Below are 54,692 nucleotides of genomic sequence, written 5' to 3'. Positions count from 1 at the left end.
CGCGAGAAGTCGTGGCCGTTCCGCGCGTACCTGCTGTGGCTGACGTTCCCGCCGATGATCCTGCTGTTCGAGGGCCAGCCCTTCCGCCTGATCATCCTGTACGGAGTCCTCGGCGCGGCCTTCCTCCCCTTCCTCGCCCTCACCCTGGTCTGGCTCCTCAACTCCTCCCGCACACCGAGGGAATGGCGCAACGGCCCGCTCAGCAACGCCATGCTGGTGATCGCGGGCCTGCTCTTCATCGTCCTGTGCGTGAAGCAGATCTGGGACCAGCCTTGGTCGGAGTTCTTCTGACGCGCTCATCAGGCGCGGGGTGCTTACCCGAGCTGTAGCCACTTCGGACTCGTGGCGATCTCCCTGAGCTGCTGCATGGTGAGCGCGGGTGTCTCGCGGGTCGGGTCGTCGCGCTGTGAGCCGGAGTTGAAGGCACTGACGACCACGCGCCGGCCATCAGGCCTGATGGTGTCGACGGTCCACATGACGACGCCCGCGACACCCTTCTCGCCCGGACCCTGGCTCGTGGCGACCTTTGTGCCATCGGGCAGGATCTCCGCGTCGGGCCCAAAGAGCTGGTCCTCGACATCCGACATATCGGGCTGCACGTTGATCTGAACCAGGCTCTCTCCCTTGCCGTCGTCGACCACGACGTACGCGTAATCGTTGGCCTGACCGCCATACGAGACGACGTCGACGTTCTTGGGGAGCAGAGAGGTGAGCGTCTGCCCGATCGAGGAACCGTCGGCACCCGGAGGGGTGCTCGGGGTGGTCTCCGGTGGCTCGGCGCCGGAGGTCTTGCCATCGTTCTCGGCGGGAGGGGGCGGGGGCAGGGTCGGGGTCGGGCTGGTGGCGGCCACGGACGGCCGCCCGTCGCTCTCGGCGGGAGGGGGCGAGGTCGGGGTCGGCCTGCTGGCGGCCACGGACTGCTGCCCGTCGCCCGCGCCGCCCCAGGGCACGAGCAGCGTCCCGCCCACCCCCACGAGGACGACAGCGGCCACGCCTCCCACGACGGCGGCCCGGCGCCGCAGCAGGAGCCTGCGACCGCGTACCGCTCCGGCGGCGACGAGGCCACTCCGGTCGGTCTCGAAGGAGTCGCCGGCCTGGCGCATGGCGAGGCCGAGCCGGTCCTCGAAAAGGTCGGTGTCGACGTCGCGGCTCTCGTGATCTTCAGCGGGCATGGCAAACCACCGTCTCTGCAAGGTCGTTGAAAGTCATTGGAAGTCGTTGGAATGGGAATCGCGCTGGGTCGCGGTGGCCGTTCAGCGGGCCGCGTACTCGCTGAGGCCGTCGCCGAGGAGCACCCGCAGCCGGCCGAGGGCCCGTACGCAGCGGGTGCGTACGGCGGCCGAGCTGACGTTCATCGCGTCGGCGGTCTCCTCGATGCTGCGGTCCTCCCAGTACCGCAGGACGACCACGGCCCGGTCCTTGGCGGACAGCCTCCCCAGCGCCTCCACGAGGGTCAGCCGCAGCGACGTGTCGTCGGCGGCGCTGTGCGGATCGGCCAGGTCGGGAAGGACGTCCGTGGCACGTTCGGTACTGCTGCGCCGCCGCTGGTGGGCGAGGAACGTACGGGTGAGGACGGTCTGCGCGTACCCCGCGGGATTACCGACGCGCGACACCCGCCGCCAGTTGACGTACAGCCGCCCGAGGGTCTCCTGCACGAGATCCTCGGCGAGATGGGTGTCGCCGCCGGTGAGCAGACAGGCCGACCGATACAAATGCCCGGCACGCGCCGCAGCGAACTCGGCGTAGCCGTCCTCGCCCCTCTGTCTCATGCCTACGTCCCCCGTGATCCTCGGCGATCCCCCGAAACCGTCCTCACCTCATTGATGCGGTGGACCCCGGGAAATGTTTCACCGTTTCTGAACGGGCCGTGGGTGCGGGCCGTCATTCGCATCCTGCCCGGTGCACTGCACAGCAAGGGCCCCTCGAGATCGTCCCGAGGGGCCCTGCCGTTGCTTCTTACCGCTTACCGCTTACCGCTTACCGCATCACTTGGCGGGCTTGTAGAAGGTGTAGATGGCGGAGTAGGGGACGCTGACCTGGTCGGTGCCCGTGCAGGCGGTGGTGGGGGCGACGCCGCCCTGGGTGCTGAGGCGCTGGATGTAGGAAACGCCGGCGAAGACCCCGGTGCCGCGCGTGGCGGTGGACTGCAGGAGGAGTTCGGGGATGGTGCCGGGTTTGGGGGAGGTGGCGAGGGCGGCGGCGTTGACCGCGCTGCCGTCTACCGTGGACACCCAGACGGGACCGCGGGAGTGGAGGGCGACGGGGCGGTGGGATTTGTCGTTCTTGGCCGAGAGGGTGGCGGCGGGTTCCAGCAGCTTCCAGGCGCCGTCGGTGCAGGTGTAGACCTGGACGCCCTTGGCGGAGAAGACACCGGTGAGCCGGTTGCCATCAGGGACCTTCAGTGAGTCGGGGGCCTTCGGCGTGGTGGGGGCGGCGGTATCGGCGTCGGCGGGCTTCGAGGTCGTGGCCTGGCCGATCGTCGCGCTGAAGAGCGTGCCGGCGGTCACGGCGGCGAGAGCTGTGGTGGTGAGGACGAGACGTCTGGCGAGCTTCATCAGGTGTGTCTCCAGAAAGGTGTTTCTGAACGAGTTCCTGGCTGTGGGGGCGGATGCCGTGCAGGTCCCGAGTGCCGGGACGGCATGGTCCGGCAAAGCATCCGGGGCTCGGTAAATGATCTTGAACCCTCAATCACGCACCATACCGTGGGGCCCGCCGACGAGAACGGGTGGGGGCACTCGCCCTGATGGCTGGGTCGCTGAACGACCGTTCCGTAGCCAGATGGTGATCCTGCGTCAGGTCTCGTCCTGCTCCCGACGGCGGAACGGGTCGTCGTAAACCCGGCTGCCTTCGATACGGGCCGCCGCCTTCGGTACGGGCCTTGGCGGGCCGTCAGAGCAGGTGATCCACTTTGCCCGCCTTGATGTCGCGGATGAGAGTGGCCCACGTGGGCCGGGCGTCACCGTGCTCTCATCCTCAGGTGGATCGCCTCCGCCTCGCGCTTCAGGGAAAGGGCCGCGGTGTACCCGTGCGTCTGCTGTACCGCCCTGGCGAGCTGGTGCAGAGCCTGAACCCGGCCCATGCGATGCCCGGTGGCACGGTGAACTTCCACTGCGCGCCGGGCGTGTTCGGCGGCCTGGGACGGCGCACCGCCGACGAGAGCGATGCCGGCGAGGACGGTGAGAGCCTGGCCTTCCAAGAGCCGATATCCGGTGCGGCGGCTCGTGTGGAGAGCGCGGTGGGCCAGTTCCGTGGCCGATGGTCCGCAGCCGGTGCGGTGGTGAGTGTCCGCCAGTCCGACGAGGCTCTCGACCGCCGCGTGGCAGTGGTCCTGACCGGTTTCCCGCAGGATCCGCAGCGCCTGCTCGTAGTGGCTGAGAGCCCTGTCGTGGTCGGCGAGCCGGAGATGGGCGCTCGCCAAGGCGTTCAGGGCATCCACCTCATGCCGTGTGTGGTCGTTCTCCCGGGCGAGAGCGAGCGCGGTCCGTGCGGTGTCGAGGGACCGACGGGGGCGGTCCAGGTCACCCTGGAGCCGGGCCAGGACGCACAGCGTGTAGCTCTCGGTGTCCCGGTCACCGAGTTCCCGGTGCAGGTGCAGAGCCCGTAGCAAGCCGTCCTCTGCCTCGGCGAGGTGTCCCTGCAGGCAGATCGCCTCGGCGAGATTGGCCACGTCGATGGCCGCGTTCACGGCGGAGCCGATCTTCTCGTCGAGGACGAGGGCCTGTCTGTGGTACTCCGCGGACCGGTCCAGCTGTCCGAGTTCCCGGCACAGGACGCCGAGGTTCCCCAGGATGGCGGCCTGTCCGGCGACCCGGCCGGTCTCGACGTTGATCACCAGGGCTCGGGTGAGGTGATCGGTCGCCTGGAGGGGACGGCCCTGTTCCCAGTGCACGCCGGCGAGGTTGCTGAGAACGGCTGCCTGCCCGTCCCGCCATCCCACGCTCTGGGTGCAGGCCAGCGCACCTGTGTAGTGCTCCAGCGCACTGCCGAACCGGCCTTGTCGCATACAGGCGTCCCCGAGACTGAGCCGGGCCGCGCCCTCGGCCCATGCATTGCCGTCGGCCCGTGCGGCAGCCAGGCCGGCCTGTGCCACCGCCAGCCAGTCGGAAGCGTGGGAGCCGAGCCAGAAGAAGCCGCGCAGCCTGTCGGCGAGCAGCCACGCGGTCTTCCGGGAGCCATGCCGGGCGGCGTCCTCGATGACCGAACGCATGTTGGGCTGTTCGGCGTTGAGCCAGCCCAGAGCCGCGGACTCGTCGTTCAGCACGGTGGCGACCTGCTGCGGTACGGACTCGGTGCTCCCCGCCGCACCTACGGCATCGGCCGGCAGGCGCAGTTTGTCCGGATAAAGCAACTGTGAGGCGGCGGTCACCGTGGCGAGGTAGTACCTGTGAAGGCGGCTCGTCGCTTCGGCACGGTCGGCCGGGCTCTCCTCCTCGGCACATTCGGTGCCGTACAGGCGCACCAGGTCGTGGAACGAGTACCGGCCGGGCGACTGCTGGTGCACGAGGCTCGCCGCCGTCAGCCGGGCCAGCACCTCGTGGGCCTGCCGCGGCGTCACGCCCGCGAGGGCGGCGGCCGCGTCGACGGTCACGTCCGGGGTGGGGGCGGACGCGGTCAGCCGGAACATCCGCCGGGCCTCCGGCGGCAGAGCACGGTACGAGTGGTCGAAGGCCGTACGTACGGCGGACTGCGCGTCGCCGTCCACAGCCAGCGATCCGAGCCGGTCGGTGTCTTTCAGCTCGGCCGCGTATCGAGCCAGACCGAGGTTGTCCCTGCCCGCCACATCAGAGGCCGCGATCCGCAGGGCGAGGGGCAGTCTGCCGCACCACTCGACAAGCCACGCCGCGGCCTCCGCGTCGGACCGGGCACGCTCCTCGCCCAGCATCTGGGCCAGCAGGTCGTGGGCCTCCGCGTCGGTCAGCACATCCAGGACGAGCGACCGGGCGCCGTCACGCGCCACCAGACCGCTCAACCGGTCGCGGCTGGTGACCACCGCCAGGCAGCCGGGAGCCGCGGGCCGCAGCGGCCGTACCTGGTCCGCACTGGCCGCGTTGTCGAGGAGGACCAGCATGCGCTTGCCTGCCAGCAGGGAGCGGTACAGCGCCGCGGCCTCCTCCTGCTCGGCCGGCACCTGTTCCGTCGGCACGCCCAGTGCGCGCAGGAACCGGCCCAGGACGTCGACCGGTCGCAACGGTGCGGTGGGCCCGAAGCCGCTGAGGTCGACGTACAACTGCCCGTCCGGAAACCGGTCGCGCATGCCGTGGGCCCAGTGCACGGCCAGGGCCGTCTTGCCCACACCGGCCGTACCGGACATCACCGTGATCACGCCCGTGGCCCCCGCTGCCTCGTCGTCCTGTGGAGGAAGCAGCGCATCGAGCTGTTTGAGATGGCCCTCCCGGCCGATGAACCCCAGGACTCCGGCGGGGAGTTGCCGTGGGACGGCCTGGGCCGGAACCGCGCCGGTGTCCGCCGGTCCGCCGGTGTCCGGCGGCGCACCGGCGACGACCGGTGTCGTGGGGTGCTCCGGTGTCCGGGGCCCGTCGGTGTCTCCTGCCGGCCGGGTGTCTCCGGTCGGCCGATGCGGGGTGGCCTGATGGCCGCGCAGGACTTCCTGGTGGACCTGCTGTACCTCAGGCCCGGGGTCGGTGCCGAGTTCCTCGGCCAACCGCTCCCGCAATCCGGCGTAGCAGGCCAGCGCCTCCGAGCCGCGGCCGACCGCCTGCAGAGCCCGCATCAGCGCGGTCACCAGGGGCTCGACCAGCGGGTGTTCGGCCACCAGATCGGGCAGCCGGTCGAGCACCAGGGCCGGGCTGCCCGACCGGGTCGTCGCGTTCGCCCAGTCCACGAAAGTGTCTATGCGCCGCTGCGTCCAGCTCTCGCGGGTGCGCGCCGCCCACGGGCCGGGGACTCCCGCCAGTGGTTCGCCACGCCACAGCCCGAGAGCCTGGAACAGCAGCGCGGCTCGCGCCACGTCGGTGAGGGCGGGGTCGCGCGCCTGCTCGGACAACTGCCGGTAGTGGTGCAGGTCGACTCGGTCCGGCGCGACCTGCAGCAGATAGCCACCAGCCAGGCGCAGCAACTGCGGCGGCGTGCCGTCGTCCTCCTCGCCGGGGTCCACAGTGGTGGCCGCATCGGCCAGGACACGGCGAAGACGGCTGACGTGCGAGTAGAGCGAGGCGCGGGCCTCCATCGGCGGATCCTCGCCCCAGACCCGGTGGATCAGCGTCTCGGCGGAAACCGGGCGGTCGGCCTCAGCCGCGAGGACGGCGAAGAAGGCCCGCCGCAAAGGTGGCCCGAGCTGCACCGCCTGGCCTGCCACCCGCAGTTCCACCGGGCCCAGCAGCCGTAACTCCACCATGGCATCTGTCCGTTCAAGGCCCGCCGACATCGAGCAAGGTCATCACAGCAGGTCCATACAACCGCGACAAGACATCGACAAGGTTTTCACACAGGGCCTCCGTCCACGATGTGTGACGTGCGAAGCGCGCAGGCGATCGAGGGGCCCGCCCGCGAAGCGGTGTGCCGGCAAGCCGTGAGATCAGGAAAAACGACCACCACGGCGAAGCTCCGCAGCACGCAAATGACTCAGAAGGGGAAACCAATGTCTGTACGCCCGATGTCGACATCCCGGAGGAAGGCCGTCGGCGTCTCCGGACTGGCAGTGGCCGCGACGCTCATGGGGGCGGCGGTCGCGCCGGCTCCGGCCGCCGCCGACGACGGCGACCGCACCAAGACCGTCGCCTGCGAGTCGTTGCACGTGGACGACAGGAACGGAAACGTCCACGCCAAGACGCGGAACTGCACGGTGACCTGGGGAAAGAACATCATTGACGGCGCCTACTGGCAGACGGTGAAGTTCCAGTTGCTCGATTCCAGTACGGACGGAGTGTGCGGCTACGCGAATGTCATCGCGTCCGACACCGGGAACAGCAAGCGGGTCAAGGAGTGCGACGGCGTCTGGACGACGAGGACCGCGAGCTTCAGCGGCCGGAGCTCGAACATCTTCATCAGGGTCGCTTACGGCGACAATTCCACGTACGGCAACATCAGCACGAATGTCCCGCGTCCGTCCGGATTCTGAGGGATCGTACGCCCGGGCGGTGCCGCTGCCGTCCTGACGACCTCGCCGGCCATTGCGGCTCCGTCGTCGAGTGCCGCCGGCGGGGGCTGGGGGAGGGGAGTCGGCGCGGGGGGCCGACTCCCCGCGCCGCTGTGTGGCCTGCGCCCCGCCGCGCGGCTGCGATCGTGTGCCAACCCGCAACTCCGTCCGCAGTCGCGGTTCCCTCTCGAAGTCACCAGGACCGCAGGGCAGTTAGACTTTCGCCCATGACGTACTTCTTCCACCTCCGCTAGGCACCGTCGGCGAAGCGAGGATCCCCCCGTCGCCGACGAGGCGGGGCAGCGGAGCGCTGCCCCGAGTGCTGACGTGGAAGAAGAACAACACCATGCACACGCCCCTCGTGGCGCGCTGCCTCCGCGGCCTGGAGGCCGTGGTCGCCTCCGAGGTACTGGGGTCCGGACTCGGCGCCGTCACCGATCTACGCCACCGCGAAGTCCATTTCCGCTCGCACCGGTTCACGCCGCCGCTGCGCACCGCGGACGACGTGTTCCTGCTGGCCGCCCAGTGCCCCGACATCGGAACAACGCGACAGCGCCTGCACGAACTCACCGAACTCGTCCATCTCGCCGACACCGACCACCTCCTGTCCCTCCGCCACAGCTCTCTCCGTCACAGCGCGGCGACGTCGGCCCGGGGGATCACCGGCATCGACGTCTCGGCCTCCTTCCTCGGCCGGCGCACGTTCACCCGGTACGACGCCGAGGACGTCGTCGGCCAGGCCCTGGCGCGACGGCTCGGCGTCCCCTACCACTCCCGGCGTACGGGGACCGCGCCCCCGCCGGGCAGCTGCGGCTGGCGGCTGACCCTGGACGGCACGCGGGCCACGCTCATGCTGCGGCTCGACGACCGACCGCTGCACCGCCGCGCGTACAAGCAGCGCACCATCCCGGGCACCCTGCACCCGCCGCTCGCCGCCGCCATGGCCACGCTGGCCGACATCCGCCCCGGCCACGCAGTCCTCGACCCGTGCTGCGGCGCCGGCACCCTGCTGATCGAGGCGGCACTCGCCCAACCCGACGCCCGCTTCCACGGCTTCGACCTGTCCGCGGACGCGGTCACCGCGGCCCGCGCCAACGCCGGTGAACTGCCCGTCGCCATCCGCCGTTCCGACGCCGGCCGCCTCCCCCTCCCCGACGACTCCGTCGACCGCGTCCTGTGCAACCCACCCTGGGGCACCCAGGCCCACGCCCGCGGCCTGCTCGCCACCGCCCCTTCCCGCTGGTGGACGGAACTACGCCGCGTCCTCGCCCCCGAGGGCACAGCCGTCCTCCTCCTCCCCGACCGCGAAGACCTGACCACCGCCATCCGGCACCGCTTCACTCCCGTACGCGTACAACGCCTCCGCCTGTCCGGGGCCCAGCCCTTCCTCGTGCACCTGGCTCTGGCGGGTCCTCAGCGCTCGAGAGGATGCAAGCAGAGGGTGGTCGCTTGATCCTCGCTGTACTCCGGGCCGGCGAGAAAGTCCCCGGTGGGGCACCCCGCTTCCGGCGGTTCTGTGACACGGAACTGTGCGTCGGACGAGCCGCAGGACACGGTCTTCAGGTCCTGGTCGCTCCAGGAGCCGTCGTTGCGGGCGCACGATCCGACCGTGAGCGGTTCCGGCCGGCCGTCCCCCGCGACCAGGCCGATGACGAACAGCACAGGAACGGCCACCAGCGCCACCGCCACCACTGCCAGCGGCACGGTGACGATCAGCCCCGCCGGACGCTTCATCACCGGCTTGCCTGGGTCAAGCGGCGGCCGCCAACCCGGAACCCGGGGTTGGGGTATGCGGCGCACGGTGGACAGGGCGCCGAGGTTCATCAGCAAGGTGATGGGCGTGATGATGGCGGACAGCGGGCCCCACCAGCCCTGCAGCAGAGTGTCCGCCTGCATCTGCCGGAAGACGGCCAGCCCGCAGGTCCGGCAGAACGCACCCTTGCGCCGTAGGAAGCGCATGATCACGATGATGCCCTGGTGGCCGCGAACCGTTACGGGTGCCGAGGGCCCAGCCCCGCACACCTCGCACCCGAGGGCGGGGGGTCCGCCCATGGGGGCCGCCCCGGCGTACGGCTGCGGCGGATACGGAGACGCCGGGTACGGCGCGGGGGGCTGGTGAGGAAACGCGGGCCCGCCCTGAGCCGAGTACGGTCCCCGGGGAAACTGTGAAGGGGATGCGGGCGGCGGTGTGCTCATCAATATCTCCGTAAGGTGATCCAGCGGAACCGACGAAGCACCTTAGCCATTCGAGGTCGGGCTCCGGTCCACACGCCCAGCCCGGCGCACCAACTCGCTCGCCGCCAGGATCGCGACGGCCACGGCGTGCCCCCAGCGCGAGCCACCGCGGTCTCAGAGGAGGTGGTCGGCCTTGCCCGCCTTGATGTCGCGGATGAGGGTGCGGAGGGCTTCGCGGGTGTCGGTGAGGTAGGTGTCTTCGGCGCCGGCTATGGCGATGTAGGCGTTGTCCTGGTCGTCGATGCCGAGGCGGAAGCATGAGTTTCCCTCACCGCAGAAGGGTTCTTCCCAGGTGATGTGATCCATCGGGCTTCTCCTCAAAGGCTGTTGGCGATGTCGCGGATGTAGTCGCGTGACGCCTTCGGCGACAGAGCGATGCGTTCCATCCAGTCCAAGTGGGCACGGTACTTCGCCAATTGTGTGTCCGCGTGCAGGAAGTCGGGCCCGTGCGAGTTGTCGATCTGCACCGTGTCGAGCTTCGGCACCGGCCCTTCCGCGTACAGCACGGTCTGCCCCGCGCCGGGGAACGCCCCCGCCTCGAACGGGATGACCAGCAGCGTGATGTTGGGCTGCTCGGACTTCTTCAGCAGATGGTCGAGCTGGGCCCGAGCCACCTCCTGCCCACCGAACCTCATCCTGAGCGCGGCCTCGTGCACGATGGCGACGAACTCGGGCGGATTGTCGCCGTCCAGTACGTGCTGGCGCTCCACGCGGTGAGCCAGGCGCAGGGCGACCTCATGCTCGGGCAGTTGCGGGATGACGACCCGGAAGATGGCGAACGCGTGGTCGGAGGTCTGGAGAAGACCCGGGATGTGCATGGAGTACGCGGCCCGCATGCGGACGGCGTGCGCCTCCAACTCAGCGATGTCCAGCAGCCCTTGGGGGAGCGACCCGCGGTACTTGTCCCACCAGCCCCGTTGGCCGGGCTGAGCCATCTCGGCCAGTGCCTCGACGTACCGTTCGTCCCGGCAGTCGCAGTTGCAGGCGAGGGTGCGCAGCCGTTCCGGGCTGATTGCGCGTACGCCGGACTCGATGTGGGAGATCTTGCCTCGGTCCACACCGAGCAGCCCGGCTGCGTACTCCGCGGAGATCCCCGCTGAGGTGCGCATCCGGCGTACCTCGGCTCCCAGCCGCTTCTGACGCTCCGTGGGCGACGTCCTCGCTGCCATGCCGTTCCTTCCGCGCGCGGTCGTGTGCAGTCTGCCGCTTACGCGTGCGACTGAGACACGAACGGGCGTAACTTTCACCATGCGGGGCCAAATTAGCCCCCCACTCCAGTACATTCAGTAACGCACAGGCTACTCACAGCAGTTGGAAGTGCCTCGCGGACGCATGCCCGCGACAGGCCACCGACTGTCGCCATACCGCCCTTCACCTCACCTCATCTCCCCTCACCCGGAACGGAGTTCCCGCATGCCCGAAGTCACCCCGTCCCCAGCCCTCATCCCCGCCCCCACCTGGGAATGCCACCTCCACTTGACCAACAACCCCCGAGCCCCACGCATCGCCCGCCGCACGATCCGCACGGCCCTCCTCGACTACAACTACTCCCTCGAACTGGCCGACACGGCAGAGCTGTTGACCTCGGAGCTGGTCTCGAACTCGGTGAAGCACTCCGACGGCCCGGTAGCCGTCAGACTCCGCACCCGCGCCGGAGTCGTACGCATCGGAGTCATGGACGACCACCCGGAACTCCCCGCCCCACTGTCCTGCACCCCCGACGAGGACTTCGGCCGGGGCCTGTACCTGGTGGAAGCCTTGGCGGACTCCTGGGGCCGCTACCCGCTCCCCAACCGCTCCCGAACGCCCGGCTGGAAGGTGGTGTGGTTCGAACTGGCCGCTGACCGCGAATGAGAGCGCGTGGTGAGGGCGGAGTCGAGCAGCCGGAGGCTCCGCGTCCACGCACGAGCTGTATGGCGGCTACCCACCAGGAGGTAGTTCCGCAAATGTGACACTCGGTCCCCTCAGTGTCACATTTCCGTGCGCACACCCCTCCCTCCCCTGGACTGGCCTCGCCAGGACACCCTCCGTCTCATCACCCGGAAGCCCGGCGGTTGCTCGCGTATGCGGGCCGTATTGCCGCCGGGCTCGGGTCCAGGCGGGGGCAACCCGCCAGGGAACTGTCAGGGCAGCGCGTGCACGTGCGGCCCCACCGCGTTCGACCACGCATTGCCCGCCACTGCATCCCAGTTCGTTGACCACGTCATCGCGCCACGCAGGTCGGGATACGTCCGCGGTGGCTTGAAGGAGCCGCAGTTCGTGCCCTTGGTCAGGCAGTCCAGGGCGTTGTTCACCACGGACGGTGGGACGTAGCCACTGCCCGCGCCGCTGGGGGAGGCCGGGAGGCCCAGGCCCACCTGGGACGGGGACAGCCCGCCCTCCAACTGGACGCAGGCCAGGGCTGTCAGGAAGTCCACGGACCCCTGGCTGTACACCTTGCCGTCGCAGCCCAGCATCGAACCGCTGTTGTAGTACTGCATGTTGACGACCGTGAGGATGTCCTTGATGTTCAGGGCCGTCTGGAAGTAGCCATTCGACGTCGACTGCATGTCGATGGTCTGCGGCGCCATCGTGATGACCAGCGACGAACCCGCCTTCGAGGACAGGGAGCGGAGCGCCTGCGTCATGTACGTCGCGTTGAGGCCGTTCTCCAGATCGATGTCGACGCCGTCGAAGCCGTACTCCTGCATCAGCGAGTGGACCGAGTTCGCGAAGTTCGTGGCGGATGCGGAGTCGCTGACTGAGACGGTGCCGCGTTCGCCCCCGACCGAGACGATCACCTTCTTGCCCTCGGCCTGCTTGGCCTTGATGTCCGCCTTGAACTGGTCGATCGTGTAGCCGCCGAGCCCGGCCGAGTCGAGGTTGAAGGTCACGGCGCCCGGCGTCGAGGTGGCGTCCGCGAAGGCGACCGCGATGATGTCGTACTGGGCTTGAACGTCGGAGAGCTTCTGGACTGTCGCGCCGTTATTGAAGTTCTGCCAGTAGCCGGTCACGGCGTGCTTGGGCAGGGCGGCGGCATCTCGCTCCGCCGCCGGCGCCTGGGCGGCCAGGGCAGCGAAGGTGAGAACGGATCCGGTCAGCAGGGCGGCCAGGGCTCGCGCCCACCGCCGTCGTCTGGATCCGGTCGATCCGGGCATGCCTGGTACGCGGTTCATTTCGGCCTCCGGTGGGGGGAGTTGAGTGGGGAACGGTGGCCACCGCTGGCCGTACAAGCTGGTCCAGACCAATAGACTTGTCAAGACCTCTCGCTCGACCTCTCTGGTTCGACCGAAGCCGCCATACGAGCCGACCTTGGCTCCGTACGCGCCAACCCCCAGCTCCGCACGCGCCAACCTCAGCTGCGTACGCGCCGTACCTCAAACCCCGTACGCCCCAGGGGGCCTGCCGCTACCCCTCCGTACCCGCTCCCCAACCACCGGCTGGAAGGTGGTGTGGTTCGAACCGGCCACCCGAACTGGCCACCGCCCCCATGGACCTGCCCTACTTGAACGGGATGTTGAGCCACGGACTCCCGGGCTCGGACCTCAGAATCCGATGAGCCGAGACCATGTCCTCGTACCATTCCCCGAACTCCTCGTCGTCGAAGTGGAGACAGCGCCCGAGGATGTAGCCGGCGGAGAAGTCTTGCCAGGAGCGGTAGGAGCGAGCTGCGGCCCGGCCCGCCTCGATGACCGCGGACTCGGCTTCCTTCAGGCCGCAGTAGCGGGCGCCGAGACCCCACCGGGCCATGCCCGAAGCCCGCCCCAGATCCCAGGCGTCAACAGAGGTGACATGCCGGTTCTCGTCGAGGATGCCGTCGGCCCGGAAGCGCGCCTCGTAGCGGGTGATCCTGCCGATGAGATGCTGCACGCCCTTGATGCGAGCCTCGGTCTCCGCCTCTGGGCGAGGGTCGGCCTTGGTGACACCGTCTGGGATGATCACGGTCTCGCCGGAATCACGGTGGCGCAGGACTTTGGCGGCCGCATCCCGCCAGTAGGAGGTGTCTATATAGCCTCCGAAGTCACGGGCGATGGCACGGCGCAGGCTGAGTGCGAACTCCCATACCGGGTTGGCGCCATCGAGTGCCAGAAGAGTGCGCTGCTGGTACTGCCATTCCGCAGAGTTGGTGACGCCCCACGATTGTCGAAGTGACTTGCGCTCATTGCGATAGCCCTGGCCGTGATAAGCCATGGCATTCCAGGGGAAACCGTCCCGGACGAAAAGCAGGGCGCCGCAGGCCAGACCGTGAGCCACGGGGCCTTGCAGAGGGCCGCCGACGCGGAGGGTAAGCAGGCCCGGCGTGTACGAGAGAACCCTCACCCGCTCCGAATGCTGAGTCCAAGCCGCGGAGTGCGGGGGCGCCGAGGGTAGGAACGCCTCGCACGGACTACCGGGGTTGACCACGATCACCGGAGGATCGGTGGGCCGCCATTGGCGGGCGAGCCAGTCGAGGCTGTTCCACTCGAACACCCGGTGCGGCTCCGGAGCGGGAAGCATCCCCTCGGTGTACACCGTCCAGACCGGGCCTCCGGTCCGAGCATCATGGCTGAACACGGGATAGATGCCGCTCGGCACGGCATCTGCCTTGTCCCGCTGTATCTCGAAATACACCCGATTCCGCGCGAGCGTATCGAAGTACGCCGGCCAGTCACCCCGCCCCTTGGCCTCGAAGAGCGCCTGCTCGATCTCAGTTGGCGGGATCCACGGAGGCGATGCGGGAGGTCCAAAATTGGGAGGTGGAGGACCGAACGACATGCGGTTTTCTATCCTTTACGGAGAGGCTGACTCAAATGAAAAGCAAGGTGGTCGACTCTTTATGTCGTGACGGCCGCGTCTCTGCGTCCCTCAACCTCCCGAAGGTGACGAGTCGCACAAGTAGGTAAACGTGCGTGGCCTTTCAGCAGGAAATAAATTTTCTACGCGCGGGAAACTTGATTCTTCAGTTCCGTGTAGCTGTCTGGGCTGCATAGAAGTACCACGTGAAGGGGTGCTTTATCCCTCGGGTACTGGGGCTTTGCTGCCCAGTACTTGACGGAGTCCGAGAGGATCCGGAAGAAGATATCGCGTTCTTCGGGGTTCTCGGAGAGAATGAAATCGGCGTTGTCGACGGTCAGTAGATACCGTGTAGCCTCCAGCCAGCCGAGATCTTTCAGGCAGTCCCGCAGCGCATTCCAGTTCCAGCCGAAATAGTCCGGCAGGCGGAGAGTTTCGTAGAACTGGGTGAACACTCCATCCGTGTCCTTCATCTCCCGCCCACGCATCCTGGCTGAGTAGATCGTTCCACTCGGCGGAAGTGCTTGCACGGCCGAAACTGTTGAATCGGTGGGGATTACTTGAATCCAAGGTGCCTTGTCGGCCCACCAGAGTTCGCTCGTCATTCCATCTCCAGGATAATTTGGGCTACCCGTCCGCCCTGATCTTCCGCCGGGTCTGTTCTGGAAGTGGATAGTGCCGCTCGGTGGGGATTTTCCGGACTGCCTCCGCAGTATTTCCGGCACGAATATCGGAGTGGATGGATCGGGAAAGCTCGGTAACGTCTGTGATGCCGATGATCCAGTCGTGCACGTAGAGTTCTACGGCCTCTCCGGAGAGGCCGATCTGGATCGCTCGCGTGGGCAGCGGATCGAGGGAAAGTGACCGTTCCGGGTCCCATTGGATCCGCACAGGACTTTCCTTGACCTCCTGCCGCCAGGAACCCTCGTCCGGGTGCACCCAACGATCGAAGTGGCTCAGTGCCGAGTGAGCCAGCGCCCATTCGAAGCCTGCACGGGAGATCTCGACGGCGAGCACATGCTCTTGGTTCTGCTTGGTCGCCCACCCTGACCGGTACATCATCCACAAGAAGGAAGGCTTGATCCAGGTCATCCGCTCTTTCTTGAACGGCGCTACGAAGGTCCCCGCTTGCGCGGCCCGCTCCGCGATCTCCCTGGGATATGCCTGGTACACCGTGATGCTGGAATCTCCGAAGCTGGCCTTCACCAATCGCTTCGGCTCCTCCGCCTCGATCGGAAGCCTATTTTTCTGTCCATTTGACTCTTCGTGCGTCATGTTCCCTGCTCTTCGGGGATTGGTGGCTAGCTAAATTGCCCGGGGTGAAGCGTAGCCAAAAAGTCGTTGCGTAAGTGCTCACAGAGAACGCAACTCGCGAGCTACTTGAATGTCACTATCAAGTGCGCTGAATCGAGCGGGGTTTCTGCTGGCGTCGAGAACGACGACATGCAGACGATCGCCTACACGGGGCGGCGGCATCTCGGCGTTCCACCAGGATGGGTGCTTCACCTGATCGATAAAACCGACTTCACCATTTGACTCGACTTGTGCACCCCACGGGGAAACTGCTGTCACCGTGACATCGAGTTCCTGATGATTCAGGAACGGCATTGGTTCACTCGTCATCCGCGTCGAATTCTATTCCTTGTAGCAAGCTGACTGCCTGCCGGGCTGTTTCGCGCAAATCGAGCCATTCCTGCGAATCCCGAACCGCATCCTCGGTCCATTTGTCTTCAGGGGTTTGAGTCATCCCCTCAAGCGACTGGTCTATAAATTTAATGGCTCCGCTGAGAGCCTCCGGGAGTAAGCCTTCCTCGATCAATCTGGAAACGGGGCGATAAGAGTCATCAAATTCCAAGGCTAGTTCGTCCACCCCGACGCCCAAGCGGCGTGTGTAGTCAATCTGTCGTTCCGCTTCCCATGAGAGGCGCTCCAACGCTTGTTCAAGCTGACGGACGGCGATCATGCCTTGTCTTCAGTGTGGTTGAGAACTGCTGTGCAATATTCTGTCACCTTACAGAAATTTCAGGTGCTCACTCATCGCCTTTCGGGTAGATTTTGGTGTCGATCGGTCTTCTGGGTCGTCCATACCAAGCAGCGGCAGATCGAAAATGAGTGTGTCGATTTTTCGAGTGATGCTGCTTTCATTCCATCGATCGATGGCTTGAAGCGCGCGAGACACTGCATAGTGCGCCGGGCTTTCCGTGCGCAACTCGGGAATCACTTCAAGCGTGCCGGACGATGTTCGCCGCATGGGTAGCGACGGAGGAACCACGATCATCGGTGGCATTCCGTCGTTGCGGAGATTATCTAGAATTTGAGCGATGTCGTGACGTGGAGCACCACCGTACCGCTCGAGTGCATAGATGCCGGACATGCAGATGGCGTCGGCCTGGATTGCTCGCGGCAGGCTGCGAACATATTCGATTCTTTCGCTCGCAGGGATTACAGACCTCCAAGCCTCCAGTGAATCCTCACGAGCGGACGTGATATAGAGGTGCATTATTCCACTCACGGTATCGGCATGTAAGGGAGTATGCGAACTCGTCCTATCTGTGCTATTTCGTCATTCGAAAGCGCCATGGGGGTGTCCACCTTTCCTCCCGCGTCTGCGAGATGTTGGATGTAGCTCTCCGGACGGATCGCCCCTTCCTGAATCACTCCTCGCGTTAGAGTGTAGGGGCTTCCGTCTCCGAACGTGTGAAACGCTTGACGAGCATACGCGGCAGCTCCTTCGGGGGAGGTGGAGAAGTATTTTACTTCCGCTCCGCCAAGATTGCGATACCTGCGATTGCCCGCACCGAGCACATCTTCCAATTCGTTGTCCATGACTGCGCGATATACGTAAATTTCGCCTGGCTTGAGTTTCCTCTCGGCGGCTGCCTCTTCTTCGGGGCATATGTCTGGTGCCAGCCCCAGTGGATCGATCCAGGCATGTGGATTGTGAACGTAGGAAGCCGGGTTGGGCGCGGGGCTGAGACCGAGGGGGTCGGACGTCAGATAGCGAGCAGTTTCCGGGTCGTAGTGGCGGAAGTAGTTGTAGTGCAGGCCCGTTTCCGGGTCGAAGTATTGGCCCGGGAAGCGGAGTGGGGTGTAGGCGGTGCTGTCCCTCGCCCAGGCCGTGGTGCCCCACAAGGTGCTGCGCGTCCGCCAAGCGATCTCGCCTTGCTCGTCCACGAGTTCGCTCGGAGTGCCGACGAGGTCCGTGACGATCGCGAAGAAGCGGGAGTCGATTTCCTCCTGGGGGGCCTCCGCCGCCGCTATGCGTTCCGTCTGGGCGATGGGGCGTAGGCCCTGGTGGTCCCAGGTCAGGGTGACCGGGTTCGGCAACTCCCCGGAAGTTGTTGTCTGTTCGCAGAGTGTTGTGCCGTCCCACGTGAAGTCGATACGTTCCGCGATCGATTCGCCGTCGGGTGCCAGGCGGAGTTTTGCTGTGCGGCGGCCCAGGGGGTCGTATGTGTAGCGCCAGCGCGTGCCGTCCGGTGTGGTCACCGATGTGAGGCGGTCCTCGGCGTCCCATTCGTAGCGCCAGGTGTCCGGCTTGCGGGACAGGCGGGTCTTCTGGCGGAGCACGATGCGGCCCAGCGCGTCGTGTTCGTAGCGGACGTTGCCGGCGCGGGTGATGCGGGTGCCCTCGTACGTACGCGGGCCCGTCGCCTCCTGGCCCGGGTGGTCCGACGGCCAGGCGGCGGAGGTCTGGTTGCCCGCCTCGTCGTATGCGTACGTTTCCGTCCAGCCCGCCGCGTGGACCGCCGTCACCCGGCCCGCCGCGTCCAGGTCGAAGCGACGCGAGCCGGCCAACCGGTCGTCTACGCCGATGAGGTTGCCGTCCGGGCGGTACGTGTACGCCCGGTGCTGCACCGACCGGCCCCCGGTACCGGTCACCGACTGCTCAGTCAGGCGGCCCAGAGGGTCAAAGGTGTGCTCCAGGGTGACCGTCTCGCCGATTCGGCGGGACAGTTCGCGGCCCGCCGTGTCGTACGTGAAGTCGATGCTTCGGCCTGCGGCCACCATCCCGGTGCGGCGCCCGGTCGCGTCGTACGACCACGTCGTCGTCGCGCCAGTCGGCGTCGTACGGCTCGTCCGGCGCCCCAACTCGTCGTACGTGTACGTCAGTTCGCGGCCGTCGACCGTCTCCGAGCGCACGCGCCCGAAGCGGTCCCGCAGCAGCGTCAGCGTGGCGTCGGGGCCCGTCGCCTGGGCGAGCTGGTCCGTCATGTCGTATGCGTACGTCGTGACGGAACCGGCCGCGTCCTTGCGTAGCACCTGGCCGAGCTCGTTGCGCTCGAAGGCCACCGTCTGGCCCAGGGTGTTCGTGCGGGACGTGAGACGGCCCGCCGCGTCATGCGAGTACGTGAGCGTGCGGTCGTCGAAGTCCGTCTCCGTGACCAGGCGGCCCGCCGGGTCGTACGCGTAATCCCACGTCAGGCCCTGCGGGTTGGTCACCCGAGTCAGCCGTAGCGCCGTGTCGTGGGCGAATTCGTAGCGCACACCGTCCGGGCCTGTGCGCGCCGACAGCAGGTCGAAGTGCGTGTACTCGAAGCGCGAGACTCCGCCCATCGCGTCCGTGTGGCTGGTGCAGTTGCCCTCGCCGTCGTACGTCCACGACTCGGACGTCCCATCGGCAGCCGTACGGCGGGTCAGCTGGCCCTCGACCGTCCACTCCAGGCGGGTTGTCGCGCCCAGAGCGTCGGTGATCGCGACCGGCCTGCCGAACGCGTCCCGCTCGTATCGCGTGACCGCGCCCAGCGGATCCGTGATCTCGACCGGCAGCCCGGCCCTGTCGCAGCGCACCGCCGTCGTCTGCCCGAGCGGGTCGGTCACGGCGGTGAGGTGACCGGCCTCGTCGTACGTGAAGTGCGTGGTTTGGTCGGAGGAAGCCGTCACTGACGTGCGGTTGCCGCGGTCGTCGTACGTCTGGCGTACGACCGTGCCGTCCGGGTTCACCACCCGTACCGGCAGCCCGAGTTCGTTGTACTCGGCCCTCGCCTCGCGGCCGTCCGGGCGTACCACCGCCGTCAGGTTGCCGGCCTCGTCGTAGCGGAACGACGTCGTGTGGCCGAGCGGGTCCGTCTGGGAGAGGAGGCGGTTGTAGCGGTCCCGTTCGTGGCGGGTGACCGCGCCCAGAGGGTCGATGTCGGCGACGACCTGCCAGGTGTCGTTGACCAGGAAGCGGCGGGTGTGGCCCTCGCCGGTCGTAGTGGTCGTCATGCGCAGGCCGGTCTCCGGGTCCGTCCCGTCGTAGTCGACGCGCAGGTTCATGTGGCCGTGCGTGCCGCCCTCGGCGACGCAACGGTCCTGGTCGTCGTACTCGTACCGGTACGAACGGTCGTTGGTGTCCGTCCACGACGTGACGCGACCCGCCTCGTCGTACGTGAAACGGAGCGGCAGGCCGGAGGAATTGGCGACCTCGGTCAGATCGCCCGCTTCCGAATAGCCGTAGCGCATCAACTCCTGTTCCACGCCCGCCAGATGCAGCGCCGTGACCCTGTCCGCCTCCGTGGAGATGCGCACGTGGTAGCCGCCGCTCGACACGATCGCGAGCGGAGTGCCCTCGGCGTCGTGCTCGAAGGTGATCCAGTTGCCGTTGCGGTCGTCGATCTGCTCCAGGACGGCCAGGTCGTCGCCGCGGTCGGCGAAGTGCCAGACCCGTCGCGTCTGCGGGTCGGTGATCGTGTAGCCGCCGTCCTCGCGATCGAGCGGCCAACGGGGACCGTGGCTGGGCAGCGTCGGCAGGCCGGGCGCCGGGTGCGGGTAGGGGAGGAGGAGACCGTCCTCCGTGACGAAGACGACGCCCTCGGAGTCGATCTCCAGGCGTTGGTCGACCGTGGACGACCACGACGGACCGAACCAGCGGCCCAGCCGGTAGCCGGACTCCACCCGCCGTTTGAACACCAGAGGCAGGGCGCCCGGCAGGGTCACGTCCGTCTGCGGCAGGTACATCTTGCCGGTGGCGAGGTCGATCGGGTCCGTGTCGGTGTTGACCCGGGAGTCTTCGGTCTGGGAGCCCTTCGCCGGATCGTCCCCGACGGCGTCCCGCGCCGTGTTCCTCGCCCCCGACCCCGCCGCCCCTTCCGGCGCTCCCTTGGCCGCGCCCCGCGCCACCCCGCGCAACGCCCCCGCCCCCTTGGTGCCGAAGAGTTCGGGAACGATACGGCCGCCGCCCTCGGACGGGTCCTTCTTGAAGCCCTCCCACGCGGCCCTCAGTGCCCGCTCCGGCCGGGCGACGGTCGAGGTGAGCCCGGAGAGCGTCATGCTGAGGTTCTGCAGGTACTCGGCGGGGTGGGTGAGGCTGTACGCGTCCACCGCGTCGTCGGAGGCCTTCCTGCCCTTCCTTTGGAGTGCTCTCCTTCCTTCGCAGGCTCGGGAAGGAGATTCCCGCCTACCTTGCGGTGGCGAGCTTGACGCGGCGAGCGCGCCTGACGACTGCCCTCCCGGCAGCCGGGATCGCCACATGGCCGATCCGGTACAGATGCAAGATGTTCTGGGCCGCGTTGTGATCGGCGTTGCCCGACCAGCCGCAGTCCGGGTTCTTGCACACGAACACGGCCTGGGACTCCCGGCTGCCCGGCGTGGTGCGGCCGCAGGCCGAGCAGCGCCGGGAGGTGCCGGGCGCGGGGACCTTGACCAGGGCGCCGCCGTGCCGGGCGGTCTTGTACGCCAGCATGGTGACCGTGCGACCCCACGCCTCGGCAGCGATGGAGCGGTTCAGCCCGGCCTTCTGCGCGACGTTCCTCCCCGGCACCTCGGCGGTGCCGCGAGCCGACGCGACCATGTTCGTGACGGTGAGTGCTTCGACCACCACCGTGCCGTAGGTGCGGGCGATGGTGGTGGTCGTCCGGTGCTGCCAGTCCGCTGCCCGTCGCTTGGCTTTCGCTCGGAGCTGGGCGATCTGGTCATAGGTGCGGCGCAGGCGGCGTGAAGTACGCTCGCCCGACTTGCGGTGCGCCTTGCGCCGGGCGGCGCGCTGTTCCAGGCGCAGGAGCTTGGCCTGTTCCTGCTCGGTCAGCCACGGGCCGTGCTCGTAGGTGGTCCCGTCGGAGAGGGCGAGAGGCACGGTGACGCCCACGTCGATCCCGGCCTCCGGGCCGGGGTGCGGCTCGGGCTCGGCTTCCAGGGTCGTCACGCGGAGGGCGATGTGCCAGCCGAGCGCGTCCCTGACCAGTCGAGCGCCGGTGATTCGGTTCCCGGTGTCGGCGTGCTTGCCGACGGGGAGGTCTTTGGTCCAGCGGAACTTCACCCGGCCGATCTTGGGCAGGTTGACCATGCCCCAGCGGCGGTGCACCCGCGTGATGTGCAAGTCCCGGCCCTGCGGGACGTCCACCGACATGACCGACCGGAAGCGTGCCTTGAACTTCGGGGCAGCCGCCCGGCCCTCCCAGCAGTTCTTCCAGGCCTGGACGTACGTCTTCAGCACCGCCTGGGCGGCCTGTGCGGGCAGCACGGTGAGGAAATCGAGGTCCTGGCGGGCCTGGCGGATCGCGGTGTCCGCGTGGGCCAGGGTCCGCTGGTCCTTGGGCATCATCTGCCACCAGGCGTGCAGCAGGTTCCACAGGGTGCGGGCCGCGTGCGCCTGGGCGTCGGCCTTCGACACCTCGGTGGGCGACAGCGCAAGCCGGGCACGGTGCCCGAACTGCCGCGTGACCAAGGTGCCTTGACTCATCAGACGCCCCCTCATTCGACTGTTCGCCCGACACTCACAAGAACGAGCGAGGCCCTCAAAGGTCACCCGACTGGCCCCGGTGACATGACAGCCCGCCACCGACCACCCGACGTGGCAACCCCCAGTCCGCCCAAGGTCCAGCTCTCCGAGACGGACACCTCCCTCCAGGGCGTCACCGCCCGGCTGCTTCTGGTCCGGCTCGTACCTCGCCGGATCGTGCTGCAGGGCGCCGCTAGCCGTGGTCAAGCAGTACATCGCGCGGCAGCAGCCTCGTGGGCTGAGGTCAACAGTGCGGACCCATGCGCACATGCGGGTCAAACAGTGCTGGGATGCGCTTCACCTCCCCCGCACCGGTGGAAACAGCGCCCCCTCGCCCTCACTCCCGACATCCAGCGCAACCCCGCACGGCACCGGCATCGCGGGAATCGCCGCATCCAGCAACCGGGCGCCCAGGACACGCTCGTACGCCCACTCCCGTGCCCCTTCACCCCGTGCGATGGCGAATCGGGCAAGCGCCGCTTCGTCCGAGAAGGCGTAGATCCACCGGATACCGCCGAACTCCGCGGTCAGCGGGGAGCCGTCCTCCCCGAGCGGCAACAGCACGGCCGTACGCCGGAACTCGCCGAGCAGGGCGGCGACTTCGCGTCGACGGAGGCTTGCCTGGTCCGAGTGGTGAGCGGCGCCCGTACCAGGTGATGAGCCCTGCTCCACCAAGGGGGAGGGCGGGGGAGGCGGCGGGCTCGACGGCTCCTGTGCCGGATGTGCAGGATGTGCCGGATGCACCGGAGCATCGCCCGCGTTCGTGCTCCCGTCGGCGTCCTCTATGTAGTCCCAGATCCGGGATCTACGTATATGTCCCGCCGCCGCGCTGTCTCCCCCGTGATCAGACGTGAGTGCGATCATGGCATTGCCTCATTACCGAACGCAACGCCGTCAACGATCAAGTGGCGAACTCAACCTGCCCGCTAAATCCCCGAGTTGGGGCATATGCGTCTCACGCTGTGTCGATCACGACTGCACCTTCGGTGAGTTGATCTCGGAGATTCGGTGTTGATTGGGCCATGCCGTGGATATGGTTCTGCTGCAAGACGACGTCACAGGGGCGATCTGAGGCGGTGGTCGACCACCCCGCCGCAGTGGACGGGGTGGTGTGCAGCGTGCCGACCGCGATAGCAGTCACCAGTTCCGATCTGGTGCTCCCAACGCACGACCGGCAGACGCCGCCCGCCGCCGTCCAGCCCCTCGACAGCCTCGAGAGCTCCCTCACCGGGATGCACACGCTCATCGAGCAGCATGGCTACGTGATCGCGTTATACCCGGCGTCCGCCTCCACCGACGTCATCCGGCGGCTGCACGCCGTGCGTTCCGTACTCGAGAGCGACCGCATCGCCGTCCTCGGCATCGATCTGCCGCCGCTCGGCCTCGCCCTCCTCGCCCAGCAGCTCCGCCAGCTCTCCGCCTGCGACTTCAGCCCGGGTGTGCTCGCCTCCTCCGCACGGCTGCTCGCCCATTACATCTACGCCGGCGCCCTGCTCGGCTCCGTCGCCAAGCTCGACCGGATCCCGGTGTCCCTGAAGTCCCACGCCAAGTCGTGGGTGCCGGGCGCCCAGTTCGCCGTACTGGCCAATCCGCGGCCCCAGCTCATACGGCTCGGACAAACGGAAGAGAAGCTGACCGGGCCCGAGTTCGGCACGCGGATGCTCATCGCGCCCGGGCAGCTGCCCGGCGACTGGATCACCACGACGCTCGCGCCCGCCTGGCGCGTACAGGGCGTCGCCACCGTGCCGCTGCCCGCCGAGTCGGTGCGCTGGTGGGCCACGGGGAAGGTCGCCGAGTTCGCCGCGGGACTGCACGACGTGTCCGTGCTCTACCAACTGGTCTCGTCCGTACGGCGCGAGGAGTGCCACTGGTGTGGCCTTGAGCTCATCGGCGACCGATGCGGTTTCTGTGCGGCACCTTTGCTCCCGCCGCCGGAGCTTCCGACCGCCGCCGTACGGGCAGTTTCTTCTGTACACGCCTTGCCACGAGGCACTACGTAAGTCACGTACGTACATCTGAACAGCCAGAGCCACCGCACCACGAACAGAACCTGAGCACCAGGCACGACCGCTCGACCCCCCGCTGTCCCCGCCCCCGATAGAGGTTGCCCGCGTCATGAACTCACGCCAGCGCCGCGGCGTCATCCTGCTGGTCCTCTCGGTCCTGTGCGCCGTGGGCGCCTTCGCCGGAGTGCTCTCGGTGATCCGCGACGTGAACTCGAAAGTCGGCCCAGAGGTCGCGGCGTACCGCCTGAAGAGCGATGTCGCGCCCTACCGGGAGCTGTCGGCCGACCAGTTCGAGAAGGTCTCGATGCCCGAGCGGTGGCTGTCCTCGACCGCCGTCACCGATCTCTCCGAGATCCGCGGCAAGATCGCGGTCACCCGGCTCGAGAAGGGCTCCCTGCTCCAGCAGGACATGATCGTGGACCGGCCCGAGCTCGAGGCGGGCCAGCAGGAGATCGCGATCATGATCGACGCGGCGACCGGTGTCGCGGGCAAGATCAACCCGGGTGCGCGGGTCAACATCTACGCCACCTTCGAGGCCGAGAACGACAACGGCAAGGACCAGTCGAAGGTCATCGTCGAGAACGCCAGGGTCATCGACGTCGGCAAACTCACCGCCCTCGACCCCTCCCAGAACAGCGACGACCGCCGCCGTACCGCGACCGAGGCCGTCCCGATCACCTTCGCCCTCACCACCGCCGACACCCAACGCGTCGCCTACGCCGAGTCGTTCGCGACCCACGTACGCCTCGCCCTGGTCGCCGGCGGCTCCGACACCGCCGTCGCGCCTGACGACCGCTCGTACACCCTCGACGAGGACAAGTAGGAGGCCGTGATGCGCTCAGCCCCCACGAAGGCGTCCCCGCAGGGGTCCACGAAGGTGTGCCGATGACCATCCGCATCCTGCCCGCAGTCGGCGACATCGACTCGGCCCGCGCCCTCTCCACGCTGCTGAGCCAGCTCCCCGACGCCGAACCCGCCGCGCCGGTCCCGGACACCACAGCGCTCCTGGACACCCTGGCGCGGCTCGCGGCGGAGTCCCTGGACGAGTTGCCCGAGGTCGTCCTCGTTCATGAGCGGATAGGTCCGATGCCCGCGCTGGACGCCGTCCGCGACGTGGTGATGCGGTTCCCGGCGGTCGGGGTCGTGCTCATCACCGCCGACGCCAGTACGGGCGTACTGACCGCGGCGATGGACTCCGGCGCCCGCGGCATCATCGGCCTGCCCCTCGGCTACGACGCCCTCGCCGAACGCGTCCAGGCCGCCGCCGCCTGGTCACTCGGCATGCGGCGCCATCTCGGCAGCGGTACGCCGGAGCTGTACTCGGGGCCAGGCGGCACCGTCGTCACGGTGACCGGGGCGAAGGGCGGGGTGGGCGCGACGGTCACGGCCGTCCAACTCGCCCTCGCGGCAAGGGCATCGGGCCGTACGGTCGCACTGCTGGACTTCGATCTCCAGTCGGGCGACGTGGCCTCGTACCTGGACGTGCAGTTCCGCCGCTCGGTCGCCGACCTCGCCGGGATCAGCGACATCAACCCGCGGGTCCTCCAGGACGCCGTCTACACCCACGACACCGGGCTCGGGCTGCTGCTGGCCCCGGCGGAGGGCGAGCGCGGCGAGGAGGTCACCGACCGGGCGGCCCGCCAGGTCCTGCAGGCGCTGCGTACCCGTTACGAGGTCGTGGTCGTCGACTGCGGCGCCCAGATGAACTCCGCGACCGCTGCCGCCGTCGAACTCGCCGACCAGGCCCTCCTCCTCGTCACCCCGGACGTCGTCGCCGTCCGCGCCGCCAAACGCATGGTCCGCCTGTGGGACCGCCTCCAGATCCGCAAGGCCGAGGAGACCCTGACGGTCGTCAACCGCGCCTCACGCGGTACGGAGATCCAGCCGTCCCTCGTCGAACGCGTCACCGGCACGAAGGTGGCCCACGTCGCGGTACCGGCCGCCTTCAAGGAACTCCAGTCCGTGGTCGACGCGGGCCGCATGCAGGACCTGGACGCCCGCTCGACCGTGAAGCAGGCGCTGTGGGCCCTGGCGGGCGAGCTGGGCCTGGTGGCCGTAAAGGAAGGGGGCGGCGGCAAGCGCCGCAAGCCCTCCGGCGACCGAGGCGCGCTGGCGCTGCGCCGTAAGGGCGGCGACCGGGGTGCGGTGACGCTGGAGTTCGCCGGGATGTTCCCGCTGCTGCTGGTCGTGATGACGATCTTGTGGCAGTGCGTGTTGTACGGCTACACGTACTCGCTTGCCGGGAACGCGGCGGATGAGGCGGCGCGGGCGGCTACGGCGGCCGCCGCTTCTGGGGCGGGGGCGGGGGCTGCCTGTCAGGACGCGGGCAAGGAGCACCTGCCTAACGCCTGGCAGGACGCGGCCATCGAATGCGGTGGCGACGGGACGGTCATGAGGGCCACCGTCACCGCCCAAGTCCCGCTCTTCTTCCCGGGCTTCGACGCGGACTGGACGGTCCAGGGCGAGGCGGGCGCCGCGCTGGAGGGGGAGGACGACGGATGAACGTACTCCGGAAACTGCGCAGGCGGGCCAGGGGCGACCGTGGCGTCTCCATGCTGGAGTTCGCCGGTTTCCTGCCCGTCCTGCTGCTCGTCGGGATGGCCGCCATCCAGCTGGGCCTCGTCGGATACGCCGCCAACCAGGCCGGATCCGGCGCCCGTGCCGCCGCGCGGGTCGCCTCACAGGGCGAGGCGGGGGAGGCGGCGGGGTACGCCGCGATGAGCGACTGGCTCGACGCGAACGTATCCGCTCCGGGAGGAGGGGGAGACACGACCACCGCGACCGTGACCGTGCAGGTCCCGCTGCTCATCCCGTTCGTGGGGGAGGGCTGGCAGGTGGAGAAGAAGGCCACGATGCCGAACGACGATGACGACTAGGCGAAGTCCGGTGCTGTACCGCGCCCGTTGGGGGCCGCAGGCCTCCAAGGGGCGCGGGGAACTGCGCGACCAGCCACAACGAACCCGCAGCTTAGAACCGCAAAACCCAGCGGAGCGCTTGGTGCCGAACGACCGCAAGACGAACGACCCGCCCTTGGAAGGGAGTTGAAGACATGAGCCTCAAGGCCCGTATCGCCGCCCCCGAAGAGGGCGGAGCCGGCCGCGAGGACGGCCACCTCGTCGCCGTCTACCGTGCCAAGCTGCTCGAAGAGATCGACCTGGCCGAGATGTCCAGCCTCGCGGCGGCCGAGCGACGCCTGCGCCTTGAGCGGGTACTCGGGCACATCATCAGCCGCGAGGGCCCGGTCCTCTCCTCCTCCGAGCGCTCCCAGCTGATCCGCCGGGTCGTGGACGAGGCGCTCGGCCTGGGCGTACTGGAACCCCTGCTCGCCGACGCGTCCATCACCGAGATCATGGTCAACGGACCCGACTCCATCTTCGTGGAGCGGGCGGGCCGCGTGGAACAGCTGCCCCTGCGCTTCGCCTCCAACGAGCAGCTCATGCAGACCATCGAGCGCATCGTCTCCACGGTCAACAGGCGCGTGGACGAGTCGAACCCCATGGTCGACGCCCGCCTCCCCACCGGCGAACGCGTCAACGTCATCATCCCGCCGCTCGCCCTCACCGGCCCCACCCTCACGATCCGCCGCTTCCCCCGCGCCTACACGCTCCCGGAGCTGATCGGCCTCGGCTCGCTCGACGAGCAGATGCTGATGCTGCTCGCGGCGTTCGTCCGGGCCCGCTTCAACGTCATCGTCAGCGGCGGTACGGGCACCGGCAAGACCACCCTCCTCAACGCCCTCTCCGGCCTGATCCCGGCCCACGAGCGCATCATCACCATCGAGGACTCCGCCGAACTCCAGCTCCAGCAGGAGCACGTGATCCGCCTCGAATCCCGCCCCCCGAACGTCGAGGGCAAGGGCCAGATCACCATCCGTGACCTCGTCCGCAACTCCCTCCGTATGCGCCCCGACCGCATCATCGTCGGCGAGGTACGAGGCGGTGAGACCCTCGACATGCTCCAGGCCATGTCGACCGGCCACGACGGTTCGCTGGCCACCGTGCACGCGAACACCGCCGAGGACGCCCTCATGCGCCTCCAGACCCTCGGCTCGATGTCCGAGGTCCAGATCCCCTTCGAGGCCCTGAAGGACCAGATCAACTCGGCCGTGGACGTGGTCGTCCAGCTCACCCGCCACGCGGACGGCTCCCGCAAGCTCTCCGAGATCGCCCTGCTGGTCTCGCACGGCCGCGAACAGTTCAGCATCGCCCCCGTCACCCGTTTCGTGCCGCGCCCCACCGGCCCCGACCGCGTCGTCCACGGCCACTTCGAGCATCTGCCGCTGCCGCGCCCGGTCGCCGAGAAGCTGTACGTCGCGGGCGAGCCGCTGCCTCCCGCCTTCCGCGTGGCCGAGGCCATCGACGTACTCCAGACGAGGCAGGCCATCGGATGACCCCCACCATCAGGACCGACAAGACAGACAAGACTGAGAGGAGCGAGCCATGAACAACCCCGCCCTGCTCGCCCTCGGCGCCACCGTCCTGTGCGGCACACTCGCCGTCGCGGGCGTGCACACGTACGCGTCCGGCCGCGCCCAGCGCCAGGCCCTCGTCGACCGCCTCTCCGGCGGCCCCCTCCGCAGCGCCGCAGGGCGGGCCCGCCGTTTCGCGGCCGTCGACCGCCGCCTTCGCCATACCCGACTGGGCCGCACCATCCACCTGCGGCTCTCGGCCACGGGACTCGACCTCACGGCGGGCGAGTTCTTCACGTACGTCACTGCCGTCGTCGTAGCGCTCTGGCTGATCGCAGCCGCCGCCCTGGCCCCCTTCTTCGGCCCCATCGCGGCAGCGATCGGCGTCTGGGGCTCCGCGATCTTCCTCAACTGGCAGCGCCAGAAGCGCATCGAGGCCTTCATCAACCAACTCCCCGACGTGGCCCGCCTCCTGGCCAACGCCTCCGCCGCCGGCCTCGCCCTGCGTACGGCCCTGGCGATGGCCGCCGAGGAACTGGAGGCCCCGGCCGGCGAGGAACTGGCCCGCGTCGCCGACCAGTTGAGCCTCGGCCGCTCGATCGACGACACCCTCGGCGAACTCGCCGAACGCCTCCCCTCCCGCGAACTCGTCGTCCTCGTCACGACGCTGGTCCTCTCCAACAAGGCGGGCGGCTCGGTCGTCAACTCCCTGCGGAACCTCACCCAGACCCTGGAGGACCGCAAGGAGACCCGCCGTGAGGTCCGCACGATGCTCTCCGAGGTCAACGCGACCGCCTTCACGGTCCCCCTCCTCGGCCTCGGCTCCCTCCTCCTGATCAACTCCTCGAACGAGGGCGCCCTGGCCCGAGTGACCGGCTCCCCGGTCGGCCAGATCCTGGTGTTGATCGCCATGGGCCTCTACACGGTCGGCTTCTTCGTCATCCGCAAACTCGGCAAGATCGAAGTGTGAGGGGGAGTTACGTTGCTGGCCTTGCTCCTCGCTCTCTTGTCGGGCCTCGCCGTCGCGGGCCTCCTCTTCGGCATCCGTATGATCCGCGCGGAAGCCAAGCTCCCCGGCGACCTGGCCCTCGCCCTGGAGGTCGGGTCCACCCGTGTCTCGAAGGCCGACTCCGCCGTCGACCGCCTCGGCATGCGCTTCGCGCCCCTGGTGCTGAGCCTGATGGGCCCGCGCCGCGTCGACGCCAAGCGCCGCCGCATCGACATGGCGGGCAACCCCGGCGGTCTGACCCTGAACCGTTACGCGGCCCGCCGGGCGGTGTACGGCATCTTCGGCGTCGTACTCGGACTGGTCTTCTACACCAACGGACAGCTCCTGTTTGCTGCCCTGACCCTGGCCTTCGGCCTGCTGGCCGCCGACGCCCTCATCTGGCAGGCCATCCGCGACCGCAAGGAGGTCATCGACCGCACCCTCCCCGACTTCCTCGACGTCCTCGCGGTCGTGGTCTCGGCGGGCCTCGGCTTCCGCCAGGCCCTGGACCGGGTGGCGGACCACTACGAGGGCCCGTGGGCGGACGAGTTGAGGATCACGCTCCGCCAGATGGACATGGGCGTAAGCCGCCGCCAGGCCTTCGACGAACTCCGCAAGCGCAACTCGTCCGAGCAGGTGGCCCAGTTCGTCTCGGCCCTGCAGCAGGGCGAGGAACTGGGCTCCCCGATCGCGGACACCCTGATCCAACTGGCCACGGACATGAGGCGAACAGACGCCCAGAACTCCCGCCGCAGGGCCGCGAAAACGATCCCCAAGGCGACGATGGTCACGCTGGTCTTCATGCTCCCGGCGACGATGATCCTGATCGCGACGGGGATGTTCCTGGGCTCGGGGACGAACTTCGGCTCGATTTTGGGACGTTGAGATGGCGAGGCTTTGGAAGCAGGGTCGGGCTGGAGCGCCCCTTCAGGGGCGCGGGGAACTGCGCGACAAGCCACAACGGACCCGCACCGTCCAAACTGCCAAGCGAGCCGCAGGCTACTTCGCCGACGACGCGGCAGCGCCCGGCAGCGTACGTCTCCAGCTCAACGCCCTACAGGCCCTGTGCCGCCAGGCCTTCGCCGTCCGCCTGACACTGATCGCAATCGGCGCCCCCTTCGCGATGGCCAACGCGACACACGGCCCACCCCGCTACGGAGTACTCGCCGCAGCCGTCCTCGGCGTTATGGGCTCGTACGCCATGCTCAGGGACTGGGACCGCTTCGCCCCCCGCCTCCTCGCCCACCCCACCCTCATGGCGGTGGACCTGATCTTCGGCGCGATCCTCCTGCTGACCGCGTCCCCGGCCTCCCCCCTCGCGTACGCGGCCGTCTGCACCCCCCTCCTCTCCGGCCTGCTGTACGGCTGGCGCGGCTCCGGCATCTTCACCGGACTCCAACTCGTCGTCCTGCTCACGGTGTTCAGGGCCTGGGAACACCGCCCCGGCACCGGCGCCAGCACCCTCCTCATCGCCGGCTTCTGCATCGCGGCCGGCATCATCGGCGTAACCCTGCGCAACCTGATGTTCCACTTCGGCACGGCCAGCCAGGCCCTCGCGGAGGCCAACTCGCGGCTCGCGGTGGCGGAGGCCGTCGAGTCCGAACGGGCGCGCCTGGCCCGCGAGATGCACGACTCGGTGGCCAAGACCCTGCACGGCCTGGCCCTGGCGGCCGAGGCACTCGCGGTCTCCGCCGACCACGACACGGACCCGCGTGCGCTGAAGGACCAGGCGACGGCGGTGGCGGGGGCGGCCCGCCGGGCGGCGGCGGAGTCCAGGGATCTGCTCACGGACCTGCGCCACCACACAGCCCTGTCGAGCCCACCCACAGACCTGGGAACGGAACTGACGGCAAGGGTCGACGACTTCGAATCCCGTACGGGCATCAGGGCGACCCTCGCCTACCGGGCAGCCCCCACCCTCGTACTCCCTCCCGCAGCCCCCCACCAACTCCTGGCCATCCTCTCGGAGGCCCTGGAGAACACGCACCGGCACGCGACGGACGCGACGGGGGTGGAGGTAACCCTCGAAGTCGAAGCCGCCGCCGACGCCTCGACACTGCACCTGACCGTACGAGACGACGGAACCGGCACGTCCGTATCCCTGGACGACGTACAACACCTGGCGAAATCCGGCCACTTCGGTTTGCTGGGAATGCTGGAGCGCGCGACGTCGATCGGCGCGGCCATTGAGCTGCGCCGCGGCGAGCACGGAGGCACGGAGGTCAAGGTGGACCTCCCCCTGACAACCTCGGGCACCCTGCTGCCCGCACCCCCCTCACACACTCCCCAAGAGGAGGCCGCACATGCCTGACCAGGCACTTCCCGGCCCGCCCTTACGTGTGCTCGTGGCCGACGACAACCCGGTCGTACGGGCGGGCCTCGCGGCCCTGCTCGACGCCCACCCGGACATCCGGGTCGTCGCGCAGGCGGCGAACGGAGCGGAGGCGGAAGCGTTCGCTTGTCGCGACCGCCCCGACGTGGTCCTGCTGGACGTACGCATGCCCGGCACCGACGGCCTCACCGCGCTGCCCTCGCTGGCGCGCCTGGCGCCGGTGATGATGCTGACGTACAGCCGTGAACCTGAGGTGGTGGCGGAGGCATTGCGCCTGGGTGCGGTGGGTTATCTGGTCCACGGCGAGTTCACGGCGGAGGAACTGATCACGGCGGTACGGGACTTGAGGGAGCGCAGGCCTACGTTCACGGCGTCCGCTGCGGCTGTCGTTTCGGACGCGGCTGTCTCGAATTCGGCGGTCCCCGAATCCGCCTCGGAATCTGTCTCGGAATCGCTCAGCGTTTCGTACGAACCGAACGAATTCCCTTCGCACGTGCAACCAGTTGTGGCACAGTCGTCCAAGGCCCGACTCGCCTACGCGGCGGGGCTCCACGGCCGCGACGACAACGGACGGGATTTCGGACTGAGTTCACGGGAGGCGGAGGTCATGGATCTCATCGCGGCCGGCATGAACAACCGCCAGATCGCCGCCACCTGCTTCATCAGCGAGAAGACCGTCAAGAACCACATCAACCGCATCTTCGCAAAACTGCACAGTTCTTCGCGCAGCGAAGCGATCGCGCACTGGCTGGGTACGGCTCACGGGGGGTGGAACCGATGACTCCGATGTCGGGAAGTTGGGTCTCTGGGCCCACTCGGAGTGGGCGGGGTGTCACGTACGGTGCGCGGGACGGTAGTGGTGTTGTTGGGTGGGAGGACAGCGGCCATGGTGGCGAAGGTGTCGATGCACGGCGTCAGGCGCGGGCTCGGGACGTGGAGGCGGACCGTTGTCTCCCGGATGCGGGGGAGCGAGCGGGATCGCGGGGCGGGGTTCGTGGAGTATGCGGGGCTGATGATCCTGATCGCCGGGATTTTCACGCTGATCGACGGTCTGGGCTTGGACGGGTTGATCTCGGGAGCGATCCTGGAAGCGGTGACCAACGTCGTCGGAGGCTGACAGCCCGACGACACTTCGGCGACCGAGGGCAGACTCTCCCGATCTACATCTGGCTGACGGGGATTCTGCTCTTCGCTGCGTTCGCCCTCTTTGCGTTCGCCCAGGCAGCGTCCGCGCGGAATGGAGCTCAATCCGCGGCGGACGCTGCTGCGTTGGCGGCTGCGCAGGCGGATCGGGACGAGCTGATGGAGGAGCTGGAAGGCGCCATCGGGGTGGACGACAACTGGCTGGACTGGCTCGACCCGAATGAGGCCACGGGCACCGGTGCCACCGCCGCGGCTCAACAGCTGGCCGCCGCGAATGACTCGGCCCTCCAGGGCGATGCCCAGCCCACGGAGGTGAACGGCTTCCCCGGATACGAGGTGGAGATCCAGACGAACTACACGGTCGGGGACTCGATCATTCCGGGCACGGAGGCGCAGGAGGCGACGGCCCAGGCCACGGCCGTCATCGAACCGCGCTGTGACTTCGATGTGCCCGACGACCCCCTGGACCTCGTACAGCTCGACTGCGGTGGCCAAATCATCGAGATCGACCCCGAAGATTTTGTTTTGGGCGACCTTCCCGACGCGTCCGTGCTGTTCTCTGTGTATCTGGTTGAGTGAAAGGAAGCCGGACCGATGAATCTTCGGCACACCATGAAGGGCCGCACGGTACTGACCGCGGTGGCGATCACGACTGGGCTGGTCCTCACGGTGGCCGGTTGCGGCGGGGGAGACGGCGGTGACGAGCCGGACAAGAACGCGTCGTCCTCGTCGCCTGCGAAGAGCGAAGGAAGCGACGACAAGCAGGAGTCCCAAGCGCCTCCCGCTTCACAGACATTGGCCGAGGTTAAGGGAGGCGGCCTGACCTTGGCTGTCACCTCGGCCACCCGTGATGAGGGCGGCTTCGTCACCGTCGAAGGAACGGTGACGAACGGCAGTGGCAAGCCATGGGTGGCCGCGGACTGGCGGGGCGACGAGAGCGAACTGGTCAAGAACGGCGGGTCCATCGCCGGCGCGAGTCTGGTCGACCAGGCGGGCAAGAAGAAGTACCTCGTCCTTCGCGACACTGAGGGGCGCTGCCTGTGCACCAGGTTCACCGGCGGCGTGGGGTCGGGCGACACCACGGAGTGGTTCGCTCAGTTCCCCGCCCCGCCGGAAGGCACAGCCAAGGTCGACTTCCAGGTCGGTGCCATGCCCCCCGCCTCCGTCGAACTCTCCGAGGGCGAGTAACCATGCCCCTCCCCTCACCCCTCCGAACCACGGCGATCGCCGCCACAGCCCTCACCGCCCTCGTCTTCATGACCCCCCTCACCCCCGTGTACGCCGACGAAGGCGACCCCAGCGAACCCCCGGGCAGCGTCACCACCTCCCAACCACCGGAGGTGGACGCCAACAGCCCCGGCCTGAGGCTCGCCGACGGCGCGACGCTCGCGCCCGCGCGGGTGCTGGACATCAAGTCGGTGGTCGAGGACCTAGGGGGCGAGGAACGCCGCGAGGACACGAACGAGGACGTGACGTTCGCGCTGCAGGCGGAGGTGCTGTTCCCCAAGGACAGCTCGAAACTGAACCCCGACGCCCGGTCACGTATCCAGGCGATCGCGGAGGAGATCAAGGCCCAGAACGCCACGAAGGTCCGCGTCTTCGGCTTCACCGACAACCTCGGCTCGTACGCCCACGGCGTGACCCTCTCCAAGAACCGCGCCGAGGTGGTCCACGACGAACTGGCAGCCGCCGGCCTAGGCCCCGACGTCACCTTCGAGGTACGCGGCTACAGCGAGGACTACCCCATCGCCGACAACACCTCAGAACAGGGCCGCCGCAAAAACCGCCGAGTCGAGGTGACGTTCCCGAAGGGCGACTGAGTCGAGCTGAAGGGGATCCGCGACATCGGCTGATCGGCAGCCACCCGCCTCGAGTATGTTGGTGGCGACATATGGCCTGGTGAGGTGGATGCACTCTTCACTATCGAGGTTGAGCCCGAAGTGCGGGACTGGCTGGAGTCACTGCCGGCCAAGCACTTCCTCAAGATCGACGAGTATGTCGGGCTGCTCGCGGAACACGCCGCCGCGCTCGGCGAGCCATACGCCCGCTACCTTGGCGACGGAGTCCGAGAGCTGCGCCCAACCCTCGACGGTGCTGCCATACGCATCACGTACTGGCTCACACCGGACCGTACCGCCGTCCTGCTGACCGTCTTCCGCAAGACGAGAATGCGGGAGGACGCCGAGGTCGGGCGCGCCAAATTCGCGCAGAAGATCTGCGAGGCCGAACATGGTCCGGCCCACGAGGAGTTCATCCGTATCACCGAGGAAGGAGAGGTGGAGCAATGAGCCACAGTCGCTGGAAGACCCTGCGCGAGCGCAAGCTCGCCGAGGGCTTCACCGAGCCGGAAGACGTGGCAGAGGCCCGTCGCGAGATCCGGCTGTCCATGGCCCTGGCCCAGGCCGTGTACGACCGCCGCACCGAACTCGGGCTCACCCAGTCCGAACTTGCGGCCCGCGCGGGCCTGACGCAGGCCAAGATCTCCCGCATCGAAGGCTCCGACACCGTCCCGACGCTGCCGCTACTCGCCAAGCTCGCCACAGCCCTGGACGCCACCCTGAACATCGCCCTCGACAACGACGACACCCAAGTGACCTTCACAGCGCATCGCATCGACGCAGCCTGAGGGCCGCCGCGTGGAGGTGACGTTCCCGAAGGGGCCGGGGTGAGGTTCGGGCGAGAGCTGGTTCCAGCGAGAGCGAGTTGGTGACGTTGCCGTGGGGGCCGCCCGCTTCTTGGCCGGTGTCGTGCTTCCGCGGCCCGAGTAAAGGGCGCTTCGCTCCGCGCCTTCACCGCGGCGACGAGGCCCGCGGGCAAGGACACGCGGACCCTGACCTTCCGGGCCGGACCCTCGCCCTTGCCGCCCTGTTCAGTGACGTCCATGTCCCCAACCCACCATGGAAGTTGTTGGGGCTGGGCCGGTTCGGCTCGGCATCACCGGATTGGGGCGGTGGACGGCGTGGAGCGGTCACCATGCCCGGGCGTCGGCTTTCGGGCGCCTGGCCGACGCCCGGGCATGGTGTGAGGCCGCCCGACGGCTACTGCGTCCGGCAGCGCGGGCATCCACACGGCGGGTATGCCGACGTACGCGGTACCGGGTCGGTGCGACCACCGGCCAGGACCTCGACCTCGCTGCCGTGTTCGGTCACGGCGCCCTCCGCGTTGACCTTGTAGACGCGCAAGGTGAGGCGGGAGCGGCGGGGAGTGGTGTCGAGGAGTTCGTACACGTCCGTGAGGGGCGGGTAGTGGTCGGCGCAGTCCTGGCACGCGTAGACGTTGAAGCCTGGGCCTGTCGCGGCGTGCACTTCATGGACCAGGACCGGGTCGTCCGTGGTGCGGTGGCAGCGGGCGCACATCCGCACGGCGGGGCGGGTCATCGGGTCGTCACCGGTACGCGGACGCCGTGGATGTGGTGCGGGCCGACGTCGATGCCCAGGGTTGCCAAGTACAGGGCGCGGCGGCGTTCGCGCTGGAGGCGGTGTTCGGCGAGGTCCAGGACGTAGGGGCGTACGAGGCGGGACGTACTGCCGTCGAGGAGTCCGGCGAACCGGGGCGGCGGGACCGGAATGAACCGCAGCGGCGGGAGCGCGCCGAGGCGATGACGGCCTCGGGGGTGGGGGGTGCAGATGCTCAGCATCCAGGCCAGGAATCGGAGAGTAAGGTCCAGCATGTCGGCGCTCCTTCGAAGCGTTCGGCCAAGCCCCGGGACGGCCGCAATCCGTCGCCGGGGTCTTCCATGTACTGAGGCACAACTTAGCTCGACTTGTATCGCTACGTATAGAGACGTATCTCAATGACAGAGACCTTATCTGTACGAGTAGCTTCCTGATCATGAACTTCCAGCCGGACGCTGAAATCGATCACGAGGGACCGGTTACGCCCTACCAGCAGCTGGCGGGCATCCTGCGTGCCCGTATCAAGCGGGGGGACTGGCAGCCCAACAGGGCTATCTCCAGTGAGACCCAGCTCGTGCAGCAGTACGGGCTCGCGCGTACGACTGTCCGGCGCGCGATCGCGGTGCTTGTCGAGGAGGGGTTGGTCTTCACCGTTCCGCAGCGAGGGACGTACGTTGCTCCGCAGCCGGAGGGCTCCGACGGCGAGTGACCCGCAGGCCCGATAGTGGCGGCACTCGGGGTCGCCGATCGGCCCGGATCACTCGTCTCGTGTGTCGGGAAGCGGTGTGGTCGCCGCCACATACCGCTCATCCACCAGCTGATGAAAGCGGCGAGCCCGCCGCGTGCTCGCCGCGTCCCGCCGCGCCATGCGGGACGCCGTCCAGAACCTACGAGCCGGAACCGTAGAGAAGATGCTGTCGGCGCCCTGCCGCAAGTGCCCCTCGCTCAGCGCACCAAGCTCGAACATCATCTCCCAGTGGGAGACCACCAGGTTCAGGTAGAGATGCTGGCGCCGGGCCTCCTCGGAGGCGTTCCCGTCCAGCCTGCCCCAGCACGCCATCAGGGACGGGTCCGTCATCGCCATCCGCATCAGTTCGGTGTGGGCGGTGCGCATGCCCTGTTCGCGGTTGGCCTTGCTTTCGCGGGCCTGGAAGACGAGCGACGCGCCCACACCCGCGAGCGCGAGTCCGGCGATCAACGCCGAGACCGCCCCGTACGCCTGGGCCACATTGCCGACGCGCTGCCAGTCGCTGTCGGAGCCGTCGGGGCCGTAGGCGCGTAGGGCAAAGGGGGAGAGGAGGACGAGGGTGGCGGAGGCGGCTATCGCCAGGACCGAGAGGGCGATACGGACGACGGGGGTGCTCAGCGCGCGACGGCGTCCGTTCGCGGGGCGGTCGGGGGCGCCGGAGTCACTGCTCATGGCGCGCCTCCCTGCCGGCTCGGGCGGCCAGCAGCGGTGCGGTCACCCGGTCGTGGAAGGAGAGCAGCTCCTCACCGTCGGCGAGGAGCTGCTCGATGTCCCGGCGGCAGGCTCCGATCAGTTCGCGACCGGTGTGGCGTACCGCGCCGTCGAGGTCTCCCTCAGGCGTGTACCGCAACTCGTACAGAGCGGTCGTCCCGAGGACGACGAGTTCCGGCATATGCGCTGGGGGGTGTTGGAGGCCGGGCAGGCCGTCCTCGGCCTGTCCGCCGACGAACCTGCCGTCGGGGGCGGGGTCGGCCGGCTTGCTGCCGCTCCGGTCGATATCGATCTCAGGCTGTTCGACGTAGGCCTGTCGGTACGCGCGACTCCCCGACCTTGCTCCATCACGTGTACGCGGATCTCCTCACCCAGTTCGGCCCGTAGCCGCAGGATGCTCATCTCCCACAACAGGTAGTCCGAGGGCGGGAGTTCGACGAACCGCACCCGGCGCAGTCGGGCGCCGCGGGCATGGGCCTGCTCGTACTGGCGTGCCAGCGCGGGGCGTTCCGACTCGGCCAGACTCAAGGCTTCGGCCCAGTCGCCGCGTTGGGCTGCCTCCCAGGGGGCGTAACCCGGCTCGCGGAAGTCCTGGCGGACCTCCAGTTTGTCGATGAGCGGGCTGTGCGGGTACTCCTCGCGGAAGTGCGCGAGGTAGGCGTCGCGGGACAGGGGCGTACCGCGACCCGCCAGTGCGTGGATGCCCGGGAAGCGTGCGGGCTCGGACTCGGACTCGGATTCGGGTGGTACTTCAGGCGTCGGTGGTACGTCAGGCATCGGGGATGTCCCGCTTCGCTGAGAGGAGGGTGGTGCGCGGCACGATGATGATGCGCTCGTCGGGGGCTACGGATACTCCGTCGGGCAAGCGATCTCCGAACGCGCTGGTCGCCTCGCGGCCTATCATCGCGATGTCTCCGTTGCTCAACTCCCATATGTCCGGGCAGCTTTCGGTGGCGCTGGTCAGTCCGAGTTCCTGCGGGGACTGCCCCAGCCGCCGGGCGAACCCGGCCCCGAAGTCGGCTTCCCACGGGCGCTGTTGTGCCGGTCGTCCTGTTCCCATCGTTCTCATCTCCATCTCCCTTGCAGGGCACGAGAGTTGATCATGCGGGCGTGCGTGACGCTAACAAGCGGGGGTGGGGGCGGCAACGGGACGATTGCGCCACGTGGGCACGACGTAAAAGCAGTTGTTCGTGCCGGGACCTCGGGTTAGGAAGGGCACATGACTGCTCTCGGTGCCGTGTTCCGTCCCCAACTGCCGCCCGAAAAGCTGCGAGAGGTGGTTCGTACCGCCGATGCGGCGGGGCTCGAAGAGCTGTGGCTGTGGGAGGACTGCTTCCTGGAGGGCGGGGTCTCCACCGCGTCCGCCGCGCTCGCCTGGACCGAGCGGCTGCGGGTCGGGATCGGGCTGCTGCCCGTGCCCCTGCGGAACGTCGCCCTCACCGCCATGGAGACCGCCACCCTCGACCGCCTGTTCCCCGGCCGCTTCACGCTGACCGTCGGGCACGGGGTGCAGGACTGGATGGGACAGGTCGGGGCGCGGGCCGAATCGCCGGTCACGTTGCTGCGCGAGTACCTCGACGCGCTACGGGCCCTGTTGCGCGGCGAGCGCGTCACCACCGACGGGCGGTACGTGAAGCTGGACGATGTCGCCCTCGACTGGCCCCCGCCCGCCGCGCCCGCGGTCCTGGCCGGAGTCACCGGCCCCCGTTCGCTGCGCCTTTCCGGTGAGGCGGCCGACGGTACGCTGCTCACCGCCTCCACCCCGCCCGACGGTGTACGGAAGGCTCGCCAACTCATCGACGAGGGGCGGAAGTCGGCCACCCGCACCGACCCCCATCGCATCGTCGTCTACCTCCTCACCGCCACCGGACCGGACGCCGCCGCCCGTCTCAAGGCTGAACAAATCGCCGAGGGCGAGGACAAGATCCCCGGCCTCGGAGCCGCCGGCGACGCCGACACGGTCGCCAAGGCCGTACAACGCCTGGCCGACGCCGGAGCCGACACCGTGATCCTCCAGCCCACAGCCGACGAACCGGACCCCGAAGGCTTCGTCCGCTTCGCGGCGGAGGAGGTACGGCCACTCGTTCCGTAGGAACCAAAGCGCTTCGCTGGAAGAAGAGTGTTTAACCTGCGGGCCGGTGGGGGCTGGTCGCGCAGTTCCCCGCGCCCCTATCGGGGCCTGCGGCCCCTCTAGCGGGCGCGGTACCGCACCGGACTTCACAAGGCCGCCCAGGGCAGCCGTAGCCCGGAGAAATCCAGTCGCGGTCCCGCACGACCGGCTGCCACGATCGGCTCCATGAGCCAGTCACCCACCACCTTCGAAGACCTCGTCGCCGAAGCCGAAGCCGCCCCCACCGAGGGCTGGGACTTCTCCTGGTTCGAGGGGCGGGCCACCGAGGCGCGCCCGTCGTGGGGCTACGCGCGGGCCATGGGGGAGCGGCTGGCGAAGGCCGAAGCCGCGCTCGACATCCAGACCGGCGGGGGTGAAGTCCTCAACACTGCGGACCGGCTCCCGCCCCTCACCGTCGCCACCGAGGGCTGGCCACCGAACGTCGCCAAGGCCACCGCCCTCCTCCGCCCGCGCGGCGCGGTTGTCGTCGCGTCACCGGAGGACGCCCCGCTGCCGTTCGCGGACGAGGCGTTCGACCTGGTCGTGAGTCGGCACCCGGTGCAGGCGCACTGGACCGAGATCGCCCGCGTCCTCAGGCCCGGCGGCACGTACTTCGCCCAGCACGTGGGTCCCAGCAGCGCGTACGAGGTCGTCGAGTACTTCCTCGGCCCCCAGTCGGAGGCTGCCCGCAACGCCCGCCACCCCGACCACGAACGCGCCGGGGCCGAGGCAGCCGGGCTCGAGATCGTCGACCTGCGGGCGGAACGGCTGCGGATGGAGTTCTACGACATCGGCGCGGTCGTGCACTTCCTGCGCAAGGTGGTGTGGATGGTCCCCGGCTTCACCGTCGACCAGTACCGGGACCGACTGCGTGAGCTGCACGAACGGATCGAGGCGGAGGGCCCGTTCGTGGCCCACAGCGCCCGCCACCTCATCGAGGCCCGCAAACCGTGAACCGGGGGCTCAGGCCTCGTCCCGCAAGCCCAGCCGTAGGTGCTCCACGTGATGCAGCGCCTGCTCCAGCAGCTCCGCGACATGGTTGTCGTACAGCGCGTACACGATCGACCGCCCGCGCCGCTCACCCGTGACGAGCCCGAGGTTCCGCAGCAGCCGGAGCTGATGCGAACAGGCCGACTGCTCGAGCCCCGCCGCCTCCGCGAGCTCACCGACCGCGCACGGCCCCTCCTGCAGGCGGGCCAGTATGCGCAGCCGCGAGGGCGTGGCCAGGGCCTGGAGCGTGGCGGCGACGTCCACGGCGCCGACGGCGTCCAGACGTTCGCGGGTGCTCTTCTCATCGACTCCGTGGCCCATGACGCCATGGTATCGACGCGGCCGGATCGGTAGCCGTCATCGGTAGCCATCAGAAGTCCCGTACGGTGACCCGCACTCCGGGCCGCAGGCCCCACCGCTCCATCGCGCCGGCCTCCGCCTCCAGTACATGCCGGGCCCGGAACCTGGGCAGCCCGACCCGGCCCGGACGCATCGTCCGCACCGCCAGGACCCGTAACGTCCGGTCCAGGTAGGCCACGTCGATCGCGAACCGCATCCTCACCGTGTGCACCGCGCTCGCCGGAGTCAGGAGCAGCGCGCCCTCGATCCCGTCTCGCCCGAGCAGCCCGCGGCGCCTGGCCCGGGCCGACTCGGCGAGCTCCAGCGGGATGGGCTCCGGTGTCTCCGGGGTGGTGAGGGTGGCCATGGCTGCGAAGTTAGCGACGGCGTCAAGCGGGCGTGGGCGGTTGGTTCACTCTTGTGGAGTACGCCGGGAACATGCCACCGAAGGTCCCACAAGCAGTCAGAAACCGCTGAATTCCTCCTCATCCTCGTTGTTCTCCTTGGATTCCGTTGTGATTCGGCCATGATCAGCACCGGAATCAACGTCTCCGCATCCACCCCGGCGTTGCCGGACAGTTTCGGAGAGTAGTTATTTCACGCCGATGCACGCAGCAGCACTTACGAAGGGTTATGGTGGAAACCCCCCCTCGGGCCGGTCCGTATCCCCCCCACGGACCGGCCCGTTTTTTGTGCGCTCCTGGGGGGCGGGTGTTTTCGCCCCCGCCGCCCTTACCCTCCCCCACTCTCGGCTTCGCTCGAGCGGGGGGACCCCCATCATCCCGGGGCTGGCCCCGGACCCCGCCAGGGGCTCTGCCCCTGGACCCCGCTGGGGGCGCAGCCCCCAGACCCCGCATCGGCCTGAACGGCCTCGTCCTCAAGCGCCGGACGGGCTGGTTGATGCGGGCCTGCGCTGACAAAGTTCGGCCACGGAAAATCAGCCCCTCCGGCGTTTGAGGAGCGGGGGTCCGGGGGCTGGCCCTCGAAACGGGGTCCGGGGCGGAGCCCCGAGTGGGTCCAGGGGCGGAGCCCCTGGCTGGGCTCTGGGGCGCAGCCCTCAGCGGGGCCCCGGGGCCTGACCCCGGGATGGGACGGGTAGGGGCGGCGGCGAAAAACCACCCCCGCCCCCGCACAGCCCTTGCACCCAAGGAGCCCCCGGCCCCCCACAGCGGTAGGGTGTCGCCCTCGGGGGATCGCCATCTGCACGGAGGGGCTGACTAATAACGTGAACCTGCGCGACAACCTGCGCCGCTTGCTGCTCAGGGTCTACGCACGCAGGGTGGAGGTCCACCTCGACCACGACCAGGTGCCCAAGCACATCGGGGTCATCATGGACGGCAACCGGCGCTGGGCGAAGGCGGCCGGGAGCACCACGGCCCAGGGGCACCGTGCGGGCGCGGACAAGATCGAGGAGTTCCTCGGCTGGTGTTCCGAGACCGATGTCGAGCGTGTCACCCTCTGGCTGCTGTCCACGGACAACTTCGACCGGCCGCAGGAAGAGCTGGTCCCGCTGTTCGGGATCATCGAGAACGTCGTCCGCACCCTCGCCGCCGACGGCCGCTGGCGCGTCCACCACGTCGGTACGCCGGACCTCCTGCCCTCGCATGTGCAGACCGCCCTCAAGGAGGCCGAGCAGTCCACGGCCCATGTCGAGGGGATAGTGGTGAACGTCGCCATCGGCTACGGCGGCCGTCAGGAGATCGCCGACGCCGTCCGCTCGATGCTTCTTGACCACGCGGACAAGGGCACCTCCATGGAGCAGCTCGCCGAGAGCGTCGACGTCGACATGATCGGCAAGCACCTCTACACCAGCGACCAGCCCGACCCCGACCTGGTGATCCGTACCAGTGGCGAACAGCGGCTGTCCGGATTCATGCTCTGGCAGACCGCGCACTCCGAGTACTACTTCTGCGAGGTCTTCTGGCCGGCCTTCCGCAAGGTCGACTTCCTGCGCGCCCTGCGTGACTACGCGGCGCGACACCGCCGCTACGGAGGCTAGGCTCCCTTTTTTTGGGCTCGGTTCGCCTCCGGGGCGCTGCAGCCGGTGTCGAGGGCACGACCGTGCTCGACCCTCCTTCGTCGGGCACTCCGCGCGGTCGTGCCCTCGACACCGACGCGCCCCTTCGGCTCACTCGCCGGGTGAGTTCTCGCTCATCAGCGGCGTACTCAGTGACGTATGTCATCTGGAGTTAACGCGCTCGCCGTCACATGCCGTGGCATGGCCGCGCCTCATCCAGGGCATAAGCCCTCCAGGTCGACACCCGAACCACGGGTGTCGTATCTCAGCGGACGGCACGGGGCCGTCCGCCCGGGAGGCCCTTTGCACCAGCCCGACCGTGCGGTCAGTACGGACGAAGCGGAGGGCCGGTTCTCGGCCCGTGCATCGGTGCCCGAGACCGGTCCAGATTTCCTCCGTCGCTCCCCGACCTCATCCGAGGGGGTACGTCCTTCCGTGGTGACCAGCACAAAGCGCCGTATGCCAGACCGGCGCACCTATGTTCTCGACACCAGCGTCCTGCTGGCCGACCCGCACGCCCTGAACCGCTTCGACGAGCATGAAGTCGTGCTTCCGATCGTGGTGGTCACGGAATTGGAGGCCAAGCGGCACCATCCCGAACTCGGTTACTTCGCCCGGCAGGCCCTGCGCCTGCTCGACGACTACCGGGTGAAGTACGGCCGTCTCGATGCCCCCATCCCCACAGGGGAGATGGGCGGGACCGTACGTGTCGAGCTCAATCACTCGGACCCCAGCGTGCTGCCCAGCGGCTACCGCCTGGGGGACAACGACTCCCGCATCCTCGCGGTCGCCCGCAATCTGCAGGCCGAGGGGTTCGATGTCACGGTGGTGTCGAAGGACCTGCCGCTGAGGATCAAAGCCTCGTCCGTGGGGCTCCTCGCCGAGGAGTACCGCGCGGAGCTCGCCATCACGGGCTCCTCCGGCTGGACCGGAATGTCCGAACTGACGCTCGCCGGCGAGCAGGTGGACCTCCTCTTCGACCAGGAGAGCCTGTACGTCCCCGAGGCGTCCGGGTACCCGGTGCACACGGGTCTGACGATCCAGTCCGAGCGCGGCAAGGCCCTGGGGCGCGTGACGCCCGAGGGCAACGTCCGTCTCGTACGCGGCGACCGGGAGGCCTTCGGCATCAAGGGGCGCAGCGCGGAGCAGCGTATAGCGCTGGATCTGCTGCTCGACCAGGACGTCGGGATCGTGTCGATGGGCGGCCGGGCCGGCACCGGCAAGTCGGCGCTGGCGCTGTGCGCGGGACTGGAGGCCGTGCTCGAACGCCGTCAGCACCAGAAGGTGATGGTCTTCCGGCCGTTGTACGCGGTGGGCGGGCAGGAGCTGGGTTATCTGCCGGGCTCCGAGTCCGAGAAGATGAGCCCCTGGGCGCAGGCGGTCTTCGACACACTGTCGGCGGTCACCTCGCGTGAGGTCATCGAAGAGGTCACCGCGCGCGGCATGCTGGAGGTCCTTCCGCTCACGCACATCCGCGGCCGTTCTCTCCACGACGCGTTCGTGATCGTGGACGAGGCCCAATCCCTGGAACGGAACGTCCTGTTGACCGTTCTGTCCCGAATCGGCGCGAATTCACGGGTCGTTCTGACCCATGACGTGGCCCAGCGGGACAATCTCAGGGTCGGCCGGTACGACGGAGTCGTGGCCGTCATCGAGAAGCTGAAGGGTCATCCGCTCTTCGCGCACGTGACGCTCACCCGGTCCGAGAGGTCCCAGATTGCGGCACTGGTGACGGAAATGCTGGAGGACGGGCAGGTCTGACCGAAGTGCTCAACTTCATAGCGGTTGCGCGCTAGTTGGCGCCGTCCAGCAAAGGCAGTGAGCCTAGCTGGGCGGCGCCTCGGCGTGTGCCGCTTTCCGAAATCTCCTGGGCCAAACAAGGTGTGAGCTTTCACACGCGGCACAGAATTGCCTCCCACCATCGGGTTACGGCAGAGTCTCACTCCTGTCAGGCCCCGCATACGACACACCGGTACCCCCAGCGGTACGGCACCACAGCAGGACCCCCAGAACTCCATACAGTCGTCGTATGCCGCCCGAGTACCTCGCGGCGCTCCCCGCAAGGGAGTTGTCCACCGGGCCCGTGCCTCCCGTGACCCCGCAGTTGGGAGGCCAGTGTCAGGGGCACGATTGCGTCTGCCAGGGTCACCACGGCGGGCGATGCTGGAAGGAAACCGTGTGAGCCGGATCTCGGTCCGGGGATTCGCAGTGGCCTCGGCCACCGCGGTCACCACTGTCGGCTGTGTCGTCGGTGTTGCCTCGGGTAGTACCGTGCAGACCCCGTCCGAGGACGCCGAGGCGCTCGTCGGCGACTCGACGCTCCTCGCGGACCTCCCCGCGGGCCAGCAGGCCCAGGTGCAGACCGCGTCCCTGACACAGCAGGCGGACTCTCAGGCCATCGCGGCGGACACCACCGCCAAGAAGGACGCCGAGGCAGCCGCGCGCAAGAAGGCCGCCGAGAACGCGGTGGCCAAGCAGAAGGCCGCCGAGAAGGCCGAGCAGGAGGCGAAGGAGCGCGAGAAGGCCAGGCAGGAAGCTGCCAGCCGTTCCGCGACGCGTGACCCGTCCAGCTTCGCGCCCCAGGCCTCGTACTCCGTCGCGGACATCCAAGCGATGGCGCGGCAGATTGTCCCCGCGGGTCAGTTCCAGTGCTTCAGCGCCATCGTCGACCATGAGTCCGACTGGAACTACCGGGCCGACAACCCCACCTCCGACGCCTATGGCCTCATGCAGGCGCTGCCGGGTTCCAAGATGTCCTCGGCCGGCGCCGACTGGGCGACCAATCCGGCCACCCAGATCAAGTGGGGTCTCAACTACATGGAAGGCCGGTACGGCAGCCCGTGCGGGGCCTGGGAATTCTGGCAGGCCAACAACTGGTACTGACCCGCTCGCCGCTCAACCTCGCGGAGCCCCTCACCGTCCTTCGGTGAGGGGCTTTCCGCATGTACGGTCGGACGCGACAACTCCAGGGGGGAGTGGTGGGTGGCTTAGGGGGAAGAGGGCGGATCATGTCGCGAGTGCCAGGGTGGCTCGGCCGGGTCGGTGCCGGGTTCACCCGCATGGGAGAGCGGTTGGAGGAGCGGCGTCGCGCCGAGGCCGAGAAGGACGTCCAGGAGGACTCCGGGCCGGCCGCTCCCGATCACGTGCCGCCCCCGCCTCCGTACGCCCCTGCCGTCGCTCCTCCCCGCCCCGATCCCGCCGCGGCCGTGCCGTGGGGGATGCGGGTCGCCGCCGAGGCCGGCTGGCGGCTGCTCGTTCTCGCGGGCACCCTCTGGGTGCTGATGCGGATCATCAGCGCCGTACAGCTCGTCGTCCTCGCCTTCGTGGCCGCGCTGCTCATCACCGCGCTGCTCCAGCCCACGGTGGCCCGTCTGCAGCGGTACGGGGTTCCGCGCGGGCTCGCCACCGCGCTCACCGCGGTCCTCGGCTTCGTCATCATCGGGCTCATCGGATGGTTCGTGACCTGGCAGGTCATGGAGAACATCGACAACCTCTCCGACGAGATCCAGGACGGCATCGACGAGCTGCGCCGCTGGCTGCTCAACAGCCCGTTCCATGTCACCGAGGACCAGATCAACGACATCGCCAAGAACCTGCGTGAGGCGATCAGCGCGAACACCGACGAGATCACCTCGGCGGGCCTGGAGGGCGTCACGGTCATCGTGGAGGCGCTGACCGGCATCCTCCTGACGATGTTCTCGACGCTGTTCCTCCTCTACGACGGCAAGCGCATCTGGCAGTGGTCGCTCAAGCTCGTCCCGGCCGCCGCCCGTCCCGGCGTCGCGGGCGCGGGCCCGCGCGCATGGCGGACGCTCACCGCCTACGTCCGCGGCACGGTGCTGGTGGCCCTGATCGACGCCGTGTTCATCGGCCTCGGCATCTTCTTCCTCGATGTCCCGATGGCCGTTCCGCTCGCCGTGTTCATCTTCCTGTTCTCCTTCATCCCGCTCGTGGGCGCGGTCGTGTCGGGTGCCCTTGCGGTGGTGGTCGCGCTGGTGACGCAGGGCGTCTTCACCGGGGTCATGACCCTGGCCGTCGTCCTGGCGGTCCAGCAGATCGAGGGCCACATCCTCCAGCCCTTCATCCTGGGCCGCGCGGTCCGCGTCCATCCCCTCGCGGTGGTGCTGGCCGTCGCGGCGGGCGGCCTGGTCGCGGGGATCGGCGGCGCGGTGGTGGCGGTGCCGCTGGTCGCCGTGACGAACACGGTGGTCGGCTATCTGCGCGCGCACTCCCGCGATGCTTCTCTACGGCACTCTCCGGCGCCGCACGGTGCCACGTCGACGGACGCGGCACCGGGGGCGGGTCGGCCGCCGGCTCCGGCTGCGGCTCCAGCTCCGGTGGAGGCGCCGCCTTCGGAGACGCCGCGAGCGGAGTAGCTTCCGAAGCTACTCCGCTAAGCGACCTTGGTTGAGTCCGGTGCGGTACCGCACCCCATTTGAGGGCCGCAGGCCCGAAAGGGGCGCGGGGAACTGCGCGACCAGCCCCCACCGGCCCGCGGTTTCATTACTACGCACCCAGCGGAGCGCTTAGTACCGCCTCCGCGTCCAGCGTGACCGCCACCGCCTGGATCACTGCCGCGATCTTGAACGCCTCCTGGATCGTCCCGCGGTCGACTCCCGCCCTGCGGAGCGCCCGCTCGTGGGAGTCGAGGCAGTCGCCGCAGCCGTTGACGGCGGACACGGCGAGGCACCAGAACTCGTGGTCCGTCCTGTCGACACCTGGGTGGCCGAGGACGTTCGTACGGAGACCGGCCCGCAGGTTCTTGTACTCCGGGTCGGAGAGCAGATGCCGTGTGCGGTGGAAGACGTTGGTCATCGCCATGGTCGCGGCGGCGGACTTGGCGGCCGTGTACGCCTCGGGAGAGAGCTTCGCTGTGGCGTCCTCGGCCAGCTCACGCAGCACACGGGGCGAGCGCGAGGCGATCGCGCAGGCCAGCACCGTGCCCCACAGCCGCTGCTGGGGCAGCTCGCTGTCGTCGATCACGGATTCGAGGTTCCGCCGCAGATCCTTGGCGTAGTCGGGGATCGCGGACTTCAGCGCGTCGAGAGCCATGCGGCACATTTTCCCTGTGGGCCGGAGGGGCTGATTTTCAGCCCCTCCGGCGTTTGAGGAGCGGGGGTCATAGGGGGCGGAGCCCCCTATATTCACTCCGTGCGCAACCCCTCCGGCCGCATCAGCCGCAGCAGGGGCGGCAGGCTGAGGACGGTCACCACGAGGACGACTCCCGCGCCGATGCCCGTCATCGCCAGCAGGCTCGACCAGTCGACACGTACCGGGACGCTCGACATCTTCAGCAGGACCGCACCGAGGGTCAGGCCCACCGCCGAGGCGAGGGCCAGGCCGAGTGCGATCGGGATCGCCGTCTGCCACAGCACCGACAGGCTCAGCGTCCTGCGCCGGGTGCCGAAGGCGACCAGCGCGGAGAGGAGCCTCTTGCGCTCGCGCAGCTGCTCCAGCTGGGAGACGAGCAGGCTCGCGCCGATGAGGAGCAGGACGCAGGCCGCGCCGACGAACAGTCCCGTACGGATGGACGCGAAGCGCGGGGACTGCTCGGTCGCGGTCATGGTCGTGGAGTCCGCGAGCGGGTCGAGTCGTGTCGCTGTGTTCCGTACGTACTCGCCGGCGTCCGGCACCGACGAGTCGAGTCCGACGTAGACCCCGACGGTGAGGGCCGGCGTGGCCTTCGCGGGCAGGGCGCCCGGTGTGGCCAGGATGCCCTCGCGCGCCCAGCCCGTCGGGTCCTTGCCCATCGTGGCCTGCTTGATGCCCTGGGGCATCGTCCAGACGACCTCCTTGCCCCGTGAATCGGTGTAGGACGGGTCGATGTAGAGCTTCCGGCCGGGCTTGCCCAGCTTCGGCGTGGTCGTGTCGTACTCGGCGTTCTGGACGGTGAAGAGGTCGCCGTCGCGGCACGAGGGCAGCTTGGCCACCTCGCGCAGGGCCGCGCAGTCGCCGACGGTCAGGTTCGCGGCGTTCACGGGGTCCTTCCGCCGGTCGGACACCGCACCGTCGGACAGGGTGAGCGTGTGCCGTACGCCCTTGGTCTGCTTCAGCTGCTGGTCGGCCTCTGCCGGTGGGACCTCGCTTCGCAGGCGAACCGTCATCTGGGCGCGCGAGAGGTCCTGACCCGTGTTCTCCGTGTAGTCGCCCTCGACGCCGGCGAACAGCATCTGCAGGGCGATCGCCCCGGCCACCGCCACCGCGATGCCGTTGACCATCCGGGCCGCCGTGCCGCTGCTCAACTGGAGGCGGCGTACGGCCAGTTGCCAAGCAACGCCGCCGGAGCCGAGGCGCCCGACGACCGCTTCCACGATCCAGGGCAGCAGCGCGGTGATGCCGACCAGCAGCAGGATGACCCCGGCGGTCACCATGTACTGGTTGAACTCGCCGTTGTCCCGGCCCTGCCCGATCATCGGGTACAGCAGCCCGAGTCCGGCCAGCGGCAGCAGCAGCCGCCACCACAGCCGGCGCCGCGGCGGCTTGGCGGTGCGCACCACGCCGAGCGGCTCGATGACGACCCCGCGCAGTGCGAGCAGTGTCACTCCCACCGCGGCCGTCGGGACCGCGATCGCGACCAGCAGGGCGAGGGTGGGCGTCGGGTTCAGGTAGCTCGGGAAGACGCTGACGTGGAGGAGCTCGGCCGAGCCCGCGATCTGACGTCCGATCAGGAAGAATCCGGCTCCGAGGACCAGGCCGAGCACCGCGCCCGCGAGCGCCTCGCCGGCGGCGATCCGCCGGGTCATCCGGCTGTCGGAGCCCACCAGCCTGAGGGCCGCGAGCCGCCGGTCGCGCCGCTCGCCGCCGAACCGTACGGCCGCGGCGACGAACACGGCGACCGGCATCAGCAGCACCACGAAGACCACGAGGATCAGCAGCAGAAGGACGGGGTCCGTCCTCTCCGCCGGCTCGTCGGCCTCATGTGGCCCGAACCGGTCGATGCGAGCCACCCGGTTACCGCTGCCCGGGTCGGTGAGTTCGTCCGAGCCCCGGTAGAAGGCGAGTTCGGCCGAGCCGATCAGCCCGCTCTCGCCGATCGTGCCGGCGATCCGCTGCGGCAGCCGCTCCCGCAGCAGCTTTCCGGAGTCGGACTCCAGAAGCTCCTTCAGCGCGGGGGAGACCACCATCTCGCCCACCGCCGGGAACTTCTCGACGCCGGGCGGCAGCGGAGCCCGCGATCCTTCCGGCTTCAGCTCACGTCCCCGGACGTCCTTGTCCCGGAAGCCCGTATCCGTGTGTGCGATCAGGAGCGAGCGGTCCGATTCGGGCACGTGGGTGTTGGTGTCGCCGTAGTGCAGGTCGCTGCGGGCCTCCTCCCGGTCCTGCCGCACCGCCAGCGCGTTCGGGATCGCGGTGGTCAGCAGCAGCAGCGCCACACCGAGCCCGACGCCGGTTGCGGTCAGCAGGGCCCGGACCCACCCCTCACGTCCGCCGGCGAATGCGAACCTGAGTCCCAGGCCCAGGTCACGGGCCCACCCCCGCAGGTTCATACGACGCGCTCCATGTCCCGCGACTTCCCGTCCCGTACGACGATCTCGCGGTCCGAGTACGCGGCGACCCGCGCCTCGTGCGTGACGAGGACGATGGCGGCGTTGGCGGACCGGGCGGCGTCCGTGAGCAGGTCCATCACGCGCTCGCCGTTGAGGGAGTCGAGCGCGCCGGTGGGCTCGTCGGCGAACAGGACGCGCGGGCTGGTGACCAGCGAGCGGGCGACGGCGACGCGCTGGCCCTGGCCGCCGGAGACCTCGCCGGGCCGCTTGCCCTTGAGGTCGTCGACCTCCAGGCGCTCCATCCACTGCAGGGCGGTGCGCTCGGCCGACTTGCGGTTGCTGCCGTTCAGGCGCAGCGGCAGGGCAACGTTCTCCACGCAGGTCAACTCCGGGACGAGCTGGCCGAACTGGAAGACGAAGCCGAACTCCGAGCGCCGGAGCGCGCTGCGCTGGGTGTCGTTCATCGTCGCCATCTCACGGCCGTCGTACGTGATCGAGCCCGAGTCGGGCGTCACGATGCCGGCGAGACAGTGCAGCAGGGTCGACTTGCCGGAGCCGGACGGGCCCATCACCGCGACGATCTCGCCGGGGTGGATGGAGAACTCCGCGCCGTCGAGCGCGGTGGTCGGACCGTACGTCTTCCGCAGGTCGACGGCGGCGAGCAGGGAACCCTCGGGGGTCATCGGATCACCGCCTCGGCGAGCTTTTCGAGGCGGGCGGCGGTGAGTTCCAGCCACCGCAGGTCGGCCTCGAGGTGGAAGAGGGCGTGGTCGCAGATCAGCTGGTCGGCGAGATCGCCCTTGCGCTTGCGGTCGGTGAGGATCCGCATCATGCGCAGATGCTCGGAGCGCTGCGCGTCTAGGATCTCGGCCGCGTTCCGGTGCGTGAGCAGCGCGAGGACGACCTTGGTGTAGAGGGTCGACTGGAGGTACGGCTCCGGCTTCTCCGGCGTCGCGAGCCACCGCTGGACGTCGGTGACGCCCGCCTCGGTGATCGCGTACCGCTTCCGCTCGGGGCCGCCGCCCGCCTCTACGCCGTCGACCTCCACGAGGCCGTTCTTCAACAGCCGCGACATCGTCGAATAGACCTGGCCGTAGTGCAGCGGCCGGTCGTGACCGAACTTCTCGTCGAAGGCCCGCTTCAGGTCGTAACCGTGACGCGGTCCCGACTCCAGGAGCCCCAGAAGGGTGTGACCGATGGACATGCGGAGCACTCTACACGCCGCGTATACACGCCGTGTATACGCGGTGTGTAGAGGCGGCGGCAGGGCGTACGGGAGCGCAGGTCGAGGCCGATTGTCACGGTTCTGCTACGCGGGTCGGGGGCGGGGTGGGGGTGCCTACTCCTCGGGTTCCTCGGCGGCGGGCGGGCGTCCTCTGCGGGCGATCGGGCGGCGGCGCCGAGGTGATCGTCAGCGGCGGATGCGCGGGTCCGGTGCCGCCTGAGCTGCCGTGAGGACGGCGGTCACGTCCAGGGTGACCTCGGCGCCGATCGACTCGGGGAGCGCGACGTGCGCTCCTCGGGCGTGGACCCGGTGCGAGTCGTACCCGTCCTCCACGAGGTCGGTCAGTACATGCAGGCGGTCGTGCTTGCGGTCGACGATCACGTAGACCGGGACCTTCGCGTTGCCGTACGCCTTGACCTTCGTCCGTGAGCATCATCGTGGGCCGGGAGAGCCCGTACTGTCGGGCGTCAGACGGTTCACACATACGGGTGCAGGGCAACCTTCTGCCCCTCTCGGCCGTCGGTTCCTAGGGACGGGTGCTGATTGTCACGTCCGGAAAAGACGGGATCGGCCGTCCTATGTCGCAACGCGTGGTGTTAGTTTGCTGAGCTGACTTGAATGGCGAACCTGTGTGACGCGTGAGTTGAACGGACACTGAAGGCGAAGCGGAGCGGATCGGACCCATGGGAAGAGCGGAAGAGAGACGGGCGCGGCAGGGCGGTGGCCGCCGCCGAGCTGCCCCGAAGAGCTCCGCCGAGCGGAGCGGCATACGCCGGTTCTTCACCTGGAAGAAGGTCCTGGGCTCGTTCTTCGGCCTCTGCCTGCTGGGTATGGCTGCCTTCGTCGTGATGTACCTGATGATCGACGTCCCCAAGGGCAGCGAGGCAGTGGCGGCGGCCCAGCAGCAGAGCAACGTCTACCAGTACAGCGACGGCAAGATCATGGCCCGTACGGGCAAGGTCAACCGAGAGATCGTGGAGCTCGCCGAGGTCCCCAAGCCCGTCCAGAAGGCCTTCGTCGCCGCCGAGAACAAGTCCTTCTACAACGACGCCGGCGTCGACTTCAAGGGCACCGCCCGCGGTCTCTTCAACACCCTCTCAGGCAAGGGCAAGCAGGGTGGTTCGACGATCACCCAGCAGTACGTCAAGAACTACTACCTCGAGCAGGACCAGACCATCACCCGCAAGCTCGAGGAACTGGTCATCTCGCTGAAGGTGGACCGCACGACGTCCAAGGACGACATCCTCGCGGGCTACATGAACACCAGCTACTACGGCCGCGCCGCGTACGGCATCCAGGCCGCGGCCCAGGCGTACTACCGCGTCGACGCAAGCAAACTGACGGTGGAACAGGGCGCCTATCTCGCCGCGGTGTTGCAGGCCCCGAGCCAGTACGACTGGGCGGTCGCGACGGACACCGGCAGGGAACTCGTCAAGCAGCGCTGGGAGTACGTACTGAACAACATGGTCGAGGAGAACTGGCTCGACCCCGCCGAGCGCGACGGCATGAAGTTCCCCGAGCCCAAGGACCCGAAGGGCGCGCCGGGCCTGGAGGGGCAGAACGGCTATCTGTGGGACGCGGCCAACAGTGCGCTGCAGAAGCAGCTCGTCGCCCAGGGCAAGGCCGCCGACGCGGACGAGGCCGAGAAGATGGTCACTGCGGGCGGCTGGACCATCACGCTGAACATCGACAAGAAGAAGCAGGCGCAGCTCGAGAAGGCCGTCAAGACGCAGCTCACCAGCAAGCTGGACGCCAAGAAGCGCAAGGTCGACGCCGACGTCCAGGCCGGAGCCGTCTCCGTCGACCCGAAGACCGGCAGGGTCGTCGCGATGTACGGCGGCGTCGACTACTTCAAGCACTACACGAACAACGCGACCCGCACCGACTACCAGCCCGCCTCCACCTTCAAGCCGGTGATCCTCGCCGCAGCCGTGGACAAGGAAGCGGAGACGCAGGACGGCACGCCGATCACGGCGGACACCATCTACGACGGCACCAGCAAACGCCCCGTCACGGACAACGGCAAGAAGGTCGGATTCTCACCGCCGAACGAGGACGACGTCGACTACGGCGACGTCACCGTGCAGACGGCGATGAACAAGTCCATCAACTCCGTCTTCGCGCAGATGGGCGTCGACGTCGGCATGGAACAGGTCATGAAGACCGCGGGCGATCTCGGCATGGACACCGCGGACCTGCAGGCCGTGCCCGCGCAGACCCTCGGTTCGATGGGTGCCAGCCCGATGGAGATGGCCGGGGTGTACGCGACCCTCGCCAACCACGGCGAGAAGGTCACCCCGTCCATGATCAAGTCGGTCGAACACAAGGACCACACGGTCAAGATCCCGGACGCGATCGGCGACTCGGTCATCAGCCGCGAGGCCGCCGACACGGTCAGCTCGGTACTCACCGGCGTGGTCGACGACGGTACGGCCCGGACCTCGGTGCGCGACAACCCGGCCCGCGACGGCCAGCAGGTCGCGGGCAAGACCGGTACGTCCGACAAGAACAGGTCGGCCTGGTTCACCGGCTACACACCGAACCTGGTCACCTCGGTCGGCATGTTCGGCGAGGACGACAAGCCCCCGCACGCGCAGGTCACGCTGCAGGGCGCCACCGGCCTTCTGCCGGGCAAGGGCCGGGTCGCCGGCGGTAGTTACCCCGCTCAGATCTGGGCCGCGTACACCTTCAACGCGATGGGCGACGTCAGCAAGTTCGACCTGGAGACCAAGCAGGGCTCGGGCGTTCAACCGACGTTCACCCCGCCGCCGCCGGAGCCGACGGAGGAGCCGACGACGCCGGAGCCCACGACGGAGCCCCCGCCCCAGGAGGAGCCGACGACGGAGAAGCCGCCGGAGGAGCCCACGGACGAGCCGACGGAGCCCACAGAGGAGCCGACGCCGGAGGAGCCCACGGACGAGCCGACGGCGGACCCGATCGAGCCACCAGAGGGCGGGGACGGCGGCGGCGACGGCGACGCGGGCCCGGTGGACCCGCAGCAGTGAGACAGA

Annotated in this window: 56 protein-coding genes and 1 pseudogene (1 of these 57 only partly in view); 27 read left to right on the top strand and 30 right to left on the bottom strand. The window is 68.6% G+C overall.

Features of this window, described 5'->3' with window-relative positions:
* A protein-coding gene (locus tag IEZ21_RS39585) for an Nramp family divalent metal transporter (RefSeq protein WP_189326654.1) crosses the window boundary here: on the top strand, positions 1-291 show its 3' portion. It extends 1,092 nt beyond the left edge of the window; 291 of the gene's 1,383 nt are visible here — the last part of the coding sequence; the start codon falls outside the window, past its left edge; it ends in the stop codon at positions 289-291.
* A gap of 23 nt (positions 292-314) precedes the next feature.
* On the opposite strand, the gene IEZ21_RS39580 is transcribed toward IEZ21_RS39585, so the two are convergent.
* The 4 genes from IEZ21_RS39580 to IEZ21_RS39565 form a co-directional block, all read right to left on the bottom strand.
* Entirely contained in the window at positions 315-1,172 is an 858-nt protein-coding gene (locus tag IEZ21_RS39580; RefSeq protein WP_189326653.1) for a hypothetical protein, read from the bottom strand.
* An 81-nt stretch (positions 1,173-1,253) separates the two neighbouring features.
* Complete coding sequence (locus IEZ21_RS39575) at positions 1,254-1,769, bottom strand: SigE family RNA polymerase sigma factor (RefSeq protein ID WP_189326652.1); 516 nt, start codon at positions 1,767-1,769, stop codon at positions 1,254-1,256.
* Positions 1,770-1,985: 216 nt separating this feature from the next.
* Entirely contained in the window at positions 1,986-2,555 is a 570-nt protein-coding gene (locus tag IEZ21_RS39570) for a DUF3455 domain-containing protein (protein WP_189326651.1), read from the bottom strand.
* 401 nt (positions 2,556-2,956) lie between these two features.
* Positions 2,957-6,355, bottom strand: a complete 3,399-nt coding sequence (locus tag IEZ21_RS39565) for an AfsR/SARP family transcriptional regulator (RefSeq protein ID WP_189326650.1) — start codon at positions 6,353-6,355, stop codon at positions 2,957-2,959.
* A 243-nt stretch (positions 6,356-6,598) separates the two neighbouring features.
* Here IEZ21_RS39565 and IEZ21_RS39560 point away from each other — a divergent pair, with 243 nt between their 5' ends.
* On the top strand, positions 6,599-7,078 hold the full coding sequence (locus IEZ21_RS39560; RefSeq protein WP_189326649.1) for a hypothetical protein: 480 nt from the start codon (positions 6,599-6,601) through the stop codon (positions 7,076-7,078).
* Positions 7,079-7,442: 364 nt separating this feature from the next.
* A complete protein-coding gene (locus IEZ21_RS39555) occupies positions 7,443-8,549 on the top strand; it encodes a methyltransferase domain-containing protein (protein ID WP_189326648.1) in 1,107 nt (368 codons plus the stop codon).
* Here the strand turns inward: IEZ21_RS39555 and IEZ21_RS39550 are convergent.
* From IEZ21_RS39550 to IEZ21_RS39540, 3 genes are all read right to left on the bottom strand, one after another.
* The gene (locus tag IEZ21_RS39550; RefSeq protein ID WP_246568639.1) at positions 8,510-9,055 is read right to left on the bottom strand and encodes an LppU/SCO3897 family protein; all 546 of its coding nucleotides are present in this window, start codon (positions 9,053-9,055) and stop codon (positions 8,510-8,512) included. The two genes, IEZ21_RS39555 and IEZ21_RS39550, sit on opposite strands and share 40 nt — an antisense overlap.
* 390 nt (positions 9,056-9,445) lie before the next feature.
* Positions 9,446-9,637 (bottom strand): hypothetical protein, encoded by a 192-nt coding sequence (locus IEZ21_RS39545; protein WP_189326646.1) that lies wholly within the window; start codon positions 9,635-9,637, stop codon positions 9,446-9,448.
* An 11-nt stretch (positions 9,638-9,648) separates the two neighbouring features.
* Positions 9,649-10,500 carry a helix-turn-helix domain-containing protein gene (locus tag IEZ21_RS39540; protein WP_189326645.1) on the bottom strand — a complete coding sequence of 284 codons (852 nt, stop codon included), beginning with the start codon at positions 10,498-10,500 and terminating at the stop codon, positions 9,649-9,651.
* Positions 10,501-10,744: 244 nt separating this feature from the next.
* Between IEZ21_RS39540 and IEZ21_RS39535 the strand changes: the two genes are divergently transcribed.
* The gene (locus tag IEZ21_RS39535; protein ID WP_189326644.1) at positions 10,745-11,185 is read left to right on the top strand and encodes an ATP-binding protein; all 441 of its coding nucleotides are present in this window, start codon (positions 10,745-10,747) and stop codon (positions 11,183-11,185) included.
* A gap of 269 nt (positions 11,186-11,454) precedes the next feature.
* On the opposite strand, the gene IEZ21_RS39530 is transcribed toward IEZ21_RS39535, so the two are convergent.
* The 10 genes from IEZ21_RS39530 to IEZ21_RS39485 all read right to left on the bottom strand — a co-directional run bounded on the left by IEZ21_RS39530 (position 11,455) and on the right by IEZ21_RS39485 (position 22,646).
* The gene (locus IEZ21_RS39530; RefSeq protein ID WP_308429692.1) at positions 11,455-12,486 is read right to left on the bottom strand and encodes a chitinase; all 1,032 of its coding nucleotides are present in this window, start codon (positions 12,484-12,486) and stop codon (positions 11,455-11,457) included.
* A 325-nt stretch (positions 12,487-12,811) separates the two neighbouring features.
* On the bottom strand, positions 12,812-14,065 hold the full coding sequence (locus IEZ21_RS39525; RefSeq protein ID WP_189326643.1) for a DUF1266 domain-containing protein: 1,254 nt from the start codon (positions 14,063-14,065) through the stop codon (positions 12,812-12,814).
* Positions 14,066-14,226: 161 nt separating this feature from the next.
* Positions 14,227-14,688, bottom strand: a complete 462-nt coding sequence (locus IEZ21_RS39520; RefSeq protein WP_246568637.1) for a barstar family protein — start codon at positions 14,686-14,688, stop codon at positions 14,227-14,229.
* 22 nt (positions 14,689-14,710) lie between these two features.
* The gene (locus tag IEZ21_RS39515; RefSeq protein ID WP_189326642.1) at positions 14,711-15,358 is read right to left on the bottom strand and encodes a DUF4291 domain-containing protein; all 648 of its coding nucleotides are present in this window, start codon (positions 15,356-15,358) and stop codon (positions 14,711-14,713) included.
* A 78-nt stretch (positions 15,359-15,436) separates the two neighbouring features.
* A complete protein-coding gene (locus tag IEZ21_RS39510; protein ID WP_246568635.1) occupies positions 15,437-15,706 on the bottom strand; it encodes a hypothetical protein in 270 nt (89 codons plus the stop codon).
* On the bottom strand, positions 15,696-16,046 hold the full coding sequence (locus IEZ21_RS39505; protein WP_189326641.1) for a hypothetical protein: 351 nt from the start codon (positions 16,044-16,046) through the stop codon (positions 15,696-15,698). Before IEZ21_RS39505 ends, IEZ21_RS39510 begins: the two co-directional genes overlap by 11 nt.
* 48 nt (positions 16,047-16,094) lie before the next feature.
* On the bottom strand, positions 16,095-16,457 hold the full coding sequence (locus IEZ21_RS39500) for a hypothetical protein (protein WP_189326640.1): 363 nt from the start codon (positions 16,455-16,457) through the stop codon (positions 16,095-16,097).
* A gap of 134 nt (positions 16,458-16,591) precedes the next feature.
* The gene (locus IEZ21_RS39495; protein WP_246568633.1) at positions 16,592-20,386 is read right to left on the bottom strand and encodes a DUF6531 domain-containing protein; all 3,795 of its coding nucleotides are present in this window, start codon (positions 20,384-20,386) and stop codon (positions 16,592-16,594) included.
* Positions 20,387-20,462: 76 nt separating this feature from the next.
* Positions 20,463-21,743: an RNA-guided endonuclease InsQ/TnpB family protein gene (locus IEZ21_RS39490; RefSeq protein WP_189326639.1), complete on the bottom strand. Its 1,281-nt coding sequence runs from the start codon at positions 21,741-21,743 to the stop codon at positions 20,463-20,465.
* Positions 21,744-22,079: 336 nt separating this feature from the next.
* The gene (locus tag IEZ21_RS39485) at positions 22,080-22,646 is read right to left on the bottom strand and encodes a hypothetical protein (protein ID WP_308429691.1); all 567 of its coding nucleotides are present in this window, start codon (positions 22,644-22,646) and stop codon (positions 22,080-22,082) included.
* A 254-nt stretch (positions 22,647-22,900) separates the two neighbouring features.
* Here IEZ21_RS39485 and IEZ21_RS39480 point away from each other — a divergent pair, with 254 nt between their 5' ends.
* From IEZ21_RS39480 to IEZ21_RS39410, 15 genes are all read left to right on the top strand, one after another.
* Complete coding sequence (locus IEZ21_RS39480; protein WP_246568631.1) at positions 22,901-23,782, top strand: hypothetical protein; 882 nt, start codon at positions 22,901-22,903, stop codon at positions 23,780-23,782.
* 115 nt (positions 23,783-23,897) lie between these two features.
* The gene (cpaB, locus tag IEZ21_RS39475) at positions 23,898-24,611 is read left to right on the top strand and encodes a Flp pilus assembly protein CpaB (protein ID WP_033323643.1); all 714 of its coding nucleotides are present in this window, start codon (positions 23,898-23,900) and stop codon (positions 24,609-24,611) included.
* Positions 24,612-24,673: 62 nt separating this feature from the next.
* On the top strand, positions 24,674-26,290 hold the full coding sequence (locus IEZ21_RS39470) for a CpaE/TadZ family protein (protein ID WP_189326638.1): 1,617 nt from the start codon (positions 24,674-24,676) through the stop codon (positions 26,288-26,290).
* Entirely contained in the window at positions 26,287-26,664 is a 378-nt protein-coding gene (locus IEZ21_RS39465) for a TadE/TadG family type IV pilus assembly protein (protein ID WP_246568629.1), read from the top strand. The genes IEZ21_RS39470 and IEZ21_RS39465 overlap by 4 nt, the downstream gene beginning before the upstream one ends.
* A gap of 173 nt (positions 26,665-26,837) precedes the next feature.
* Entirely contained in the window at positions 26,838-28,178 is a 1,341-nt protein-coding gene (locus IEZ21_RS39460; protein WP_189326637.1) for a TadA family conjugal transfer-associated ATPase, read from the top strand.
* 49 nt (positions 28,179-28,227) lie between these two features.
* Positions 28,228-29,166, top strand: a complete 939-nt coding sequence (locus tag IEZ21_RS39455; protein ID WP_189326636.1) for a type II secretion system F family protein — start codon at positions 28,228-28,230, stop codon at positions 29,164-29,166.
* A gap of 12 nt (positions 29,167-29,178) precedes the next feature.
* Entirely contained in the window at positions 29,179-30,069 is an 891-nt protein-coding gene (locus tag IEZ21_RS39450) for a DUF5936 domain-containing protein (RefSeq protein ID WP_189326635.1), read from the top strand.
* A gap of 1 nt (position 30,070) precedes the next feature.
* Positions 30,071-31,495 carry a sensor histidine kinase gene (locus IEZ21_RS39445; RefSeq protein WP_189326634.1) on the top strand — a complete coding sequence of 475 codons (1,425 nt, stop codon included), beginning with the start codon at positions 30,071-30,073 and terminating at the stop codon, positions 31,493-31,495.
* Positions 31,488-32,297 (top strand): response regulator transcription factor, encoded by an 810-nt coding sequence (locus tag IEZ21_RS39440; RefSeq protein ID WP_189326633.1) that lies wholly within the window; start codon positions 31,488-31,490, stop codon positions 32,295-32,297. The genes IEZ21_RS39445 and IEZ21_RS39440 overlap by 8 nt, the downstream gene beginning before the upstream one ends.
* Positions 32,298-32,402: 105 nt before the next feature.
* The gene (locus IEZ21_RS39435) at positions 32,403-32,633 is read left to right on the top strand and encodes a hypothetical protein (protein WP_246568643.1); all 231 of its coding nucleotides are present in this window, start codon (positions 32,403-32,405) and stop codon (positions 32,631-32,633) included.
* Positions 32,630-33,238 carry a pilus assembly protein TadG-related protein gene (locus tag IEZ21_RS39430; RefSeq protein ID WP_189326667.1) on the top strand — a complete coding sequence of 203 codons (609 nt, stop codon included), beginning with the start codon at positions 32,630-32,632 and terminating at the stop codon, positions 33,236-33,238. Before IEZ21_RS39435 ends, IEZ21_RS39430 begins: the two co-directional genes overlap by 4 nt.
* Positions 33,239-33,253: 15 nt before the next feature.
* The gene (locus IEZ21_RS39425; protein WP_189326632.1) at positions 33,254-33,847 is read left to right on the top strand and encodes a hypothetical protein; all 594 of its coding nucleotides are present in this window, start codon (positions 33,254-33,256) and stop codon (positions 33,845-33,847) included.
* Positions 33,848-33,849: 2 nt separating this feature from the next.
* On the top strand, positions 33,850-34,479 hold the full coding sequence (locus IEZ21_RS39420) for an OmpA family protein (protein ID WP_189326631.1): 630 nt from the start codon (positions 33,850-33,852) through the stop codon (positions 34,477-34,479).
* Between the two features lie 84 nt (positions 34,480-34,563).
* Entirely contained in the window at positions 34,564-34,947 is a 384-nt protein-coding gene (locus IEZ21_RS39415) for a type II toxin-antitoxin system RelE/ParE family toxin (RefSeq protein ID WP_189326630.1), read from the top strand.
* Positions 34,944-35,285: a helix-turn-helix domain-containing protein gene (locus IEZ21_RS39410; RefSeq protein ID WP_189326629.1), complete on the top strand. Its 342-nt coding sequence runs from the start codon at positions 34,944-34,946 to the stop codon at positions 35,283-35,285. The genes IEZ21_RS39415 and IEZ21_RS39410 overlap by 4 nt, the downstream gene beginning before the upstream one ends.
* 412 nt (positions 35,286-35,697) lie before the next feature.
* Here the strand turns inward: IEZ21_RS39410 and IEZ21_RS39405 are convergent, their stop codons facing one another.
* Both IEZ21_RS39405 and IEZ21_RS39400 read right to left on the bottom strand, forming a co-directional pair.
* Positions 35,698-36,036, bottom strand: a complete 339-nt coding sequence (locus IEZ21_RS39405; RefSeq protein ID WP_189326675.1) for a hypothetical protein — start codon at positions 36,034-36,036, stop codon at positions 35,698-35,700.
* Positions 36,033-36,329 carry a hypothetical protein gene (locus IEZ21_RS39400; RefSeq protein ID WP_246568627.1) on the bottom strand — a complete coding sequence of 99 codons (297 nt, stop codon included), beginning with the start codon at positions 36,327-36,329 and terminating at the stop codon, positions 36,033-36,035. Before IEZ21_RS39400 ends, IEZ21_RS39405 begins: the two co-directional genes overlap by 4 nt.
* 161 nt (positions 36,330-36,490) lie before the next feature.
* Here IEZ21_RS39400 and IEZ21_RS39395 point away from each other — a divergent pair, with 161 nt between their 5' ends.
* Complete coding sequence (locus IEZ21_RS39395; RefSeq protein WP_189326628.1) at positions 36,491-36,763, top strand: GntR family transcriptional regulator; 273 nt, start codon at positions 36,491-36,493, stop codon at positions 36,761-36,763.
* Positions 36,764-36,811: 48 nt separating this feature from the next.
* Here IEZ21_RS39395 and IEZ21_RS39390 read toward each other — a convergent pair whose 3' ends face one another.
* The 4 genes from IEZ21_RS39390 to IEZ21_RS39375 are packed head-to-tail and all read right to left on the bottom strand — an operon-like array spanning position 36,812 to position 38,573.
* Positions 36,812-37,474 carry a DUF6082 family protein gene (locus IEZ21_RS39390; RefSeq protein ID WP_189326627.1) on the bottom strand — a complete coding sequence of 221 codons (663 nt, stop codon included), beginning with the start codon at positions 37,472-37,474 and terminating at the stop codon, positions 36,812-36,814.
* A complete protein-coding gene (locus tag IEZ21_RS39385; protein WP_189326626.1) occupies positions 37,464-37,652 on the bottom strand; it encodes a hypothetical protein in 189 nt (62 codons plus the stop codon). The genes IEZ21_RS39390 and IEZ21_RS39385 overlap by 11 nt, the downstream gene beginning before the upstream one ends.
* Positions 37,592-38,290 (bottom strand): DUF6879 family protein, encoded by a 699-nt coding sequence (locus IEZ21_RS39380; RefSeq protein ID WP_189326625.1) that lies wholly within the window; start codon positions 38,288-38,290, stop codon positions 37,592-37,594. Before IEZ21_RS39380 ends, IEZ21_RS39385 begins: the two co-directional genes overlap by 61 nt.
* Positions 38,283-38,573, bottom strand: a complete 291-nt coding sequence (locus IEZ21_RS39375) for a hypothetical protein (RefSeq protein WP_189326624.1) — start codon at positions 38,571-38,573, stop codon at positions 38,283-38,285. The genes IEZ21_RS39380 and IEZ21_RS39375 overlap by 8 nt, the downstream gene beginning before the upstream one ends.
* Before the next feature lie 159 nt (positions 38,574-38,732).
* On the opposite strand from IEZ21_RS39375, the gene IEZ21_RS39370 reads away from it, so the two are divergent.
* A complete protein-coding gene (locus tag IEZ21_RS39370) occupies positions 38,733-39,605 on the top strand; it encodes an LLM class flavin-dependent oxidoreductase (protein WP_189326623.1) in 873 nt (290 codons plus the stop codon).
* Positions 39,606-39,809: 204 nt separating this feature from the next.
* On the top strand, positions 39,810-40,577 hold the full coding sequence (locus IEZ21_RS39365) for a class I SAM-dependent methyltransferase (protein ID WP_189326622.1): 768 nt from the start codon (positions 39,810-39,812) through the stop codon (positions 40,575-40,577).
* 9 nt (positions 40,578-40,586) lie between these two features.
* On the opposite strand, the gene IEZ21_RS39360 is transcribed toward IEZ21_RS39365, so the two are convergent.
* Together IEZ21_RS39360 and IEZ21_RS39355 are read right to left on the bottom strand one after the other, a co-directional pair.
* Entirely contained in the window at positions 40,587-40,934 is a 348-nt protein-coding gene (locus IEZ21_RS39360) for an ArsR/SmtB family transcription factor (RefSeq protein WP_033323600.1), read from the bottom strand.
* A 49-nt stretch (positions 40,935-40,983) separates the two neighbouring features.
* Positions 40,984-41,319: a DUF192 domain-containing protein gene (locus IEZ21_RS39355; protein ID WP_189326621.1), complete on the bottom strand. Its 336-nt coding sequence runs from the start codon at positions 41,317-41,319 to the stop codon at positions 40,984-40,986.
* Positions 41,320-42,177: 858 nt separating this feature from the next.
* Between IEZ21_RS39355 and IEZ21_RS39350 the strand changes: the two genes are divergently transcribed.
* The 4 genes from IEZ21_RS39350 to IEZ21_RS39335 all read left to right on the top strand — a co-directional run bounded on the left by IEZ21_RS39350 (position 42,178) and on the right by IEZ21_RS39335 (position 47,345).
* Positions 42,178-42,951, top strand: a complete 774-nt coding sequence (locus IEZ21_RS39350; protein WP_033323596.1) for an isoprenyl transferase — start codon at positions 42,178-42,180, stop codon at positions 42,949-42,951.
* A 453-nt stretch (positions 42,952-43,404) separates the two neighbouring features.
* Positions 43,405-44,730 (top strand): RNA 5'-3' helicase PhoH2, encoded by a 1,326-nt coding sequence (gene phoH2, locus IEZ21_RS39345; protein ID WP_033323758.1) that lies wholly within the window; start codon positions 43,405-43,407, stop codon positions 44,728-44,730.
* 417 nt (positions 44,731-45,147) lie between these two features.
* Positions 45,148-45,852, top strand: a complete 705-nt coding sequence (locus IEZ21_RS39340) for a lysozyme family protein (protein ID WP_506004893.1) — start codon at positions 45,148-45,150, stop codon at positions 45,850-45,852.
* Between the two features lie 125 nt (positions 45,853-45,977).
* Positions 45,978-47,345 (top strand): AI-2E family transporter, encoded by a 1,368-nt coding sequence (locus tag IEZ21_RS39335; RefSeq protein ID WP_189326619.1) that lies wholly within the window; start codon positions 45,978-45,980, stop codon positions 47,343-47,345.
* 130 nt (positions 47,346-47,475) lie between these two features.
* Here the strand turns inward: IEZ21_RS39335 and ahpD are convergent, their stop codons facing one another.
* The 5 genes and pseudogenes from ahpD to IEZ21_RS39310 all read right to left on the bottom strand — a co-directional run.
* Complete coding sequence (gene ahpD, locus IEZ21_RS39330; RefSeq protein WP_189326618.1) at positions 47,476-48,021, bottom strand: alkylhydroperoxidase, AhpD family; 546 nt, start codon at positions 48,019-48,021, stop codon at positions 47,476-47,478.
* A 92-nt stretch (positions 48,022-48,113) separates the two neighbouring features.
* Positions 48,114-50,456 carry an ABC transporter permease gene (locus IEZ21_RS39325; protein WP_189326617.1) on the bottom strand — a complete coding sequence of 781 codons (2,343 nt, stop codon included), beginning with the start codon at positions 50,454-50,456 and terminating at the stop codon, positions 48,114-48,116.
* Positions 50,453-51,139 carry an ABC transporter ATP-binding protein gene (locus IEZ21_RS39320; protein WP_189326616.1) on the bottom strand — a complete coding sequence of 229 codons (687 nt, stop codon included), beginning with the start codon at positions 51,137-51,139 and terminating at the stop codon, positions 50,453-50,455. The genes IEZ21_RS39325 and IEZ21_RS39320 overlap by 4 nt, the downstream gene beginning before the upstream one ends.
* The gene (locus IEZ21_RS39315; RefSeq protein WP_033323585.1) at positions 51,136-51,660 is read right to left on the bottom strand and encodes a PadR family transcriptional regulator; all 525 of its coding nucleotides are present in this window, start codon (positions 51,658-51,660) and stop codon (positions 51,136-51,138) included. The genes IEZ21_RS39320 and IEZ21_RS39315 overlap by 4 nt, the downstream gene beginning before the upstream one ends.
* A 207-nt stretch (positions 51,661-51,867) precedes the next feature.
* Positions 51,868-52,107: pseudogene (locus IEZ21_RS39310) on the bottom strand (Uma2 family endonuclease); the annotation flags it as partial.
* 257 nt (positions 52,108-52,364) lie between these two features.
* Between IEZ21_RS39310 and IEZ21_RS39305 the strand changes: the two are divergent.
* Complete coding sequence (locus tag IEZ21_RS39305; protein WP_189326614.1) at positions 52,365-54,686, top strand: transglycosylase domain-containing protein; 2,322 nt, start codon at positions 52,365-52,367, stop codon at positions 54,684-54,686.
* Positions 54,687-54,692: the final 6 nt, after the last annotated feature.

Origin of the sequence: Streptomyces flaveus (genome assembly GCF_014647675.1) — a bacterium.
Taxonomy (GTDB): domain Bacteria; phylum Actinomycetota; class Actinomycetes; order Streptomycetales; family Streptomycetaceae; genus Streptomyces; species Streptomyces flaveus.
Note: the sequence above shows the minus strand (reverse complement) of the source record. Positions and strands in the feature narration are given on the sequence as shown.

What these genes read in the sequence shown, in the direction of transcription:
- IEZ21_RS39580 (WP_189326653.1), bottom strand. Translation starts at nt 1,172, where the DNA reads ATGCCCGCTGAAGATCACGAGAGCCGCGACGTCGACACCGACCTTTTC.
- IEZ21_RS39575 (WP_189326652.1), bottom strand. Translation starts at nt 1,769, where the DNA reads ATGAGACAGAGGGGCGAGGACGGCTACGCCGAGTTCGCTGCGGCGCGT.
- IEZ21_RS39570 (WP_189326651.1), bottom strand. Translation starts at nt 2,555, where the DNA reads ATGAAGCTCGCCAGACGTCTCGTCCTCACCACCACAGCTCTCGCCGCC.
- IEZ21_RS39565 (WP_189326650.1), bottom strand. Translation starts at nt 6,355, where the DNA reads ATGGTGGAGTTACGGCTGCTGGGCCCGGTGGAACTGCGGGTGGCAGGC.
- IEZ21_RS39560 (WP_189326649.1), top strand. Translation starts at nt 6,599, where the DNA reads ATGTCTGTACGCCCGATGTCGACATCCCGGAGGAAGGCCGTCGGCGTC.
- IEZ21_RS39555 (WP_189326648.1), top strand. Translation starts at nt 7,443, where the DNA reads ATGCACACGCCCCTCGTGGCGCGCTGCCTCCGCGGCCTGGAGGCCGTG.
- IEZ21_RS39550 (WP_246568639.1), bottom strand. Translation starts at nt 9,055, where the DNA reads ATGCGCTTCCTACGGCGCAAGGGTGCGTTCTGCCGGACCTGCGGGCTG.
- IEZ21_RS39545 (WP_189326646.1), bottom strand. Translation starts at nt 9,637, where the DNA reads ATGGATCACATCACCTGGGAAGAACCCTTCTGCGGTGAGGGAAACTCA.
- IEZ21_RS39540 (WP_189326645.1), bottom strand. Translation starts at nt 10,500, where the DNA reads ATGGCAGCGAGGACGTCGCCCACGGAGCGTCAGAAGCGGCTGGGAGCC.
- IEZ21_RS39535 (WP_189326644.1), top strand. Translation starts at nt 10,745, where the DNA reads ATGCCCGAAGTCACCCCGTCCCCAGCCCTCATCCCCGCCCCCACCTGG.
- IEZ21_RS39530 (WP_308429692.1), bottom strand. Translation starts at nt 12,486, where the DNA reads ATGAACCGCGTACCAGGCATGCCCGGATCGACCGGATCCAGACGACGG.
- IEZ21_RS39525 (WP_189326643.1), bottom strand. Translation starts at nt 14,065, where the DNA reads ATGTCGTTCGGTCCTCCACCTCCCAATTTTGGACCTCCCGCATCGCCT.
- IEZ21_RS39520 (WP_246568637.1), bottom strand. Translation starts at nt 14,688, where the DNA reads ATGACGAGCGAACTCTGGTGGGCCGACAAGGCACCTTGGATTCAAGTA.
- IEZ21_RS39515 (WP_189326642.1), bottom strand. Translation starts at nt 15,358, where the DNA reads ATGACGCACGAAGAGTCAAATGGACAGAAAAATAGGCTTCCGATCGAG.
- IEZ21_RS39510 (WP_246568635.1), bottom strand. Translation starts at nt 15,706, where the DNA reads ATGACGAGTGAACCAATGCCGTTCCTGAATCATCAGGAACTCGATGTC.
- IEZ21_RS39505 (WP_189326641.1), bottom strand. Translation starts at nt 16,046, where the DNA reads ATGATCGCCGTCCGTCAGCTTGAACAAGCGTTGGAGCGCCTCTCATGG.
- IEZ21_RS39500 (WP_189326640.1), bottom strand. Translation starts at nt 16,457, where the DNA reads ATGTCCGGCATCTATGCACTCGAGCGGTACGGTGGTGCTCCACGTCAC.
- IEZ21_RS39490 (WP_189326639.1), bottom strand. Translation starts at nt 21,743, where the DNA reads ATGAGTCAAGGCACCTTGGTCACGCGGCAGTTCGGGCACCGTGCCCGG.
- IEZ21_RS39485 (WP_308429691.1), bottom strand. Translation starts at nt 22,646, where the DNA reads ATGATCGCACTCACGTCTGATCACGGGGGAGACAGCGCGGCGGCGGGA.
- cpaB (WP_033323643.1), top strand. Translation starts at nt 23,898, where the DNA reads ATGAACTCACGCCAGCGCCGCGGCGTCATCCTGCTGGTCCTCTCGGTC.
- IEZ21_RS39470 (WP_189326638.1), top strand. Translation starts at nt 24,674, where the DNA reads ATGACCATCCGCATCCTGCCCGCAGTCGGCGACATCGACTCGGCCCGC.
- IEZ21_RS39465 (WP_246568629.1), top strand. Translation starts at nt 26,287, where the DNA reads ATGAACGTACTCCGGAAACTGCGCAGGCGGGCCAGGGGCGACCGTGGC.
- IEZ21_RS39460 (WP_189326637.1), top strand. Translation starts at nt 26,838, where the DNA reads ATGAGCCTCAAGGCCCGTATCGCCGCCCCCGAAGAGGGCGGAGCCGGC.
- IEZ21_RS39455 (WP_189326636.1), top strand. Translation starts at nt 28,228, where the DNA reads ATGAACAACCCCGCCCTGCTCGCCCTCGGCGCCACCGTCCTGTGCGGC.
- IEZ21_RS39445 (WP_189326634.1), top strand. Translation starts at nt 30,071, where the DNA reads ATGGCGAGGCTTTGGAAGCAGGGTCGGGCTGGAGCGCCCCTTCAGGGG.
- IEZ21_RS39440 (WP_189326633.1), top strand. Translation starts at nt 31,488, where the DNA reads ATGCCTGACCAGGCACTTCCCGGCCCGCCCTTACGTGTGCTCGTGGCC.
- IEZ21_RS39435 (WP_246568643.1), top strand. Translation starts at nt 32,403, where the DNA reads ATGGTGGCGAAGGTGTCGATGCACGGCGTCAGGCGCGGGCTCGGGACG.
- IEZ21_RS39425 (WP_189326632.1), top strand. Translation starts at nt 33,254, where the DNA reads ATGAATCTTCGGCACACCATGAAGGGCCGCACGGTACTGACCGCGGTG.
- IEZ21_RS39420 (WP_189326631.1), top strand. Translation starts at nt 33,850, where the DNA reads ATGCCCCTCCCCTCACCCCTCCGAACCACGGCGATCGCCGCCACAGCC.
- IEZ21_RS39410 (WP_189326629.1), top strand. Translation starts at nt 34,944, where the DNA reads ATGAGCCACAGTCGCTGGAAGACCCTGCGCGAGCGCAAGCTCGCCGAG.
- IEZ21_RS39405 (WP_189326675.1), bottom strand. Translation starts at nt 36,036, where the DNA reads ATGACCCGCCCCGCCGTGCGGATGTGCGCCCGCTGCCACCGCACCACG.
- IEZ21_RS39400 (WP_246568627.1), bottom strand. Translation starts at nt 36,329, where the DNA reads ATGCTGGACCTTACTCTCCGATTCCTGGCCTGGATGCTGAGCATCTGC.
- IEZ21_RS39395 (WP_189326628.1), top strand. Translation starts at nt 36,491, where the DNA reads ATGAACTTCCAGCCGGACGCTGAAATCGATCACGAGGGACCGGTTACG.
- IEZ21_RS39390 (WP_189326627.1), bottom strand. Translation starts at nt 37,474, where the DNA reads ATGAGCAGTGACTCCGGCGCCCCCGACCGCCCCGCGAACGGACGCCGT.
- IEZ21_RS39380 (WP_189326625.1), bottom strand. Translation starts at nt 38,290, where the DNA reads ATGCCTGACGTACCACCGACGCCTGAAGTACCACCCGAATCCGAGTCC.
- IEZ21_RS39375 (WP_189326624.1), bottom strand. Translation starts at nt 38,573, where the DNA reads ATGGGAACAGGACGACCGGCACAACAGCGCCCGTGGGAAGCCGACTTC.
- IEZ21_RS39370 (WP_189326623.1), top strand. Translation starts at nt 38,733, where the DNA reads ATGACTGCTCTCGGTGCCGTGTTCCGTCCCCAACTGCCGCCCGAAAAG.
- IEZ21_RS39365 (WP_189326622.1), top strand. Translation starts at nt 39,810, where the DNA reads ATGAGCCAGTCACCCACCACCTTCGAAGACCTCGTCGCCGAAGCCGAA.
- IEZ21_RS39360 (WP_033323600.1), bottom strand. Translation starts at nt 40,934, where the DNA reads ATGGGCCACGGAGTCGATGAGAAGAGCACCCGCGAACGTCTGGACGCC.
- IEZ21_RS39355 (WP_189326621.1), bottom strand. Translation starts at nt 41,319, where the DNA reads ATGGCCACCCTCACCACCCCGGAGACACCGGAGCCCATCCCGCTGGAG.
- IEZ21_RS39335 (WP_189326619.1), top strand. Translation starts at nt 45,978, where the DNA reads ATGTCGCGAGTGCCAGGGTGGCTCGGCCGGGTCGGTGCCGGGTTCACC.
- ahpD (WP_189326618.1), bottom strand. Translation starts at nt 48,021, where the DNA reads ATGGCTCTCGACGCGCTGAAGTCCGCGATCCCCGACTACGCCAAGGAT.
- IEZ21_RS39325 (WP_189326617.1), bottom strand. Translation starts at nt 50,456, where the DNA reads ATGAACCTGCGGGGGTGGGCCCGTGACCTGGGCCTGGGACTCAGGTTC.
- IEZ21_RS39320 (WP_189326616.1), bottom strand. Translation starts at nt 51,139, where the DNA reads ATGACCCCCGAGGGTTCCCTGCTCGCCGCCGTCGACCTGCGGAAGACG.
- IEZ21_RS39315 (WP_033323585.1), bottom strand. Translation starts at nt 51,660, where the DNA reads ATGTCCATCGGTCACACCCTTCTGGGGCTCCTGGAGTCGGGACCGCGT.
- IEZ21_RS39305 (WP_189326614.1), top strand. Translation starts at nt 52,365, where the DNA reads ATGGGAAGAGCGGAAGAGAGACGGGCGCGGCAGGGCGGTGGCCGCCGC.